This window comes from Kluyvera sp. STS39-E (assembly GCF_040932435.1).
GTDB lineage: Bacteria > Pseudomonadota > Gammaproteobacteria > Enterobacterales > Enterobacteriaceae > Kluyvera.
The window spans coordinates 1-45,455 of record NZ_JBFQGA010000016.1 but is presented as its reverse complement, the minus strand read 5'-3'; the positions used below and the strand labels follow the sequence as shown (position 1 = coordinate 45,455).

Here is a 45,455-nt window from a genome sequence, read left to right as displayed (position 1 = left end):
AATCCGGGTAGTGACAAAGAAATTCGGTGGAGCGGTAGTTCAGTCGGTTAGAATACCTGCCTGTCACGCAGGGGGTCGCGGGTTCGAGTCCCGTCCGTTCCGCCACTTATTGATAGCCCTGAGCATTTGCTCAGGGCTTTTCTTTTTGCCTGTCGCTTTATTATTGCGTTTTTAGCAAAAATCCTCTGCATTTCACGATCTTTTTCCCGATCCTCGCTTTCGTCATAATGAACTCAGTTAACCCATTATGAAAATAAAGAGGAAAATCATGACAATCCCTGCATTTGGTCTCGGTACCTTCCGTCTAAAAGACGACGTCGTTATCGCATCTGTAAAAACAGCTCTGGAACTGGGCTACCGTGCCATCGATACCGCGCAGATTTATGATAACGAAGCGGCGGTGGGCCAAGCCATTGCTGAAAGCGGCATTGCTCGCGATGAGTTGTTTATCACGACGAAGATCTGGATTGAAAACCTGGGTAAAGACAAACTGATCTCCAGCCTCAAAGAGAGTTTGCAAAAACTGCGCACTGACTACGTAGATTTGACGCTGATCCACTGGCCATCGCCGAGTGATGCAGTGGCCGTGGAAGAGTTTATGGCTGCACTTTTGGAAGCCAAAACGCTAGGATTGACCCGCCAGATTGGTATCTCTAACTTCACGATTCCCTTGATGGAGCGCGCAATCGCAGTCGTCGGTGCCGAGAATATCGCAACCAATCAGATTGAGCTGTCACCTTACTTACAAAACCGTAAAGTTGTTGATTGGGCTTTAGCACACGGCATCCATATTACTTCTTATATGACATTGGCCTACGGTAAGGCATTGAAAGATGAAGTGATTGGTCGCATCGCGGCAAAACATAACGCCACGGCTGCGCAGGTGATCCTGGCGTGGGCAATCGGAGAAGGTTATGCGGTGATTCCATCTTCGACCAAACGTGAAAACTTAGCCAGCAACCTGCTGGCTGTGGATTTACAGCTTGATGCAGACGATAAACAGGTGATTGCTGAACTCGATTGCAACGATCGCCTAGTGAGCCCAGAGAGCCTGGCTCCTCAGTGGGATTAATACTGCCTTAACCCTCTAAACCCTCAGGTAGCCCGGACGAGGCATTTGCGCCGACGCCGGGAGACCTCAACATTGTGTTGCGCTGTTGGGTCACTTCTTTACATGCTCGCTTAGAAAATCAATAAATGCCCTGATCCGCGTGCTCACCGCTCGGTCGCTGTAATAGACCGCGCTAAACGGCATTTCGACCGGCATTCGCTTATCCGCCAGCAGCTCGACAAACTCCCCTCTGGCAATCTCCTTATCCACCATATAATCCGACAGACAGGCAATTCCGTTACCACTCAGACACAGCTGTTTAAGCGTCTCACCGCTGTTCGACGAGACACTGCCGCTGATCTCAATAAACTGCCCATCGCAGCAGTATACCGGCCAGGTATTCAACGACGTGGGTTCGGTAAACCCTAGGCACTGATGATCTTTGAGATCGGTCGCCTGCTCCGGCATGCCATAGCGAGCAATATAATCGGGTGAGGCAATGATCTTGCGATAGCTGGTAAATAGCGGTCGGGCGCGTAGGCTGGAGTCGGTTAACGTTCCGGCGCGTATCGCGACATCGACCTTACGCTCAATGAGATTGATAAACGTCTCTGACGAAACCAGAGATAACGTCATCTCAGGGTACCGTTCACGGAACGGCTTAACCAGTGGCATCAGGAAGTGCAGCATGACCGGCGTGGCCGCATCGACCCGCAGTAAACCGCGCGGCGTATTACGCGTGTCCAGTAGCTCGTTCTCTGCGGCGGCCATCTCCTGTAAAACTACCTGCATTCGGCGGAAATAGCGCTCCCCCTCTTCGGTCAGGCTTAATTGTCGAGTTGTACGGTTAAGCAGGCTGACGCCAAGCTTGGATTCCAGTTTTTTTACCGCGCGGCTTACTGCGGAATTCGCAAGCTCGAGCTGCTCTGCTGCCCGGCTAAAACTCCCGCTTTCAACCACTGCGACAAAAATGGCGATTTCTTCTGAGGTTGCTCTCATTATTGCACCTGAAGCAAAATTATATTGAGATTTTGAATATTTTTGTTATTTAAACACCTCGGCATACTACGTGTCATCTTAATACTGAATGATGTGGAGTAAATTATGCCGCTGGCGCTACTTGCCTTAACGATCAGTGCCTTTGCTATTGGCACTACCGAATTTGTCATTGTTGGTCTGGTTCCGACGATTGCAGAACAGTTATCTATCTCTCTGCCTTCTGCAGGGCTGCTGGTTTCCATCTACGCACTGGGCGTAGCGATTGGGGCTCCAGTATTGACTGCGCTGACGGGTAAACTGCCGCGTAAACAGCTTTTACTGGCGCTGATGGTGCTGTTCACCATTGGTAACTTGCTGGCTTGGCAGGCTCCGGGGTACATCACTCTGGTGATTGCTCGTCTGTTGACCGGCCTCGCTCACGGTGTGTTCTTCTCTATTGGCTCAACAATCGCTACCAGCTTGGTCCCGAAAGAGAAAGCCGCTTCGGCGATTGCCATTATGTTTGGCGGCCTGACCGTCGCGTTGGTCACTGGTGTACCGCTGGGTACATTTATCGGTCAGCACTTCGGCTGGCGCGAAACCTTCCTTGCGGTTTCCATGCTGGGTGTGATTGCACTTATCGCCAGCGCTATTCTGGTGCCGCGTAATATCCCAGGACGCGCACCGGCGAGTTTATCTGACCAGCTTAAGGTTCTGACTCATCCACGACTGCTGATGATCTACGCGATTACCGCTTTGGGCTACGGCGGGGTATTTACCGCTTTCACCTTCTTAGCCCCGATGATGCAAAACCTTGCCGGTTTTACACCGAATGCGGTCAGCTGGATCCTGCTAGGCTACGGTGTTGCGGTTGCAATCGGCAATATCTGGGGCGGTAAGCTGGCCGATAAACATGGTGCGGTACCGGCTCTGAAGTTTATTTTTGCCGCCTTAGCTGCATTGTTAGTGGTGTTCCAGTTCACTGCATCCATCCAATATGCTGCGCTGGCAACAATACTGGTGATGGGGATCTTTGCTTTTGGTAACGTACCGGGCCTGCAGGTCTATGTGGTACAGAAGGCGGAGCAATATACACCGGCGGCCGTTGATGTTGCATCGGGCTTGAATATCGCGGCTTTTAACGTCGGGATTGCATTAGGTTCAGTCATCGGAGGCCAAACAGTTGAACACTATGGTTTGGCACAAACCCCATGGATTGGCGCACTGATTGTCATCGCGGCTTTGTTACTGACGGGTCTGAGCGGACGACTGGATAAAAAGGCGCGCATCGCGTTAGGCTAAGGCCGGAACGGTAAGCGAAGACTTACAAAAGTTCACTTGGCTTTATCACAAATAGCGTTGAAACCGTGGGCGAAAGTCCCTATAACAGAAGAACCTTCCTGGAAGCAGGCGGGTTCTTTCGTTATTGAGGTTATAGAAGAAAGTGCGAAAAAATACCTATGCTATGCGCTATATTGCCGGGCAACCTGTAGAGCGGATCTTACCGCCACCGGACGCATATACCAGCATTAGCCAAGCATTGACGATGGGTAAGCCGCTAAGCACTGAAGAAAACATTCGTATTCTAGTGTGGAATATCTTTAAGCAGCAGCGCGCTGAATGGCTTTCAGTGTTGAATAAGTTCGGCAAAGATGCACACCTAGTGCTGCTCCAAGAAGCGCAAACGACACCTGAATTAGTGAAGTTTGCGACCACTAACTACCTTGCAGCCGATCAAGTGCCAGCGTTTGCGCTACCGCATCACCCATCAGGAGTCATGACCTTATCTGCCGCGCAGCCTGTATACTGCTGCCCGCTGCGTGAACGTGAACCTATTCTCAGGCTTGCAAAGTCAGCGTTAGTGACCGTTTACCCACTTCCAGATGCACGGTTGCTGATGGTCGTGAACATCCATGCGGTTAATTTCAGCCTTGGCGTAGATGTCTACAGTAAGCAGCTTATTCCTATCGGCGAGCAGATCGCGCAGCATAATGGTCCGGTTATTATGGCTGGGGACTTCAACGCTTGGAGTCGACCACGAATGAATGCGTTGTATCGCTTTGCCCGCGATATGTCACTGCGTCCGGTGCGTTTTGATGACGATCAGCGTCGCCGCGCCTTTGGCCGGCCGCTCGATTTTGTTTTCTATCGGGAACTGAACGTTAGCCAAGCATCGGTGCTGGTAACCCGTGCATCGGATCACAATCCGCTTATCGTGGAGTTTAGTCCAGGGAGATAGGACCAAGACAACAAAAAAGGCACCGGGGGAATCGGTGCCTTTTTTACTGATTGCCTGTCAGGAATCAGGCCGGTCGTTGTTTTTCACAAACAGCGTGAGCTGATCGCCTGGCTGCAGATTGCCAGCGTCGTTATTCCAGCGCATCACATCTTTGATGTTAACGCCGTGACGTTTAGCAATGCTCGACAGCGAATCGCCCTTACGTACGCGGTACGTAATGCTGCTGTTATCGGCAAGACGCGCAGCGCTGCTACCCGCACCTACCGTTAGGTTTTGACCAACTTTCAGATTGCTGCCACGCAGGCTATTCCACTGTTGCAGGTCTTTCGCCGTCACGCCTAAACGTGATGCGATACCGGACAGGGTATCACCCGAGCGCACTTTGTAGCTGCGGCTGGTCATCGGCGTGTTGTCGGCAACCAGCGTTGGCTGGAGATCGGCAATCTCACCGGAGGCCAGTGACTCACGCAGCTGGTCTGCATGCTTCTGTGGCACCATGACGTACTTCGGACCCGTCGCTCCGAGCGTTGAACCTTTAACGCCTGCATTGAAGGTCTTCAGCTTGCTGACCGGCATTCCTGCCATATCTGCCAACTGGGAAATTTCAACCGGGCTATCAAGGCGAACGCGCGCCAACGCTCTGCTTTCGTCAGCACTTGGCAGACGAACGCCGTAGCGTTTGCTGTTTTTGAGAATATCACTCAAAGCCAGCATCTTAGGCACGTACAGCTTGGTTTCCTGTGGCAACGGCAGTGACCAGAAGTCAGTGGGCTTGCCACGGGCTTTGTTCACTTTCATCGCTTTCATTACACGGCCTTCACCGCTGTTATATGCCGCTACGGTCAACAACCAGTCGCCATCGAACATTTTGTTCAGACGCTGCATCATATCCAGTGCCGCCGTTGTGGAAGCAACGAGGTCACGGCGTGCATCATAACTGCGGGTCTGTTTCAGACCGTAATTTCGCCCTGTGCTCGGAATGATTTGCCAAATGCCTGCGGCATTGGCACCAGACGTTGCGTGCGGGTCAAAAGCGCTCTCCACTATGGGTAGTAATACCAGTTCCATTGGCATGTTACGTTTCTTAACTTGCCCGGCTATCCAGTACATATACGGCTCTGCCCGTAAAGTTACATCGTGGAGATAGCTCTTATTCTTCAAATACTTCTGTTTCTGTTCGCGAACCCGGGTGTTATCCGGTATTCCCATCTTTAGCTCGTCGCCAATATAAGCCCACAAGTCTTGATTCTGCGTGTCGAATGTCCCATCGTCCATCCAACGTGCCTGACTTGCGAACTTACTTGCTTCCCCTTGACTAGCCGCAGAAAGGCTCTGTGCGTGCTGTTGGACGTTGCCCTGCTGTGACGCCTGGCACCCCACGAGCAGGACAGAGGCGAGTAATATCGCTTTTGCCTTCATGTGTGTGTCAATAGTTGCTTAAAAGACGAGCGATCATAACGGCGAACTTTCGAAAACGCAACCCTGAAGTATCAGAAGTTATCTTTCTTTGACCGTAACCATGCAAATCGTTGCTCAGATTGTAGCAACTTTGTTTCTTTCGATATTTCATTAACTAAATCAATATCATCCGTTCTTAAAAAGAGATTAATCCTGCGCTCTTTTTTCAGAGTTGTGGGGAGTGTTATTTGTTTTTTTGCACGTAACTCCTTAACTTCTAGGTAGTATTCGTTAATGAACAAATCATGCGGTAAAACGCTCAGCGCAAATGCCATATTGGAGAGCGTATACTCATGAGCGCAACAAATTAGGGTCTCATCCGGGAGCATGTTAATTTTCTGGAACGACTGATACATCTGGGTTGCGGTGCCTTCAAATAACCGTCCACAGCCGCCGGAAAACAGGGTATCGCCGCAAAAAAGATACGGGGCGCTGTAGAAACAGATATGTCCTAAAGTGTGCCCCGGTGTAGCGAAAACGTGAAAGTCTTGGTCAAGAACGCGAATTTTTTCGCCATCAGCAACTATTTTTGTCGTTCCTTTGCTTTCGGTCTCTTTTGGGCCGTAAATGATAAGATTCGGAAAAGCCTTATGCAGATCTGCCACCCCACCGACATGATCCTGGTGGTGGTGAGTGAGTAAAATAGCTTCAGGCTGCCAGTTATTTTGTTCAATAGCTTTGAGCACAGGGGCGGCGTCGCCGGGATCGACGATCACACAGCGACCTGTTTCATCATTAAGAACCCAGATGTAGTTGTCCTGAAATGCAGGAATACTGTTAAGATTCATTCGTTACCTCTTACGCGTAGGGAAGGTTGTGATGAAACCGGCAAGGATACCTCAAACAGTCTCAGCGCCTGTCTCGTGGGCGCAAATGCCCTGGGGTGAATATTATCGTGAGGCCATCGATCGTCAACTGAAACCGTGGCTGGGGAAACTGTACGGTTTCCACTTGCTGAAGGTGGGTAACCTGAGCGCGGAGATCAACACCGAAGCCTGTGCCATTTCCCATCAGGTGAACATTTCTCTAGAAGGCAGCCCCATCCAAGTGAAGGCAGATCCACTGCATCTTCCGTTCGCTGAAAAGTCGGTTGACGCCTGTTTGCTCTCGCACACGCTCCCATGGTGTAGCGATCCCCACCGTTTGCTGCGTGAAGCCGACCGTGTCTTAATTGACGACGGATGGCTGATTATCAGCAGCTTTAATCCGGTGAGTCTGATGGGATTGCGCAAAATGGTGCCGGTGCTGCGTAAAGCGGCGCCGTACAACAGTCGAATGTTTACCCTAACGCGCCAGCTTGACTGGCTGTCGCTGTTGAATTTTGAAGTACTGCACCAGAGCCGATTTCAGGTGCTGCCGTGGGCGAAACAGGGCGGAGCGCTTTTAGGCACGCATCTGCCCGCATTGGGCTGCTTGCAGCTGATTATTGCGCGTAAGCGGACCTTTCCTCTTACGCTAAACCCAATGCGGCAGAATAAGGCCAAAAACCGTATTCAGCAGGCCGTTGGGGCGACGCGACAGTATCGTAAGCCGGACGCTTAAGCGTCCGGTTGGTATCCCGTATCATCCTGCGTCGGTGAATTGGCCGCCGTGCGCGCCAGTTCGTCACAGCGTTCGTTTTCCGGGTGACCTGCGTGTCCTTTTACCCATTCCCAACGGATTTCGTGTTTGCCAAGCGCCGTGTCCAGTCGCTTCCAGAGATCGACATTTTTAACCGGCTTCTTATCCGCTGTTTTCCAGCCGCGTTTTTTCCAGTTATGGATCCACTGGGTGATCCCCTGGCGAACATATTGGCTATCGGTACTTAGCACCACGGTACACGGCTCTTTGAGCGCTTCGAGCGCAACAATGGCTGCCATCATTTCCATCCGATTATTGGTGGTTAGACGATAGCCTTCGCTGAAGGTTTTTTCCCGCTGTTGATAGCGTAAAATGGCACCATAACCACCCGGACCGGGATTACCGAGGCACGAGCCATCGGTGAAAATTTCTACCTGTTTAAGCATCTCTGGTAGACTTCCTGTATCTGCAATTGAACGTAAAACGGCAAGTCTGACATAAATGACTGATATGAGCACTGCAATTACACGACAGATCGTTCTGGATACCGAAACCACCGGTATGAATCAGATCGGTGCCCACTATGAAGGCCACAAGATCATCGAGATCGGTGCCGTCGAGGTGATAAACCGTCGTTTGACCGGCAATAACTTCCATGTATATCTCAAACCTGACCGGCTGGTGGACCCAGAAGCCTTCGGCGTTCACGGTATTGCCGATGAGTTTTTGCTGGATAAGCCGACCTTTGCCGATGTGGCAGATGAGTTTATGGACTACATCCGCGGCGCGGAACTGGTCATCCATAACGCATCGTTCGATATCGGCTTTATGGACTATGAGTTTAGTAAACTCAATCGTGGAATCCCAAAAACCAATACTTTCTGTAAGGTTACTGATAGCCTGGCCTTGGCGAGGAAAATGTTTCCCGGCAAGCGCAACAGCCTTGATGCGCTATGTTCCCGATATGAAATAGACAACACCAAGCGTACGCTGCACGGCGCACTGCTCGATGCCCAGATTCTGGCTGATGTCTATTTGACGATGACCGGTGGACAAACGTCGATCAAATTCGCGATGGAAGGTGAGGGGCAACAGCAGGCGGGGAATACTGGCATTCAGCGTATTGTGAGAGCACAAAGTAAATTACGTGTGGTTTACGCCACCGATGAAGAGCTAAAACATCATGAATCGCGCCTCGACCTAGTGCTGAAAAAGGGCGGAAGCTGCCTCTGGCGAGGATAAAATGGCTATTTTTGCTGTCAAAATAAGCTTGTGGGCTATTTTTGCAGCAAACGATTCAAAAGTAGAGAAAAAGCGTTGACGGTTTTACAGGGAAACCGTAATATTCGCCTCGTTCCGAAGGGAACGTTGTGGAGCGGTAGTTCAGTCGGTTAGAATACCTGCCTGTCACGCAGGGGGTCGCGGGTTCGAGTCCCGTCCGTTCCGCCACATTCAGAAAGCCTGAATCAGAAATGATTCAGGCTTTCGTCGTTTTAGCTTTCGCTAGAAATCAGAATTTCTTCCATACACTCCATAAATACCCGCATAGCTGGGCTCACCGCTTTTCCTGAATGATGGGCGCAAAGAGCGGTTATTGTCATTGGCATTGGGCTAAACGGCAGCTCCTGCAGCTCGCCTGAAGCCAGCTCGCGTTCTACGGTAAAGCGCGGCAGAAAAGAGACGCCTAAATTCCCCGCAACGCACTGCTTAATGCTCTCAATACTCCACAGCTCAATGGTGTTCTCGAGCGTAATCGCGCGTTCGCGTAGGGTGCTTTCGAATATCTGACGGAACACACATTGTGGTTCATTGATGACGAAGCTCACCGGAATGTGCTGCTGCGGCTGCGTAAAATCGTAGCCACTAAAGTTGGGGGATGCGACCAGAACTAGCGGCTGCTCGCCAAAGTGCTGCATGGTCAGCGCACGATCGTTGCCGACGCGGTAAAAAACGCCGAGATCGACCTTATCGTCGAGTAGTGCATCGCGAATGACGTAACAGTTTAGCGATTGTAACGACAAGCGAACCTGCGGCGCGCGCTGTTTAAAATATTGCAGCACCTGCGGCATTTTATAAGCCAGCAACGTTTCACCTGTTGCTACGCGTAGCTCGCCGGTAGGGACGCTATCCTGCTGTGCGGCCTGTCGGATAGAAGACATGACATTCGTCAGCTCATAAACATAGGGCAGGATATTTTTTCCCGCCGCAGTCAGGCACATTCGACGGCCGATTTTTTCGAATAGTTGAAGCGAGAGCTCTTGTTCGAGCTGTTGAATATGGAAGGTGACGGTAGATTGCGTGCAGCACAGTTTTTGAGAAGCACGCATGAACGAACCCTCTTCCACAACGGTTTTTAGGGTAATAAAGCGACGTAAATCCATGCTTACCTCAACACATCAATATTATCGAATTCAGGGTTGGAAAATATTCATTTTTTTAAATGATTGGCATCACGTACTGTCAGGCAAAACTAAGGAGATGACAAGTGACTTCAACCCTGATTAGTGCTTTCTTTACCTATACCCTGATTACCGCAATGACCCCTGGGCCGAATAATATTTTGGCGCTGAATTCGGTCACCTCACATGGATTTCGTCGCAGTACGCGAGTGCTGGCTGGCATGGGTGTCGGATTTTTAATCATCATGCTGCTCTGCGCCGCATTGACGCTTTCGCTGGTGAATCTCAGTCCGAAGATGACTCAGTGGCTGAGCATTATTGGTGCTGCATATATTGTTTGGTTAGCTTGGCGTATCGCCATGAGCGCACCGAGTGGGGCACAGAGTTGCCATCCGCCGGTGAGTTTTTGGGCGAGCTGTGGTTTGCAGTTTGTGAATGTGAAAATTATTCTCTACGGCATTACCGCGCTGTCCACTTTTGTTCTGCCCTACACGCGGGATGTAACGTGGATCCTGGGCGTGAGCCTATTGTTGGCGTTGATCGGTATATTAGGTAATTTCTGCTGGGCGCTGGCCGGTCATGTATTTCAGCGGCTATTTCAACGCCATGGTCGTCGGTTGAACTGGGTATTGGCGGCACTGTTGCTGTACTGCGCGGTGCGGATGTTTATCTGATACAGCCCGCTGGCTAGGCCTACATTTGGGATTTTGTAGGCCTGAAAACTGGCGCCATCAACCTAAGAAAAAGGGGTCTGCATCCTGCCAAGCCGGAAATTTCTCCCGATATTCCAGCAACTGGCTCATCGACAGCTCAGCATCGATGCGCGTGGCTTGATGTGCTTCGGCTGTCGCAATAATCTCTCCCTGTGGCGAAATAATCCGGCTATCCCCACGATAATGATGACCGTTTCCGTCGGTTCCAACCCGATTGCACCCAGCAACGTAGGTTTGATTTTCAATAGCGCGAGCGGTGAGCAGCGCCTGCCAATGTAATGAACGTGGAACAGGCCAGTTGGCGACGTAAAGCGCCAAGTCATAGTCGTTCCTATTCCGTGACCACACAGGGAAGCGTAGGTCGTAGCAGACCTGTGGGAGAATGCGCCAACCTCGCCAAGTCAGCACCACCCGTTTGTCGCCTGCCAGATAATGATGATGCTCATCGGCCATGCGGAAGAGATGACGTTTATCATAGGCATGTACGCGGCCTTCTGGCTCGACGAGTAGGAAGCGGTTTACCGCCCCGCGGTCGGTTTGGAGAGCTGCGCTGCCGGCAACCAGTGCGTTAGTGCGTCGTGCTTGCTTGCGCATCCAGGCAACCACGTCTTCTTCCGCCATCGACTGACTCGCGGCTTCCATAGCGAATCCGGTGGTAAACATTTCCGGCAGGACAATCACATCGCGGCCAACAATCTCTTCCATCAGGCGATCAAAATGGCGCAGGTTAGCGGGACCGTCCATCCACGCTAGCGGCTGTTGCAAAAGGGTAATTTTCAAACCAGGCACAGTGAATCGCTCCTTATATGGCAGGGGATCAATCTAACTGTAATACCTTATCAGGAGGTTGTGGTGGCGTGGGACAGTTGGGATGAAAAAAAAGCGGAGCCATCCGGCTCCGCTTAGAGGATAACGATGGAGTAACGTTACGCGGCTTCAACCTTGCGCACGTTGTCCGGCAGCTTTACCGGCTTGGTTGCCAGTTCGTCTGGGGCAAAGTCGTCAACGTTAATGCTGCGCAGACGGCTCTCTTCCGCTTTGATAAGAATGGCGGCTTCAGCCTGATCAATCAGCCCTTTAGCCATCGCGTTATGTGCTAACTCATCAAGGCGAGTGAACGGCAGGTTTTTGCCAATCTGTTTGCAGATGCGCTGGTGGATAGGATCTGCCGCCATCACGTCAACCAGTGCTTCTTCCAACAGACCCACCGGGTTGTACTGGCTTGGCGTCAGATACTGACCACGGCCAATGCGAGAGCGCGTTGCGCTTGGGGTCTGCAGAATTTTCGCCACGGCATGATCCAGCTTATCTGACGGCGCTGAATAATGACGACCGGTTGGGAAGATAACTACACGCATAGCACCAGCAACAAAACGGTTCGGGAAGTTTTGCAGCAGATCATCAATCGCCTGTTCTGCCTGATGCAGTGCATCCTGGACGCCCCAGTGCACCAGCGGTAAATCGGCTTCGTTACGGCCTTCATCGTCATAGCGTTTCAGCACGGAAGATGCCAAGTACAGCTGACTTAACACATCACCTAGACGCGCGGAGATACGTTCACGACGCTTCAGACTGCCGCCCAATACCGCCATCGAAACATCCGACAGAAGTGCGAGGTTGGCGCTCAGACGGTTCAGGTGTTGATAGTAACGTTTAGTGGCATCACGAGTTGGCGTCGGGCTGGTTAAGCCGCGGGTAATCCCCAACCAGAAGCTGCGCACTTTGTTGCTGCCGACGTGGCCGATGTGTTTAAACAGCAGCTTATCGAAAGCATTCACATCCTTATTCTGTGCAGCCGCCATCTCTTCCAGCACGTACGGATGGCAACGGATAGCGCCTTGGCCGAAGATCATCATGCTGCGGGTAAGAATGTTCGCGCCCTCAACGGTGATGGCGATTGGCGCCCCCTGATAAGCACGCGCCAGGAAGTTACCTTCACCGAGCATAATGCCTTTCCCGCCGGCAATATCCATGGCATCAACGATGGACTGCTGGCCACGGTGAGTACAGTGGTACTTAACGATTGCAGACAGCACGGCAGGTTTTTCACCCAGCATAATGCCGTAGGTAATCAGCGTTGCCGCTGCATCCATCACATAGGCGTTACCGGCAATACGTGCCAGTGGCTCTTCAATGCCTTCCATCTTACCGATAGACACTTTGAATTGACGACGAATGTGCGCGTAGGCACCGGTTGCCAGCGCCACAGATTTCACGCCGCCGGTTGAGTTTGAAGGCAGGGTAATGCCGCGGCCAACTGACAGACATTCAACCAGCATACGCCATCCCTGACCGGCCATTTTTGGTCCGCCAATGATGAAATCAATCGGTACGAAAATATCCTGACCACGGGTTGGCCCGTTTTGGAACGGAACGTTCAGCGGGAAGTGACGACGGCCAATTTCTACGCCCGGAGTTTGGGTTGGGATCAGCGCACAGGTGATCCCCAACTCTTCATCGCCGCCCAGCAGTTTATCCGGGTCGGACAGTTTAAAGGCCAAGCCCAGCACGGTAGCGATAGGGGCGAGGGTAATGTAACGTTTGTTCCAGGTCAGGCGCATACCCAGAACCTGCTCGCCCTGCCATTCACCCATGCATACTACGCCGGTATCCGGGATTGCGCCGGCATCAGAACCTGCTTCTGGGCTGGTCAACGCGAAGCATGGAATTTCCTGGCCACGTGCCAAACGCGGCAGATAATGATTTTTTTGTTCTTCAGTGCCGTAGTGCTGCAGTAACTCGCCCGGGCCTAAAGAGTTCGGTACGCCGACGGTAATCGCCAGAATGCCGGAAACGCCGGAGAGTTTTTGCAGTACGCGAGCTTGCGCATAAGCGGAGAATTCCAAGCCGCCGTATTCTTTCTTAATGATCATCGCGAAGAAGCGGTGTTCTTTCAGATATGCCCACAGCTCCGGCGGCAGATCGGCCATTTCGTGGGTAATCGCAAAGTCATTTGCCATACGGCACGCTTCTTCTACCGGGCCATCAATGAATGCCTGCTCTTCTGCGGTCAGTTGAGGACGCGGGTAGTTGTGCAGCTTTTTCCAGTCCGGGTTGCCGCGGAACAGATCGCCTTCCCACCAAGTCGTACCAGCATCAATCGCTTCCTTTTCAGTACGTGACATCGGTGGCATCACTTTACTGAACATGCGGAACACCGGTGCGGAGATCAACGCCTTACGCATCGGGGTGAAGTTAAACGGCACCAGAATGATAGCCAGCGGCACCAACAGCCACAAATTCCACAGGCCGGCTGCGCCAAGCGCCGCAGTCCACGCCAGCAAAATCAAGCTACTAAGCGTTAAATTGACACGGTGATAGAAAAGTACACCGAGCAAAGCAATGGTTAATACAACACTCAAAATCATCATAGAGAAATGCCCCTGTCTTGTAGGAGGTCTGACCACTTGTGATGATATGGTTGTAGTTGATGTGATTTTAATTAGCAATGTGTTTACAAAATAATTACAACCTAGCTCACATTGCTGCTGCATTTTAGCGCACCAAAAATCCAAACATCCGGTGAATAGAACGGCGCTCGCTTCTCTGCGCTAACGCTATCCGTTACACTAGCGATGACAATTTTATTAATGCTGAAGGATTATCCTCATGTACCAGGATCTTATTCGTAACGAACTGAATGAAGCGGCCGATACGTTGGCAAACTTCCTGAAAGACGAAGCCAATATCCACGCCATTCAGCGCGCAGCAGTCCTGCTGGCGGACAGCTTTAAAGCGGGCGGTAAAGTGCTCTCTTGCGGTAATGGCGGCTCACATTGTGACGCTATGCATTTCGCAGAAGAGCTGACTGGCCGCTATCGTGAAAACCGTCCGGGCTACCCGGCGATTGCGATTTCCGACGTCAGCCATCTCTCCTGCGTCAGTAATGATTTCGGTTATGAATATGTTTTCTCTCGCTATGTTGAATCTGTAGGTCGTGCCGGCGACGTTCTGCTGGGTATCTCGACTTCAGGCAACTCCGCAAACGTCATCAAAGCGATTGAAGCTGCACGTGCGCAGGGAATGAAAGTGATTACGCTGACCGGTAAAGACGGCGGCAAAATGGCGGGTTCTGCGGATATTGAAATTCGTGTGCCACATTTTGGCTATGCCGACCGCGTGCAAGAGATCCATATTAAGGTTATCCATATCCTGATCATGCTGATTGAAAAAGAGATGGTTAAGGCTTAACGCTTAAGTATTACGGGGCTTCGGCCCCGATTGCTGTGGGGGTGTGATATGTGCGAATTGCTCGGGATGAGCGCCAATGTGCCAACCGATATCTGCTTTAGTTTTACCGGGCTGGTTCAGCGCGGTGGAGGCACCGGGCCGCATAAAGACGGCTGGGGAATTACCTTCTATGAAGGTAAAGGTTGTCGCACGTTTAAAGATCCACAGCCCAGCTATCAATCACCCATTGCTAAACTGGTGCAGGACTACCCGATAAAATCCTGCTCTGTTGTCGCTCATATCCGCCAGGCCAATCGCGGCATGGTAGCGCTGGAAAATACCCATCCGTTTACCCGCGAACTGTGGGGACGCAACTGGACCTATGCGCATAACGGGCAGCTCACAGGCTATAAATCCCTAGAGACGGGGCAGTTTCGTCCGGTCGGTGAAACGGACAGCGAAAAAGCCTTCTGCTGGTTGCTGCACAAGTTGACGCAGCGCTACCCGCGCACGCCGAGTAATATGCAGTCGGTATTTAAATATATAGCTTCGCTAGCAGGTGAACTGCGTGACAAAGGCGTATTCAATATGCTGCTGTCGGACGGTCGCTATGTGATGGCGTTCTGTTCCACCAATCTCTATTGGATCACCCGTCGCGCACCGTTTGGTGTGGCAACGCTTCTGGATCAGGACGTGGAAATCGACTTTCAGAAGGAAACGACCGCCAACGATGTGGTCACGGTCATCGCGACCCAACCGCTGACGGGGAATGAAACCTGGCACAAGATCATGCCAGGCGAATGGCGTTTATTTTGTCTCGGTGAGCGTATAGTTTGAAGCCAATTGAGGCTGAACGACTTCGTGGCTAAGCGGCTTGCTCACGACATAGCGACCGTCAACAACCGATACCATCGGGGGTCTTTGGGTCTGCTGGAAGTAGTCGTAGCCTGGCTTTAACTGCTGCCAGAAATCATTGTAGTAAGAGTATTTATGACGCTTCATGTTGGCATCTGTCATGCGGAACGGATAGATGCTGACCTGAACACCAGACTGCCCAAAGACCAGTGCGGCGGTGACAAACTGGAAAATCTCGTCAATGCCGGAGTCGGTCATGGCATAACAGCCAACCGATACACAGGCACCGTGAATCATCAGATATTTCCCTTCATAGCCATGAGCGCGATCGTAAGCATTCGGGAAACCGATATTAATCGCTTTATAGAAGCGGCTATCCGGTTTTAGCTGGCTGCGCTGTACCGAGTAAAATCCTTCTGGACTTTTGAAATCGCCCTGACGCTGTTTTGGACCGAGTCCACCGGAGTAGTTGCAGATTTTATAGCTATCAAGGAGCTGGTAGGTTTCACCCATTTTGACAAAGAGATCGAGCGTACGCTCTTCTTTGAAAATCTGGATATAAACCGGGGAGCCCATCATTTGCTGCTTATATTCTTTGCTGACGGGCGTCGTCGGACTATTGCTGCTCATTAACCCAGCAAATGAAACGCACGGCACCAAAAGCATCGCAATAAATAATGCGATTTTGCGCATACTACATGTTCCTTGATAAAAAATAACAACACGCCAGAAGAGGCCATAAGAGAGAAAAAGCAGATAAATCTGTTTTTTGTGCGCTCACCTTAGCACCACCGCATTTTTTCGCAAGAGGGGCGGTTGGCGTTTACAATTTCCTCTTGCATTCCCACGATAACCCGGTGCGTTGTGCTGCGGAGGCGCTCATCAGCTCTCGTAGTAAACAGTGTAGGATAAGCTAATGATTCACTGAATAACTTTGCCTGATTCAGTCGATCTTTGCGCATTAGCTCGCAATTTCGCGGGCCGAAAAACGGAACTGCTGCATCGGAGAAGGAGAAAATGGTAAACTTTCGTAACGTCATCATTCGGCCAGAAATGGCTTTGCGGATGATTAACCGAGTAATTCTCAAAACAGTGTAAGAAAGGATGCAACATTCTCTCGTTTTACCCAATCATGGATTGTCATTGGGTTTCCGGTTTCACTCCTTTCTTTTGTCTCGTTAACCAAAACGCTGGCCTCAACGCTATGTTGTCGTCGTCGTTAACGGATACCTGCAAACAGTATGATTAAAATAACGAAAGGCCTTGATCTGCCAATTGCTGGTCAACCCGATCAGCAGCGTGTTGATGATATCGTCGTCACGCGCGTCGCGGTCAAAGGCGAAGAATATGTCGGGCTGCGTCCTTCTATGGCGGTAAAAGAAGGCGACCGTGTCCTTAAAGGACAGCTGCTTTTTGAAGATAAAAAAATTCCTGGCGTGCGTTTTACCTCTCCCGCCTGCGGCACCATCAGTGCCATAAATCGCGGCGAACGTCGGGTTTTACAATCGGTGGTGATTGACGTCGACGGTGATGAATCCGTGGCATTTGCACGCTTTGCCGCCGATGACCTGCCGGCGTTGCCGCGTGATACGGTGGCTTCACAGCTGATTGAATCGGGCCTGTGGACGGCAATGCGTACGCGCCCTTTCAGCAAAACCCCAACACCGGGCACCGAGCCTGCGGCGATTTTCGTCACCGCAATGGATACCAATCCGCTGGCCGCCGATCCGCAGCCGATTATTCTGGCCCAACGCGAAGCCTTTAACGCCGGTTTAACCGTTCTAACGCGTCTTACCGATGGCAAAGTCCACGTCTGCCAAGACAGCGGCGGCAAGCTGGGAGGGCACCCGCAGGGGCAGGTGGCCTTTAATCAGTTTACTGGCCCGCATCCGGCGGGACTCGTCGGTACGCATATTCACTTCCTAGAGCCGGTCAGCCTGAATAAACAGGTCTGGCATCTCAACTATCAGGATGTCATCGCTATCGGCAAATTGTTCCTTGAGGGCATTTTGGCAACCGATCGAGTGATCGCGTTAGGCGGCCCGCAGGTAAAACATCCTCGGTTGCTTCGGGCCTGCCTTGGCACGGATCTCAACGCACTGCTGGTGGACGAACTGCACGAAGGAGAAAATCGAGTGATCTCCGGCTCCGTGCTGAACGGCGCTCAGGCCACCGGGCCACATGCTTTCTTGGGCCGCTTCCACCTGCAGGTTAGCGTGCTCAAAGAAGGCCGCGAAAAAGAGCTGCTCGGTTGGGTTGCTCCGGGCCGGGACAAGTTCTCCGTGACGCGGACGACGCTGGGCCATTTCCTGAAGAACAAGCTCTTCAACTTCTCCACGGACACCAACGGTGGCGAGCGCTCCATGGTGCCAATTGGCAGTTACGAACGCGTGATGCCGCTGGATATCCTGCCGACCATGCTGCTACGCGATTTGCTGGCGGGTGATACGGACAGCTCTCAAGCGCTAGGTTGCCTAGAGTTGGACGAAGAAGATTTGGCGCTATGTACCTATGTCTGTCCAGGAAAATACGAATACGGACCGGTGTTACGCCGCGTATTAACGCAAATTGAGCAGGAAGGCTAAGTGATGGGCTTAAAACAGCTACTGGAAAAAGTTGAGCCGCACTTCACGCAGGGCGGCAAACTGGAAAAATATTACCCACTGTTTGAGGCGACGGCGACGTTGCTTTACACGCCGGGAAACGTCACGAAGGGCGCTTCGCACGTCCGTGATGCCATCGATCTCAAACGCATGATGATCCTTGTCTGGTTCGCTGTCTTCCCTGCGATGTTCTGGGGAATGTACAACGTCGGGCTGCAAACCATCCCCGCGCTACACAAACTGTACGGCGCGGAACAGCTCCAGCAGGTTATTGCCGACAATTGGCACTATAGCGTAGCGCAGGCGCTGGGCGTCAGTTTTGCACCGGACGCCGGATGGTTAAGCATGATGCTGCTGGGCGCAGTGTTCTTCGTGCCTATTTACGCCACGGTATTTTTGGTTGGTGGCTTCTGGGAAGTCCTGTTTTCCATTGTTCGCAAGCATGAGATCAACGAAGGCTTCTTTGTTACCTCAATCCTGTTTGCGCTAATTGTGCCACCCACCATGCCGTTATGGCAGGCGGCGCTGGGCATCTCCTTCGGCGTGGTTATCGCCAAAGAGATCTTCGGTGGCACCGGGCGTAACTTCTTAAACCCGGCATTAGCAGGGCGCGCGTTCCTGTTCTTTGCTTACCCGGCGCAAATCTCCGGTGACCTAGTATGGACGGCCGCCGACGGCTTCTCCGGCGCAACCCCGCTCTCCCAATGGGCGAGCCGCGGCGGTGAGTCACTGGTCAACGTGGTTACCGGTCAGCCGGTGAGCTGGATGGATGCCTTTATCGGCAATATTCCCGGCTCCATAGGGGAAGTCTCTACTCTGATGATCTTGCTGGGTGGCGCGCTGATTATCTTCGGCCGTGTTGCTTCCTGGCGCATTGTGGCCGGGGTGATGCTCGGCATGATGGCCTGTGCAACCCTCTTTAACCTGATTGGCTCCGACACCAACCCGCTGTTCGCCATGCCGTGGTATTGGCATCTGGTGTTGGGTGGTTTTGCCTTCGGCATGATGTTTATGGCGACCGATCCGGTTTCCGCCTCGTTTACCGATAAAGGGAAGTGGTGCTACGGCGCGTTAATCGGCGTGATGTGCGTGCTGATTCGCGTGGTAAACCCGGCCTATCCAGAAGGGATGATGCTGGCGATTCTGTTCGCCAACCTCTTTGCACCACTGTTCGATTACCTGGTGGTACAGGCCAATATTAAGCGGAGGAAGTCGCGTGGCTGAGAAAAAAAGTAACGATAGCATCGGCAAAACGCTGCTGGTGGTGCTGGTGCTTTGCCTAGTTTGCTCTATCGTCGTCGCAGGCTCTGCCGTTGGGTTAAAACCGCGCCAGCAGGAACAGCGCGCGCTGGATAAACAGCGCAACATCCTGGCCGTTTCCGGGCTGATGCAGGACAACATGTCGGCGGATGCCGTCGCCGAAGTCTACGCGGCTCGCGTCACTCCGCGACTGCTGGATCTTAAAAGCGGCATGATGCTAGACAGCGATCCTGCGAAGTTTAATCAGGGCCTAGCGCTGAAAGATCCGCAGCAGAGCGTGGCGCTTGAAGCCAATCAGGACCCGGCTGGCATCAAACGTCGTAGCAACGTGGTGGAGATCTACCTGATTAAAAACGAGCAGCAGAAATTACAGGAAATCGTCCTGCCGGTGTACGGCAACGGCCTATGGTCGATGATGTATGCATTTGTGGCGCTGGATATTGATGGGCGCACAATTAAAGGCATTACCTACTATGACCAAGGGGAAACCCCGGGGCTGGGCGGCGAAATTGAAAACCCGAACTGGCGAGCGCAGTTTGTCGGCAAACGCGTGCTGGATGACGACGGTAAACCGGCGCTGAGAGTGATGAAAGGCGCTGCGCCGCAGGGTGATCTCTATGCGGTAGACGGGCTGTCCGGCGCCACGCTGACCTCAAACGGCGTGCAGCATAGTTTTGAGTTCTGGATGGGCGAGATGGGCTTTGGCCCGTTCCTGAAACAGGTACGTGAAGGAGGGCTGAATCATGGCTGAGCAAGGCGACATGAAAGAGATGAAGCGCGTGCTGGTCGGCCCGCTAATTGCCAACAACCCGATTGCTTTACAGGTACTCGGCGTTTGTTCGGCGCTGGCGGTAACCACCAAGCTTGAAACGGCCTTCGTGATGACCATTGCGGTGACTCTGGTAACCGCGTTCTCCAGCATGTTTATCTCGATGATTCGTCATCACATCCCGAACAGCGTGCGCATTATCGTGCAGATGGCGATTATCGCCTCGCTGGTTATCGTGGTCGATCAGCTGTTGCGCGCGTTTGCCTATGAAACGTCCAAGCAGCTGTCGGTGTTCGTTGGGCTAATCATCACCAACTGCATCGTAATGGGACGTGCAGAAGCCTACGCCATGAAATCCCCGCCGCTGGCGAGCTTTATGGACGGCATCGGTAACGGCTTGGGCTACGGTGCAATCCTGTTGATCGTCGGCTTCCTGCGTGAACTTATCGGCAGCGGTAAACTATTTGGCATCACGGTGCTGGAAACCATCAAGAACGGCGGCTGGTATCAGCCCAACGGTCTGTTCCTGCTCGCGCCAAGCGCATTTTTCATTATCGGTTTGCTGATCTGGGCGCTACGTAGCTGGAAGCCGGAACAGCAGGAAAAGGAGTAACCGATTATGGCTCATTACATTAGCCTGTTTGTCCGCGCGGTGTTTGTTGAAAACATGGCGCTGGCGTTCTTCTTGGGGATGTGTACCTTCCTCGCGGTATCGAAGAAAGTCTCTACCGCTTTTGGCCTTGGCGTGGCGGTAACCGTGGTGCTCGGCCTAGCCGTGCCGATTAACAATCTGGTCTATAACCTAGTGCTGCGTGATGGCGCGTTGGCTGAAGGGGTTGACCTCAGCTTCCTCAACTTCATCACCTTTATTGGGGTGATTGCGGCGCTGGTGCAAATCCTTGAGATGATCCTCGATAAGTACTTCCCGTCGCTATATACCGCGCTGGGAATTTTCCTGCCGTTGATTGCCGTGAACTGCGCTATTTTCGGTGGCGTCTCGTTTATGGTGCAACGTGACTACAACTTCAGTGAATCTATTGTTTATGGTTTTGGCTCTGGCATCGGTTGGATGCTGGCGATCGTCGCCATGGCGGGGATCCGCGAAAAGATGAAGTACTCAAACGTGCCCGTGGGATTACGTGGCTTAGGGATCACCTTTATCACCACCGGACTGATGGCATTAGGTTTTATGTCGTTCTCCGGTGTGCAGCTATAAGGGCCGTTAATGATGGAAATTATACTGGGCGTGGTCATGTTTACGCTGATCGTACTGGTGCTGTCGCTGCTGATTTTATTTGCGAAATCAAAACTGGTGAATTCCGGTGATGTGGTTATTGAAATCAATAATGAAGCGGATAAGCAGATTAAAACCCCCGCGGGGGATAAGCTGCTCAATACGCTGTCCAGCAACGGCATCTTTATCTCGTCCGCCTGTGGCGGCGGTGGCTCCTGCGGTCAGTGCCGGGTTACGGTAAAAGAGGGCGGTGGCGATATTTTACCTACCGAGCTTTCGCATATCACCAAGCGTGAAGCAAAAGAGGGTTGCCGCCTAGCCTGTCAGGTTGCCGTGCGACAGGATATGAAAATCGAGCTGCCGGACGAAGTGTTTGGCGTGAAAAAGTGGGAATGCGAAGTTATCTCCAACGATAACAAAGCTACGTTCATAAAAGAGCTGAAGCTTGCGATCCCTGAGGGCGAAAATGTGCCATTCCGCGCGGGTGGCTATATTCAGATTGAATGCCCGCCGCATAAAGTGGCCTATGCAGACTTCGATGTGCCGGACGAGTATCGCGGTGATTGGGATAAGTTTAATCTCTTCCGCTATGTCTCCGACGTCAAAGAGCCGACGCTGCGCGCCTACTCGATGGCGAACTACCCGGAAGAGAAGGGCATCATCATGCTCAACGTGCGCATCGCGACGCCACCGCCTTCAGCACCGGATGCTCCTCCAGGGATCATGTCTTCTTATATTTGGTCGTTGAAGGCTGGCGATAAGGTGACGATCTCTGGGCCATTTGGCGAATTCTTTGCTAAAGACACCGAGGCCGAAATGGTATTCATCGGTGGTGGGGCAGGGATGGCGCCGATGCGCTCGCATATCTTTGACCAGCTTAAGCGTTTGCACAGCAACCGTAAAATCAGCTTCTGGTACGGCGCGCGTTCGCTGCGTGAAATGTTCTACGCCGAAGAGTTTGAACAGCTGGCGCGGGAAAACCCGAACTTTACCTTCCATATTGCGCTCTCCGATGCGCTGCCGGAAGATAACTGGACGGGCTACACCGGCTTCATCCATAACGTTCTGTACGAACACTATCTGCGAGATCACGAGGCGCCGGAAGACTGCGAGTTTTACATGTGCGGTCCGCCAATGATGAACGCCGCGGTAATTAAAATGCTCAAAGATCTGGGCGTTGAGGATGAGAACATCATGCTCGACGATTTTGGAGGCTGATGATGTTAACGGTATTTCTGGCGACGTTCGCTATTTTCATTCTCGTGGTTTTCGGGATGTCGCTGGGCTACTTGGTGAAGCGTAAAACCCTGCAGGGCAGCTGCGGGGGGATCTCTTCGCTGGGGCTGGAAAAAGTGTGTGACTGTCCAGAACCGTGCGATGCGCGTAAAAAACGTATGGCCCGGGAAGCACAGCGCCAGCAAAACCGCATCCTGTAGTTTCAACCTTCGCCCGGCTTTGCCGGGCGATCCTCCGCACTTCTCAATGCTTATAGTTATGCTGTATACTTATCCAGTGGTAAGTGAGGGCTAACAATGCGCAAAATAATTCATATCGATATGGACTGCTTTTTCGCGGCGGTCGAAATGCGCGATAACCCAGCGCTGCGCGATATTCCGATCGCGATCGGCGGCAGTCGGGTACAGCGCGGCGTAATCAGCACGGCGAACTATCCTGCCCGTAAATTTGGCGTGCGCAGCGCTATGCCTACCGGTATGGCATTAAAACTGTGCCCACATCTCACGTTATTACCAGGGCGTTTTGAAGCTTATCGCGAAGCCTCCAACCATATTCGTGAAATATTTTCCCGCTACACCTCGCTAATTGAACCGCTGTCGCTGGACGAAGCCTATCTTGATGTAAGCGACAGCATGCACTGCCACGGCTCTGCCACGCTTATGGCACAAGAGATCCGCCAGACCATCTTTAACGAGCTGGCACTTACCGCCTCGGCGGGAGTTGCGCCGGTGAAGTTCCTTGCAAAAATAGCTTCCGATCTCAATAAACCGGATGGTCAGTTTGTCCTGACGCCAGCTGAAGTCCCGGCGTTTATTAAAACTCTGCCGCTTGGCAAAATTCCCGGCGTGGGGAAAGTGTCGGCAGCAAAGCTTGAAAACATGGGGCTACGCACCTGTGAAGATGTACAGAAAAGCGATCTGGCCATGTTATTAAAACGCTTTGGCAAGTTTGGACGGATCCTCTGGGAGCGCAGTCATGGGATCGATGAGCGTGAGATCCATAACGACAGGCAGCGTAAGTCGATAGGCGTTGAGCGGACGCTGGAAGAAGACATTCACGAGTGGGCCGATTGCGAGGCCATAATTGAACGGATTTACCCTGAACTAGAACGCCGATTAGCGAAGGTCAAACCGGATCTGCTCATTGCCCGTCAGGGTGTGAAGCTAAAATTTCACGACTTCCAGCAGACAACTCAGGAACATGTCTGGCCGAAGCTTAATAAAGACGATCTCATCGCCACTGCGCAAAAATCTTGGTATGAACGGCGAGCAGGTCGCGGCGTGCGGCTGGTCGGCCTGCATGTCACGCTTCTTGATCCTCAGTTGGAACGGCAGCTTCTTTTAGGAATTTAAACATGCTTATTCGTCCTTACCGTGAAAGCGATTTCTCTACGCTGTGCCAGATTTTCCAGCGAGCGGTGCGCGAAACCGCCAGCCAGCACTATTCACCGGCGCAGATCAACGCTTGGGCGCAGGTTGATGAAGCTCGTTGGCAGCAAAAAATGGCAGACTCTCTGGTGCTGGTGGCAACGGTAGATGGCACGCCGGTGGGGTTTGTGACCGCCGTTGAGTACTATATCGATCTGCTGTTTGTTGACCCCGCGTATTCAGGACAAGGCGTAGCCAGCGCGTTATTAAAATCTTTGTTTGCCGAGGTACCAACGGGCACACTCACGGTAGAAGCGAGCATCACGGCAAAAAGGTGTTTTGAACGATTAGGGTTTGTGGTGCTAGCGGAGCAAGAGGTTGAAGCTCGCGGGGAGCGCTTTGTGAATTATCGAATGGAAAAGGTCAGGTAGGGCAAGGATATTCCCGGCTTTGGTCCACTTGACTGGGCTACGTCGAATGTAGCCCAGTCAAGCAAAGTGCCGCCGGGAACGGCTCGTAACTTACTTCGCCGGAATCGCTTTCAGCAGTTCCGTCAGCAGTTGCCAGTACTGGCCAACGCTTTCGATATGAACCTGCTCATCCGGTGAGTGTGGCCCGGTAATTGTTGGCCCAATAGAAACCATATCCATATTCGGATACGGTTTTTTGAACAGACCACATTCCAGACCGGCGTGGATAATCTGAATGTTCGGCACCTTGTTGAACAGGCGCTGATAGGTTTCACGCACCAGTTGCATCACTGGAGAGCTTGCGTCCGGCTGCCAGCCTGGGTAGCCGCCTTTAGGCTGGGTTTTTGCCCCGGCCAGTGCGCCCAGAGATTCCAGCATGCTGACCACGTAATCTTTGCCGCTGTCGAGCAGAGAACGAATCAGGCAGTGAATGGTGGCGGTATCTTCAGTAAAGGAAACCACGCCCACGTTCAGGGAAGTTTCAACCACGCCTTTAGCAACATCTGAATTGCGGATAACGCCATTTGGAGTTGCATTCAACAGCTGAATAAATGCATCACGTGAAGCGGTATTCAACGCTTTACCTTCAACGGCAGTCTCTTCCAGCACCAGGTTCAGGTTTTTCTCTTTCGCAGAAAGCTCGTTTTGCAGAATATGCAGGTAAGTTTCTACCAGGTCTTTCAGCGCGCTAACTTTATCTGCTGGAATGGCGAGAGTGGCAAAGGCTTCACGTGGGATTGCGTTACGCAGGGTACCGCCGGTGAAGTCAACCAGACGCAGATCCAGTTCAGCGGCGTGAGCCACCAAGAAACGGGCCAGCAGCTTGTTGGCATTGCCCAGACCGAGGTGAATATCACCACCGGAGTGACCGCCTTTCAGCCCTTTCAGCGTTAGCTTGAAGGTCTGGAAACCCGCCGGAATTGCTTCGCGGGTCAGCGGCAGGTTGCTGGTAAAGTCGATACCACCCGCGCAGCCCATGTAGATCTCACCCTCTTCTTCAGAGTCGGTGTTGATCAGAATTTCGCCCTGCAGCCAGTTAGGCTGAAGACCAAATGCGCCGTCCATACCGGTTTCTTCAGTCATAGTCAGCAGCACTTCCAGCGGGCCGTGTTCAACGGCGTCGTCGGACAGGACCGCCAGCGCGGAGGCCATGCCAATACCGTTATCAGCGCCCAGAGTCGTACCGCGTGCTTTCACCCATTCGCCATCGATGTATGGCTGAATTGGGTCTTTGGCAAAGTCGTGCACGGTATCATTGTTTTTCTGCGGCACCATATCGAGGTGAGCCTGCAGCACAACCGCTTTACGGTTTTCCATGCCCGGCGTGGCAGCTTTACGAATCAGAATGTTGCCAACCTGATCGCGTTCTGCGTGCAGACCTTTTTCTTTCGCCCAGCCCACAATATGGGCAGCGAGCTGCTCTTCATGATGAGAAGGGTGTGGAATGGAACAGATTTTGGCAAAAATATCCCACAGCGGCTGCGGGGATAATTGAGACAGTTCAGACACAATGAGTCTCCTTACGGCGTTCTGCAAAAGTCGCTTGCAGGTAAAGGGTTAGCACATACATATACCACAAGACTGGCTTGCGCGATGCGGTTGAGAATACCACTTTCTCTTGCTCCCGGTAGAATAAACCACGTAAAAAGAGGCGGGGATTCCGCTTAACACTGGTTTTTAGTGCGTCAGATCTCTATAATCTCGCGCAACCCATTTCCCCCTTGAACACTTTTTAAGCCGTATAACACAGGCTGGGACACTTCACATGAGCGAAAAATACGTCGTCACCTGGGACATGTTGCAGATTCACGCGCGCAAGCTGGCTGCACGCCTGATGCCTTCAGAACAATGGAAAGGCATTATTGCCGTTAGCCGTGGTGGTTTAGTACCTGCCGCACTGCTGGCTCGTGAACTGGGCATTCGTCATGTCGACACCGTATGCATTTCCAGCTATGACCACGACAACCAGCGTGAACTGAAAGTTCTCAAACGCGCTGAAGGCGATGGCGAAGGCTTTATCGTTATTGACGATTTGGTCGATACCGGCGGCACTGCGGTTGCCATTCGTGAAATGTACCCAAAAGCGCATTTCGTCACCATCTTCGCTAAACCAGCAGGTCGTCCGCTGGTTAACGATTATGTTGTTGATATTCCTCAGGATACATGGATTGAGCAGCCATGGGACATGGGCGTGGTATTCGTACCGCCTATCTCTGGCCGTTAATTCAGTCAATAAATGCGCTTCCAACGCCCGGTTATGCCGGGCGTTGTTTTTTTTAACGTCCCGCGCGTTACAATAGGCCTAAGATCGTATCCATGGAGGTTTTGTGATGCCAGAAGCCAATCTCAGCGAAACGCTATTCAAACCGCGCTTTAAACACCCTGAAACATCAACGCTGGTGCGCCGTTTCAGCAACGGTAAGACCGACAGCATGCAGTCGGCGCTGAGCGGAAGTAACATCCCGCACTGGTACCGCATGATTAACCGTCTGATGTGGATTTGGCGGGGGGTTACGCCGCAGGAAATTCTCGACGTTCAGTCGCGTATCGTCATGAGTAAAGCCGAGCGCACGGACGATGAGCTGTTTGACACCGTTGTGGGCTACCGCGGCGGAAACTGGATTTATGAATGGTCATCTCAGGCCATGCTTTGGCAGCAGAAAGCTAATCAAGAACCCGATGAAACGCTCAGTGGCCGCCACTGGCTGCACGCATCTAACCTTTACAGTATCGCCGCTTACCCGCATCTGAAAGGGGATGACCTCGCTGAACAGGCACAGGCGCTGGCTAACCGCGCCTATGAAGAGGCGGCGAAGCGATTGCCGGGAGAGATGCGCGAGCTGGAGTTCGCCATTCCGGGCGGTTCATCGATTACCGGCTTCCTGCATATGCCCAAAGGCGACGGTCCGTTCCCGACGGTGCTGATGTGCGGCGGGCTTGATGGCTTGCAGACTGACTACTACAGCCTGTATGAGCACTATTTTGCGCCTCTCGGTATTGCGATGCTGACGGTCGATATGCCTTCTATCGGCTTCTCCTCAAAATGGAAGCTGACGCAGGACTCCAGCATGCTGCACCAGCACGTTATCCGCGCGTTGCCGACCATTCCTTGGGTGGACCATACCCGCGTAGCGGCCTTTGGCTTCCGCTTTGGTGCCAACATTGCAGTTCGTTTGGCCTACCTAGAAGCGCAAAATTTGAAAGCCGTCGCCTGTTTGGGGCCGGTAGTGCATTGCCTACTGAATGACCCGCTGCAACAAGGACGCGTGCCGGAGATGTATCTCGACGTGCTGGCTTCGCGGCTGGGGATGCACGACGCTTCCGACGAAGCACTGCGCGTTGAACTTAACCGTTACTCCTTGAAAACGCAGGGGCTACTGGGACGTCGCTGCCCAACGCCAATGCTTTCGGGATTCTGGGCGAACGATCCGTTCAGCCCGGAAGAAGAGTCTCGTTTAATCGTCTCGTCATCTGCGAAGGGGAAACTGATGCCGATCCCGTTTAACCCGGTGTATCGCAACTTTGACAAGGCGCTGAAAGAAATTGCCGGGTGGATCAATAATAGATTTTGTTAATATATTGATAAATTCTATTGATTTGGTAAAACAGTTGCATCACTAAAGGAGATCGCAATGACGTTACCGAGTGGACATCCGAGAAGCAGGTTAATCAAGAAATTCGCGGCGCTAGGCCCCTATATTCGTGAAGAACAGTGTGAAGACAACCGATTTTTTTTCGACTGTCTGGCCGTTTGCGTTAACGTAAAACCTGCGCCTGAAAAGCGTGAGTTCTGGGGCTGGTGGATGGAAATGGAGGCAGAAGCCAAGCGTTTCACTTACCGCTATCAGTTCGGCCTGTTTGATAAAGACGGGGTTTGGCAGGCAGTGGCTATCAAGGATCCTGAGGTTATGGAGCGTCTCGAACTCACGGTGAAAGGTTTTCACGACCGGGCGAAAGAGTTGCTTAAGTCACTGGAGTTAGGGTTGGAGCCGGCGAAAGGTTTTACCAACGAAGCGGTGAAACGTTCTGCATAAATAATCGCGACAAAAAGGCCAGCAAATATGCTGGCCTTTTTTATGTCTTTTTACATCATCTAGGCCTATCCGCCATCAGGCAAAAATGCCGGGCGGCGGATAGGCCTTACCCGGCATACTGTTAACGACGCAATAATATTAGAACTGGTAGGTCATACCGACCGCGACAACGTCATCAGTCATAATAGCCAGACGTTTGGTCACCGCGTCTTCATCAATCAGGTTGATTTTATAATCAACAAATGCGGACATATTTTTGTTGAAATAGTAGGTCGCGCCGACATCAACATATTTCATCAGATCCTGGTCACCAATTCCGTTGTCCAGATCTTTGCCTTTCATCTGTACATAACCCAGGGAAGGACGCAGACCGAAGTCGAATTGATATTGCGCAACGGCTTCGAAGTTCTGCGCTTTATTGGCGAAACCTTGATCCGCGGAAACCAAACCTTTTACCGGCGTCATATTGCGCGTTTCGGTATAAATCATCGCCAGGTAAATATTGTTGGCGTCATATTTTACGCCCGTACCCCAAGACTCAGCATTTTTCCCGCCCTGAGCCAGAGATTTAGCCTGCTGAACGTTGGTACGGTCAGAGTTGGTGTATGCCGCGCTAATCGCGAAATCGCTGCCGCCGAAATCATAAGACAGTGCAGAGCCGAAACCGTCGCCGTTAGCGGTAGCGTAGGTGCTACGGTCATTTTTACCCTGATATTGCAGAGTTAAATCCAAGCCGTCGATAACACCGAAGAAGTCGGTGTTGCGGTAGGTTGCCAGACCGCTTGAACGCTTGGTCATGAAGTTATCGGTCTTACCGGTGGAGTCGCCGCCGAATTCTGGGAACATATCGGTCCAAGCTTCAACATCGTACAGTGCACCGAGGTTACGACCGTAATCAAAAGAACCGAACTGTTTTACTTTCAGACCGGCAAAGGCCAGACGTGTTTTTTGCGTTGAGGTGCTTTCATCGTTATTACCGGAGAATTCAGATTCCCAGCGACCATAACCCGTCAATTGGTCGTTAATTTGTGTTTCGCCTTTGAAACCAAAACGAACGTATGTTTTATCGCCATCAGAGCTGGAATCATCGCTCATGTAATGCATAGCTTTGACTTTGCCGTAAACGTCCAGTTTATTACCGTCTTTGTTATAAACTTCAGCAGCCATTGCTGAAGAGGACGCAATAATACCCATCATCGTTAATGCCAGCGTTGTTTTTTGCATTTCTCGTTCCCGGTTTTTTATGTTTTAAAATTGCTGTGAAAGACCACTGTGAAAAAACAGGAACGTTTTTATCCCCCCCGTGTTAAAAATTTATGACAATGTTCGATTAAATATAAAAAACTATGATTAATTTTTTCTGTCATAAAAATGTCAACATTCGCCCCTAGGCTGCCTGATCCCGCGCAACAAAATCCCCGCTTTCTATACTGGCAGTTGGCAAGCGGGCTGACTCCTGTTACAACGTCTGTTTGGTATCGATTATTCCTATTTAACGGCAGAGAATCATGAGTGATAGTCAGACGCTGGTTGTCAAACTGGGCACCAGTGTTTTAACAGGCGGATCGCGCCGCCTGAACCGCGCGCACATTGTGGAACTGGTTCGCCAGTGTGCTCAGCTCCATGCGGCTGGGCATCGTATTGTTATCGTCACGTCAGGCGCTATCGCCGCCGGACGAGAGCATCTTGGTTACCCCGAACTGCCCGCAACTATCGCTTCTAAACAGCTTTTGGCCGCCGTGGGACAAAGTCGCTTAATTCAGCTCTGGGAACAGATGTTTTCCATTTACGGCATCCACGTCGGGCAAATGCTGCTGACGCGCGCTGACATGGAAGACCGTGAACGCTTCCTCAACGCGCGCGACACCATGCGCGCGCTGCTTGATAACAACATTGTTCCGGTGATTAACGAGAACGACGCAGTGGCGACCGCTGAAATTAAAGTCGGCGACAATGACAATCTCTCCGCGCTGGCCGCAATTCTGGCCGGTGCTGACAAGCTGCTGCTGCTCACCGATCAACAAGGGCTGTTCACCGCCGATCCGCGCAGCAACCCGGATGCCGAACTGATTAAAGATGTCTACGGCATTGATGACGAGCTACGTGCCGTCGCCGGTGACAGTGTTTCCGGTTTAGGCACCGGTGGCATGGGCACCAAGCTGCAGGCAGCCGACGTCGCTTGTCGCGCCGGTATCGATACCATCATCGCGGCAGGTAGCCTGCCCGGCGTGATTGGCGACGTGATGGCGAACATTTCGGTCGGCACGCGTTTCCACGCCCAAGATACTCCGCTTGAAAACCGTAAACGCTGGATCTTCGGCGCACCGCCAGCAGGTGAGCTGATTGTTGATGCTGGCGCAACCGGCGCAATTTTGGAACGTGGGAGTTCATTACTTCCAAAAGGTATTAAAAACGTGACAGGTAACTTCTCTCGTGGTGAAGTGATCCGTATTCGTAATCTGGAAGGTCGGGACATCGCGCACGGCGTAAGTCGTTACAACAGCGATGCGTTGCGCCTGATTGCCGGGCATCACTCGCAAGAGATTGACGCCATCCTCGGCTATGAGTACGGCCCGGTTGCCGTTCATCGCGACGACATGATCACCCGTTAAGGAGTTCAACATGTTGGAACAAATGGGCATTGCGGCCAAGCAAGCCTCTTACAAACTGGCGCTGTTATCCAGCCGTGAAAAAAATCGGGTTCTGGAAACGATCGCTGATTATCTGGAATCCCAGAGCGATGAGATCCTGCGGGCCAACGCCCTGGATCTGACTCAGGCGCGTGAAGGCGGCTTGAGTGAAGCGATGCTCGATCGCCTAGCGCTGACCCCCGCGCGTCTGACGGCTATCGCCAATGACGTGCGCCAGGTTTGCACGTTGGCCGATCCAGTAGGGCAGGTGATTGATGGCGGACTGCTTGACAGCGGGCTGCGGATTGAACGTCGCCGCGTGCCGTTGGGCGTTATCGGCGTGATTTATGAAGCGCGTCCGAACGTGACCGTTGACGTTGCCGCGCTGTGCCTGAAAACGGGTAACGCCGCGATTTTGCGCGGTGGCAAAGAAACCTACCGTACTAACGCGGCTACCGTTGGGGTGATCCAGCGGGCATTAAAAGAGTGCGGCCTGCCGGAAGCGGCAGTACAGGCGATTGAGAATCCTGATCGTGCGCTAGTTAGCGAAATGCTGCGCATGGACAAATACATCGACATGTTGATCCCACGCGGTGGCGCAGGCCTGCACAAGCTGTGCCGCGAACAGTCGACGATCCCGGTGATCACCGGCGGTATCGGCGTGTGTCATATCTATGTTGACGACACCGCTGAAATTGAACCTGCATTGAAGATCATCGTCAACGCGAAAACCCAGCGTCCAAGCACCTGTAACACCATGGAAACGCTGTTGGTGAATCAGGCCATTGCCGAACGTTTCCTGCCGGCGCTAAGCCAGCAGATGGCGGAAAGTGGTGTGACGTTACACGTTGATGAAGCGCTGATGCCTGAGTTGAAAGGCCCGGCGAAGCTGGTGGCGCTCAAATCTGAAGAGCTAGATAACGAGTTCCTGTCGCTGGATCTTAACGTGGTAATCGTTCCTGACATGGATGGTGCCATCGCGCATATTCGCGCTCACGGTACCCAGCACTCTGACGCTATCCTGACCCGCACTCTGAGCAATGCCAACCGTTTTATCAATGAAGTAGATTCCTCGGCGGTATATGTCAACGCTTCTACTCGTTTCACCGACGGTGGCCAGTTTGGTCTCGGTGCCGAAGTGGCGGTTAGCACGCAGAAACTGCACGCGCGTGGCCCAATGGGACTGGAGGCACTCACCACCTACAAGTGGATTGGCTTTGGTGAAGATACCATTCGTGCCTAATTGATAGCGGGCGATGCAAAAACAGGCAGTTGATTCAACTGGCTATTGACGCATCGCCCGGTTAGTTTTAACCTTTTGCCTCGTGATTCACACTCGTGAACACCTCTTGCAGGGCCGATATAGCTCAGTTGGTAGAGCAGCGCATTCGTAATGCGAAGGTCGTAGGTTCGACTCCTATTATCGGCACCATTTCAAACTCTTCCCAAGTCTACCGAAATCAACTAAAAGCCCGTATACTGCGGTTTCTGGCCCGTATCTTATCTCCTGTTATCAACTGGACTCAACCGAAATCAAGTCGCAGTTGGGGGCATAAGTGGGGGCATTCTGTGTTCGGTCCAGGGAGATGCCCCCAATGAAGCTTAACGCCCGACAGGTAGACGCTGCTAAACCCAGAGAGAAAGCCTACAAGCTGGCAGATGGTGCTGGTTTGTATCTTGAAGTCGTTCCCTCTGGTTCTCGATACTGGCGAATGAAATATCGCTTCAATGGAAAAGAGAAGCGTATGGCTTTTGGTGTTTATCCTGCAGTGTCTCTCGCACAAGCGAGGGTACTACGTGATGAAGCCAAGAAAAAACTGGCCGAAGGTATCGATCCATCGTTTGCGAAGAAAGAAGAAAAGCTGGTTCGAGATGTGCAGCTCAATAATACGTTCCAGTCTGTGGCGCTTGAGTGGCACGGTACGAAGGTGAGCCGGTGGTCAGAAGGCTATGCCTCGGACATTATCGAAGCTTTCAATAAAGATATTTTCCCCTATATTGGCCAGCAGCCGGTGAATGAAATCAAACCGCTGGTTCTGCTTAATGTGCTGCGTCGAATGGAAAGCCGTGGCGCGACAGAGAAGGCCAAGAAGGTTCGCCAGCGCTGCAGCGAAGTTTTTCGTTACGCCATCGTTACTGGCCGTGCGGAATACAACCCTGCAGCAGATCTAACCAGCGCGATGTCAGGGCATGAATCAAAGCATTATCCCTTCCTGACTGTTGAGGAGTTACCAGACTTCTTTAAAGCTCTCTCTGGTTATACAGGCAGCCCGCTGGTTGTTCTTGCCGCACGTTTGCTGATACTTACGGGAGTTCGCACCGGCGAGCTTCGAGGTGCTTTCTGGAGTGAATTTGATCTTGAGAAAGCGGTGTGGGAAATTCCTGCCGACCGAATGAAGATGAAACGGCCTCACCTTGTGCCCCTCTCTACCCAAGCTCTGGAAATCGTACAGCAGCTCAAAGTGATGTCAGGGCAATATCCACTGGTGTTTCCTGGAAGGAATGATCCCCGCAAAACAATGAGCGAAGCGAGTATTAATCAGGTGTTTAAGCGGATTGGATACACGGGGAAGGTAACGGGGCATGGTTTCCGCCACACGATGAGTACGATTTTGCATGAGGAAGGGTTCAATACAGCGTGGATTGAAACCCAGCTTGCGCATGTCGATAAGAACGCGATTCGAGGGACGTACAACCATGCGTTGTATCTGGAAGGACGTAGGGAGATGATGCAGTGGTATGCGGATTATATTGATAACATTGGGAAATATAAAATAATCATGGCCTTATGATACGAACCTTAAATTGGTCCTTTATTAGTAGGTAGCGTGAAATCTAAAGCTTAGCTCCTCCGTTTTTGGAGGAGTTCATTTTTGTACTGATTTACATTTGCGTCTGACTGTTTGCTTAGTGCCAGGAACGGACATAGAAAACACGATGTTATAAGATTAGGTGCATCTATCCGATCGTATTCATTGGACGTAATGATCGTACTAAGCCGATCTCAAAGGAAAGCATTAATCAGGTAATTGAGTTATTAGGATAAAAAGGAAGGCTGACGGGGCATGGTTTTCGTCACACAATGAGTACCATTCTGCACGAAGAAGGATTCAACTCTGCATGGATCGAAACACAGCTTGCACATGTGGATAAGAACGCTATTCACGGGGCTTACAATCATGCACAGTATTTGGAAGGGAGACAACAGATGATGCAGATTACATAGATAGTTTGTCTAGAAATAAACGTCCGCAATTTTTTCTTCAAAAAAGGCAGTATGAACAATAAATCTAGTTGATGCATACAAAGGTTTATTGTCGATAGCAAGAGGAGCGTCAAAATCATGAATGTACAGGAAACCAAATTTTCATCTAAAGAATTTCTAAGGCGCCGTCGCCCTGAAAAATTTTCTGATTCAACAATCAGAGAGACTGGTACTTTAGATAGAGTTGTACTGGAACACTTCCTCTCTACGCTAAATACAAGAAATCAAGAACTACAATTCGAAGATTTTGCAAAAAAAATATGTGAAAAAATAATTTGCCCTAATCTCCTTGAACAAACTGGTCCTGTAGCAGGGGGGGATGGTAAAACTGACACACAAACATTCCCTGTTTCGGAACAGAATAAGCTTCTTTGGTTCGAAGGTGTTAATGAAGCATCAAATAAAGAACGTTGGGCCTTTGCGGTAAGTACACGTAAAGACTGGAAGAAAAAATGCCATGAAGATGTACTTAAGATAAAAGAAACAGATCGTGGGTATACTAAAGTATTTTGCGTAACGAATCAATCTGCAAAGTCCAATATTCGTTCAGAGGTTGAGGATACACTAAAAACAAAAACTGGAATAGATGTTCGTATATTAGATATTAATTGGCTATTAGATCAAATTTACAAAAATAATTTTGAGCAATTGGCCATTGATTCATTGTCAGTTCCAACGCAATATAAAAGAGAAGTTATTTTTGGAGAAAATGATTATAAAAAGCATAAAAAATATGAAGAATTAACCGAGTATATTAGAGATAAAATAAACCCTGCTGAAATTTCATATGAACAGGTGGATATGTTTTTAGAAATTGCAGAGTTAAGCGCTGAACTTGAGAAACCACTAATTGAAACACAAGGTCTATTTGAAAGAGCTATAAAAATCTCAAAGAAATTCGGGACTAATCAACAATTGCTGGATGCGTATTATCAATATGCCTGGAAGTCTCATTTTTGGATGGAAGATTTTAATCTCTTCGAAGAAAATCTTCAATTTGCATATGAAAGTATTGCATCATCAACTAATTCCTCAAAATGGGAGAAAGTTTTAAATTTAGTAACCGTTCATAAAAGTTATATTAGACTTAACAACGCAACATCTACAATCGACATTGAGAATATTGAACGTAACATGCTCGTTAAACTTGATGAGATAGCTGAAGATGAATCACGTCCCAGTAATGCACTCACAGCGAGAACTCACAAAGCTATTTATAAATTGACAACGTTTTCAGATGTAGAAGATGCTTCGGTTGTATTTGAAGAGTTACATGAAATTTTTAAAAATAGTGGGAATTTAATAGGCTATCCCTTTGAAAAAAACTTCCAACTTTTGAACGAACTAGATGACATTTTTTTCGAGGTAGATGCATATGAAAATTTATTAGACTATATGACTGAGCAATCTGCTGTTAGAGGTGGTGAAGTTAAAGGGGCATTATTAAATCTACGAAGAGGTATAAAGAGGATTCAAAATGGTCACCCTTATCAGGCAATCAAGTATTTAGGAAAATCTTTTATTCCACTCTATAAAGAGGAATCACGAGATAAATTTATATTAGCATTAAAAGCTATTGCTTATGCTTACGAATCCATTGGGTTGCTATGGAGTTCACGTTCATGCTTGCTTCTATCCGCTTCTTTGATTACAGATAACTACTGGAAGTATGATGAGATATCATTAAAGCAGGCTGATATTTATTATAGTTTATGCCTGGCAGAAATAAAACTAGGGAAATTAGCACATGCTCTTTTATGGTATGAACTGTTTTTAATAATTAACCAAAATATCAGTGATAGCCCGTTCGGCGATAAAGAAAATCAGCAAGTTGATTTTTACATAAGTCAACTCATTTTGAACACTGACCTAAATGGAGTAAATCGACAGAGTAATATTCCCGATGAACTCGATAGATTAGGTCTTTTTGTATCATCGGGATGTCTTAAATATGCTTTAGGTTATATTGAAGATTTTGAACGTGAGTACGAAGTTACTGCCGATAAAGATCATAATGATTTTTTGCAAAAAATACGTGACTTTGATGCTGGATTCAATAGTAAAGGCATAAAAGATAACTATGATAAACGAGGAATATATACATCTTTTATTTTTGGATGCACCATAGAAATTAACTTTCCGAATCGGTCACCATTTATAGAGTTTTCAACTAGTATCTTAGCACTTTTAGAGAGTGCTTTTGCAACTTGTACGATTGATAACATCCATCTGAAAGAAGCATTTTTAATTATTGAAGTAATAGCAGATGATGAAGATGAATTATCCTTATCACATGAAATAAATAGCAATAATGGAAAACTAAACCTTACTATAAATTGCAATGGTTTTGAGACAAGTGCATTTAGAATCGATGCTCAACAAAAAATCACTAATGAATTCAAGAAAATAGTATTTGATCTTCTCCCTGAGTTATTTTTTATAAAAAATACAGAATACATTGAAAGAATGATATTCGAAGATGCTGCATTTGACAGAGCAATTAGTTTCGGTGCCTGTATCAAAGCTATTGAAAATGTTCTTGGAAATGATATTGATCAACAAATTAAGAAAATTTATTCCACCAGTGCTGAAAAGAAAACTTACCCTCTTTTAAGAGATAAATCCTGGGATAGTGAATTTCCGAAAGTGTTGGAGATCGAGGATATAAATGTTCCAACACCTGGTAAAGGAAGAATACCTGAAGAGGAACTTAATTCCGAAAATATAACGCATAAAGATTATTCAATACAAAGCCTAATCAAACCTCGTCTATGGGATAGAACACGCTGGCAAGGAGTAGGCTTCGCTCAATTAAAATCGTGTTATCCAGGGTTATATCTATTATTTAAACACCCCGATATAGGTGAGGATATTTTTAAAGATCTTATATCATCAGTAGGCTTGGTAGATAGTAAAGCCAGATTACGGGTTTGTATTGTCAAGGGTATTTCAGTTAAAAACCCAACTCATTATAGAGTACTGATATCTGAAAATATGATGACAACGCCATTAACTAAAAGAATGACAATGATCAGTAGAATTAATACGATGACTCCTGATAGCAATGTCAATTTAGAAAGATTTCTTGCTGCGTATCAGGCCTGTGGAAAATTCTATCTTGGATGTGATGCGATGTTAAAAAATATTGTTCCTGAGCATCCACAAAGAGATAGTTTAGGGATAGAAATGAGTACGTTAGATGTTAGGTGGGCTTGGGAAATTGGGTTAAATGATGTTGATTGTATTGGGGTTAATTTAAAAGAAGATGACCCCTATATTCCTAGTGATGTAGCTGAGATCCCATTATTGCAATTGATAAACAGTAAATAAAATGTTTGCTAAGAATACCGCCTCTTAAGGGGGCGGGTTCTAAACAAATCTTTAGCCTCTTCACTAACGCTATTAGTGTTATCGCTTTCACAATAAATTGCCGACCTGCCCCCCATTGCTTAACACACATCGAAGTAAGTATGCATTCTGAACTTCCGCTCCTCGCTCACAGCGGACCTTCAGCTCTGTTAGCTTGTCTGCTCAGTGCCATAAATCGACTGCAAGGGTAAATAAGATATCTAAAAGTTAATGGTTTGCCACGATGGGTATATTGTTGATATATCGATCTGGTTCTGGTCGATATTTTGGCTGATGTGTAATGGCTGAAGGTCATAGTCTAGACATTATATGTTAAAAACTAGGCAGAGCTTTGTTCCGAACAAGAAGCTTCTAGACCAAAAATCCGTCAATTTTTGATTCTGGAATAAATTATTATTTTGGTTATGTTACGTAAGGTTAATAACTTTAAAGTGTTAGTGTTTTTTTCGCTTTTCGGCATGTCTATATCTCAATGGTGGCAATTTGTATTTTTTAGAGAAAACTCTCGTAAATGTTTGCTGGGAATCGAATCCATATTTATAGGCTATACCCATCACTGGCTCATTAGTCTCGATGAGATCTTTAGCTGCAAGTTTAAGTTTTTTATCTCTTATATATTTTCCAAGGCTGACTTCTTTCACCTGTACAAAAATACGCTGAAGATGCCACTTGGAGTATCCTGCCCGCGCAGCAACATCCTCTATCTTCAGCGGTTTATGTAAGTTTGAATCAATCCATTGAGTTATCTCATCGATGATGTCTTCTATTCTGAACATAAATCGACGCTCACTATAAGAGGGTTGAGACACATCCTGTTCGAGATGCTAATGATTTACTTATAGATTTCAGCAACCCCGTGCAGTCGATTATTCCCCGTGGTTGACAGAATTTTGAACGACGTTGCTCCTTGCTCATCAGCCTTACGAGAGAGCGCATCCGATAACTCATCAAGTGTATAGGCATTGCTTGCCGAGACGACACCGATCTTTTCTTTCCCATCTGCATGATTAATTTCTTGAGCAGCAGAAACGGAATTCACAGAAATAAATCCCATGACCAATGTAGCAATAAGTAGTGCTTTCATATCTAATACCTCTTTAAACTCTATGTTTGAAACTGAACTCGTATCAGGGGGGAACGCCCACTGTCTATATATTCAAATATACAGACCTAAGCTGTCATGAGACTGACCGCTATATGACAAAATTGTCAGGGTTGTAGATTAGTTAATTTTTGAATACAAATTCAGCTCGTTAACAATGCACTCCGGTTCTTCCCTGAGAGGCATATTGTCTATGTCTAAAACCCCATCATTTTTTTGTGGATCATCAGTCTGCAGGTCGGCAAACAGTGGGGTAAGATCCTGTGGTGCTTCACCTCGTTCAGCCACCAGCTCGAACGTTTTATTTTTTGCCTCGTCGTTGGTCAGGGCACTGACCAGAACCTCTGCGATTTGCTCACGGGATATCACACCATCTTCCGGTGTCCCTGCGTGGCGACGATCCCCCTGAAGCATAACGATTCTGTGTTCATCATCATTGTTGTAATCAAACCAGCCGGGCCTGACGATGGTATAGGGATGACCACTTGCCCTTACCAGACGCTCGGCACGTCTTTTCCAGTCATGAACCTCAGTGCGTTGATTCCAGGTGCTGAGTCGTTCAGTCACGCCAATCGTGGTCATCAGGCTGATACGAACAGGCGTATCCTTGAAAATTCGTAAAATATTACGTACTCCGCCGTAATCGATCGCTCTGGCACCAATACGACCCTGACCATCGGAACCGAGCGTGAAGATGATGGCATCAATATCTTTCGGCAATTCGGTTAGTGTTTCCGGCATTGAAACATCGCCATAAAAAACATCTGTTCCACGAGGAAGCAATTTTACTTTGCGTTTATTTCTGACCAGTGCCACGGGCTGATGGCCCATTTCAATAGCGGTATTCACGACATGAAGACCAATACTTCCTGTCGCGCCTGCAACGAGTATTTTCATAATAAACCTTCTGATAATTCGGACTTATTTTCGATACGGTCAGAATATCAATTATCATTATTGTCAGTAATAGGGCTAAAATGATTGTGTCTATGAATACCCTTCATGAGTATGCGATGAAGGGAATGCCTCCATAAGGAAATCGCCGATGCTCAAAGAAAACTTCAACGAACTGCAAATCTTTCTTGTGGTGGCAAGGGAGCGAAGTTTTACCAAAGCGGCGGGCAAACTGGGCGTTTCTCAGTCTGCACTCAGCCATGCGATGAAGGCTCTGGAGGAGAGGCTAAATATCCGCCTTCTGACCCGTACGACCCGAAGTGTAGCCCCTACAGAGGCCGGTGAGAGAATTATTGCCTGCCTTGAGCCGCGTATTGCCGATCTCGAGCAGGAACTGGAATCGCTGGTTCAGCTGAACGGCACTGCCTCCGGTAATATCCGTTTATCTGCCGGGGAGCATGCCGTGCGAAGTCTGGTATGGCCGAAGCTAAAACCCTTCCTCAGGGAATACCCGGAAATCAATGTTGAACTGGTCGTTGATAACGGCTTTGTCGATATTGTTGAGGGGCGTTTTGATGCCGGGATCCGTCTGGGCGAAAGCGTGGATAAGGACATGATTGCGGTAAGAGTTGGCCCGGACATGAGAATGGCTGTGGTGGGAGCACCGTCTTATTTCGCTGCAAACCCGGCGCCCGAAACGCCGCACGAGCTACAAAATCACCGTTGTATCAATATGCGCCTGCCGACAGCCGGTGGGCTTTACCACTGGGAGTTTGAGAAGGAAGGGAAACCGTTACGGGTCAGAGTTGAAGGGCAGGTCACGTTTAATCTGCAGGCGGAAAGGATTGATGCGGCGTTATCCGGTTTTGGCATTGCCTGTATACCTGAAGACAGGGTGCAGGATTATATAAAGTCAGGAGAGCTTATTCAGGTTTTGCAGGACTGGTGTCCATCTTTCCCCGGATATTACCTCTACTACCCGAGCCGTAAGCAGCATCCGCCCGCTTTTGCGCTGATGATCGATGCACTTCGTTACCAGGAATAACGGGTCCCCCATTCGCAGAGGGCCCGTTCGAGTGTTAACGGCCCACGCGAGCCTGATGCTCAGGAGAGTAACGCTCGCCGACGATTTTAATCGTTTCAAGCGCCTGGGTTATCTGCCATGAGTCATCCTGCGAAAGAATGATGTCGGCAGCCCCCAGGTTTTCCTCCAGCCGGTGTAGTTTGGTGGTACCTGGGATAGGAACAATCCACGGCTTTTGTGCCAGCAGCCATGCCAGCGCGATTTGTGCAGACGTCACACCTTTCTCTGCCGCCAGTTCACCCAGCAATGAGACCAGCTTTTCATTGGCTTCAATCGCCTGCTCTGCGAAACGTGGCACCGTGCTGCGGTAATCATCTTTGCCAAAAGTGGTTCCTGGCTTAATCGAGCCCGTCAGGAAGCCTTTGCCTAATGGGCTGAAGGGAACGAAACCAATGCCCAGTTCCTCCAGTAATGGCAGGATCTCCCGCTCAGGCTCGCGCCACCACATTGAGTATTCGCTTTGCAGGGCAGTGACAGGTTGGACGGCATGCGCACGACGAATGGTTTGCGCACCTGCTTCGGACAGACCGAAATGTTTAACTTTTCCTTCAGCGATAAGGTCCTTCACCGTTCCCGCAACGTCTTCAATCGGGACATCCGGATCGACACGGTGTTGATATAGCAGGTCAATAACATCAGTCTTAAGACGGCGTAATGATCCTTCCACCGCGTCACGGATATGCTCCGGACGGCTGTTTAAAATCTGCTGCTTGTTGTCGTCGCCAAAAGTAAAACCAAACTTGGTGGCGATGACCACGCGGTTACGGAATGGTTTTAAGGCTTCGCCAACAACTTCTTCATTAAGAAAGGGGCCATACACTTCAGCGGTATCGAAGAAGGTGACGCCACGTTCAACCGCTGCGCGAATGAGCTCGATAGCCTGACGAGTATCGGTCGCCGGGCCATAACCGTGGCTTAAGCCCATGCAGCCGAGCCCAAGTGCGGAGACTTCGAGTCGGGATTGACCCAGATAACGTTTTTGCATTGAATGAATACCTCTTTTATCGCGACTTAAACATCAAGTTTGCGGCCAGTCAGCCATTCCACCATTGCCGGGTCACGGTGAGAGAAGAAGGCGCTGGTTGCGGTGTCGAGGGCGGCAATCTGCAGCATATCTTCAGAGCTGAGTTCAAAATCGAGAATGTTGATGTTCTCTTCCATGCGTTCTTTGCGCACCGATTTCGCCAGCGAAACGATGCCTCGCTGGAAGATCCAACGCAGCACAACCTGACCCACGCTTTTGCCGTACTTCTGGCCAATTGCTGTTAGCACGGGATGCTGGAACAGACCATTTTTACCCTCAGCAAACGGTGCCCAGGCTTCCGGCTGAATGCCATGGCTTTGATTCCATGGAACCGCATGCAGCTGCTGGTTGAAGGGGTTAACTTCAATCTGGTTCACCGCAGGGGCAACTTTGTTGAAGGCGATAAGGTCGGCCAGTCGGTCAGGATGGAAATTGCTGACACCAATGGCGCGAATTTTGCCTGCCTGATTCAGTTCTTCCATGGCACGCCATGCCCCATGGACATCACCGTAAGGCTGGTGAATCAGGTACAGGTCAACATAATCAAGTTGCAGCCGATTCAGGGAGCGTTCGAACTGGGCTTTAGCGCCTTCGTAATTGGTATCCTGTAGCCACAGTTTGGTCGTTACAAAAAGTTCGTTACGCGCGATACCGCTCTGTTTCAGAGCGTTCCCGACCTGGGTTTCATTCTGGTAAGACGCAGCGGTATCGATCAGGCGATATCCCGTATCGATGGCATCAATAACGGCTCTTTCGCATTCAGCGGCATCAGACATCTGAAACACACCAAAGCCCAGCAGGGGCATTTCAATCCCGTTGTTCAGTTTTACAGTTTGCATGACGTTATCCTTCAGCAGTTGTGTAGGAAAAGCATAACGCAAACTGATTTATTCGATTAGGTGGGGTAATTAGCTAGGGTTTATTAGATGTGTTCATTAATGTAGGGGGGCTGACGGTTGGCTTTGTGCCAGAAGCGGACGCTGAAAATGGCACTCCGCATCGATTATTGAACGATGTTTGAATAGCCAATTGTAAAAATCAATGCTTTTTAGCCCAGTAAATGATGTGAAAATAATAGTGGAATTATAAATAATTTTTAGGCTGGCCGTTACCTCACAAACGGAAGAACATAATCAAAATACTCTAATCGAGCAGTCCGAAAAACTTTCCAGTGCTTAGCATTAGCCGGTTCATCACGCTTGTTCGTATGAGTTAAAATAAGGCGTCTCTTTGCTCGCGAAACACCGACAAAAAACGCGCAGCGATTTTCTTCTTCTTTACCAAAGAAAGTCTCATTTTCTACAGCCATGATGACAACCGAATCAAACTCTAATCCTTTGCTTTTGTGAATGGTCAAAATTCGTACAGCTTGATCATCTGCAAATCGTTTTAATGCGAGGGGTAAATCAGATTCGATTTCCAATAAATCTTTGATACGTTCTCTGGCATCGCGAATAACCTGTTTCAGACGCTCATGGGACTCATAATCAGGAGATAATGCAACAAGCGTCTGTAAACCTATATGCTTTAAAAGAGCGCGAACAAATCTCCACCATTCAGAAAAGGGCGTTTCCGTTTTTTTTGCATCAGACACTTCCTTACGATGCTTTCTTATAAGTTGATCAAGACCTTTTCGTACGCTGGTCTGAATCTCTTCATCAGCAAAGGGAACCAACTGGTTCATCAGGCGAATCCAGGCTTTAGGTTCCCGCTGCGCATAAAGACAGGACAGGTAATCAACGATTAAACGAGCCACTGGTTCGACCGTGATGTCCTGCATTTGCTGCTCATTCCGGTAGGGAATTCCGCGCTGCTCTAACTCTCTGAAGAGGTGATCAGCATACAAATCTGGTTGCCTTGAAACCAGGACTGCAATTTCAGCTGGAGGTAGCTGCTCTTTATTTATCCATCTATCAATTAGGTCAGCCAGATAGATAGCTTCAGTTTGACTATCTTCAAATTTCCAGGCAAAAACCTCCCCTTCGTCCCCTTCCAGTTGATCATCAGGCATTACAGAGTCAGGATCTAACTTACGAATAATTTCGTTCTGAACACGCAGCAATGTTGGTTTTGAGCGGAAATTGCGATACATGTTTAGCGGCACCGCATTAAAGTCCTTAGTGAAGGACTGGAAAATGCCGTCCAGGGCACCTGCCCAAGCCATAATTTTCTGTTTTGTGTCACCGACTGCAGTCAATCGAATTTTGGTTCCCTGAAAAGCGAGCTTTACCAGGTCATATTGTAAGTTTGTGCAGTCCTGAAATTCATCAAGGAAAATGTCACTATAAGTTTGCCTGATTGCATTTCGGGCTATTTTTGACGTTTGCAATATTTTAATTGCATAGGGAACCAGATCGCCGAATGCTATTTCGTGACGAGACGCCCCGCTTTTCTTGTCTACAATGGTGTAACCAGCATCTAAGGCATATTCTCCCGTGAGTACCGGCCTAAATCGATCTATTACGCGCTTGGCAAATGCGTGGAAGGTAAAACTGTCAAAGCGAGAAGCCAGATCCCGTCCACACCTGCGTTCAACGCGTTCTGTAAGGTTTCTGCTGGCATCAACCTTAAATGAGATCGCCAGAATCCTTTTGGGGTATCGACACGTTCCTGTTCGCAAAAGGAAGTCAGCACGCTGTGCAAGCATTTCCGTCTTACCCGCCCCCGGTCCGGCAGTCAGTGCCAGGCTACGTTTACGCGCTTTCGCTGCACGTTTCGCATTAGGTTCCAGCGTCAATCCATCTGCAGGCTGCCATTCTTCGACAGTAATCATTCTGGCAGTTCCGTGAGTTTGGCAATAACCGCATCAGCCAGCCTGTCCAGTGATTCTGGCATGCTTTTAAGTAGATCAGCATCATTTAGCTGAGTTAACGCCTCAATGTGAGCTGCGGGTTTACTGCCGAGCTTGAAACGTTGGTGATAGGTATTAAAAAGCGCTAATTCATCATCCCTATACTGAGATGAATCGTAATGACTTTTTCCAAGAACAGCTTTTATAGTTGCATTATCGGGCTTCTCTTCCTCAACGTTATAGGCTTCTGGGTACGCAAGTAACATTGCAAAGTCTAAATCCATCGGGTAGGAGAAAAACACGCCGCGCTCTTCAAGCATGTCGAGATAATGTTCGAAGTCCCGAATTTTCTGTTTTTCATCATCCCATTTCGGAATTCCGTAAGGTTCAGGAAGTTTGTTACACCTTTGACGTTTGGAAAACTGGTCATTTACGTACTTAATTCGCCCCCATCCTGCCCCATGGCGGGCTACATCAAGATCGAGCAGTGTAAAAAAGGGAATCTTTAACGCTGTAAGTAATCGCCAGAAATGGTTTACATGCCGCCCCCCCAAAGGCGCTATCGTGATGGCTGACTCATCAACGGGCGCACCCTTGGCCTGAAGCAAGCGTGGCAGCACAATCTCTTCGCTATCACCTTCGCCAAGCACTACCAGCCGTGAAAAATAGACTTCCGGAAACGCCTGGACGGCTTCCCTCACAAACTTATGTGCCTCATCAGTTTCATCAGGCAATTTAATACAAGTGACCTGCGTCTCTCGTGACTCATTCAGTCGAAGATAACGTATGAACTCAGGTGCTACCCGGCGCAGCATTGTGGGCGCATGCGTCGCAATGAGAGCTTGCGCATCCAGGTTTTTTGTCATGACATTTAGGGAGCTAACAATGCGGCCCAAGTAA

The 45,455-nt window shown here is 49.8% G+C and carries 42 protein-coding genes, 3 tRNA genes and 1 pseudogene; 29 read left to right on the top strand and 17 right to left on the bottom strand.

Annotated features, from left to right (window positions below):
• The first annotated feature begins 28 nt into the window (after window positions 1-28).
• Both AB4K05_RS23985 and dkgB read left to right on the top strand, forming a co-directional pair.
• Window positions 29-105, top strand: a tRNA-Asp gene (locus AB4K05_RS23985).
• A 163-nt stretch (window positions 106-268) separates the two neighbouring features.
• Complete coding sequence (dkgB, locus tag AB4K05_RS23980) at window positions 269-1,072, top strand: 2,5-didehydrogluconate reductase DkgB (protein ID WP_368482185.1); 804 nt, start codon at window positions 269-271, stop codon at window positions 1,070-1,072.
• Window positions 1,073-1,162: 90 nt separating this feature from the next.
• Here dkgB and yafC read toward each other — a convergent pair whose 3' ends face one another.
• Window positions 1,163-2,050 (bottom strand): DNA-binding transcriptional regulator YafC, encoded by an 888-nt coding sequence (gene yafC / locus AB4K05_RS23975; protein ID WP_368482184.1) that lies wholly within the window; start codon window positions 2,048-2,050, stop codon window positions 1,163-1,165.
• Window positions 2,051-2,155: 105 nt separating this feature from the next.
• Between yafC and AB4K05_RS23970 the strand changes: the two genes are divergently transcribed.
• Entirely contained in the window at window positions 2,156-3,331 is a 1,176-nt protein-coding gene (locus AB4K05_RS23970; RefSeq protein ID WP_368482183.1) for an MFS transporter, read from the top strand.
• 142 nt (window positions 3,332-3,473) lie between these two features.
• A complete protein-coding gene (locus tag AB4K05_RS23965) occupies window positions 3,474-4,268 on the top strand; it encodes an endonuclease/exonuclease/phosphatase family protein (protein WP_368482182.1) in 795 nt (264 codons plus the stop codon).
• 57 nt (window positions 4,269-4,325) lie between these two features.
• Here AB4K05_RS23965 and mltD read toward each other — a convergent pair whose 3' ends face one another.
• Both mltD and gloB read right to left on the bottom strand, forming a co-directional pair.
• Complete coding sequence (gene mltD, locus AB4K05_RS23960; protein WP_368482181.1) at window positions 4,326-5,687, bottom strand: murein transglycosylase D; 1,362 nt, start codon at window positions 5,685-5,687, stop codon at window positions 4,326-4,328.
• Window positions 5,688-5,758: 71 nt separating this feature from the next.
• Window positions 5,759-6,514, bottom strand: a complete 756-nt coding sequence (gene gloB, locus AB4K05_RS23955; RefSeq protein ID WP_368482180.1) for a hydroxyacylglutathione hydrolase — start codon at window positions 6,512-6,514, stop codon at window positions 5,759-5,761.
• A 31-nt stretch (window positions 6,515-6,545) separates the two neighbouring features.
• Between gloB and AB4K05_RS23950 the strand changes: the two genes are divergently transcribed.
• Window positions 6,546-7,268: a class I SAM-dependent methyltransferase gene (locus AB4K05_RS23950; RefSeq protein WP_368482179.1), complete on the top strand. Its 723-nt coding sequence runs from the start codon at window positions 6,546-6,548 to the stop codon at window positions 7,266-7,268.
• Here AB4K05_RS23950 and rnhA read toward each other — a convergent pair.
• Entirely contained in the window at window positions 7,265-7,843 is a 579-nt protein-coding gene (gene rnhA / locus AB4K05_RS23945) for a ribonuclease HI (RefSeq protein ID WP_368482178.1), read from the bottom strand. The genes AB4K05_RS23950 and rnhA overlap by 4 nt on opposite strands.
• Here rnhA and dnaQ point away from each other — a divergent pair.
• Window positions 7,797-8,528 carry a DNA polymerase III subunit epsilon gene (dnaQ, locus tag AB4K05_RS23940; RefSeq protein WP_368482177.1) on the top strand — a complete coding sequence of 244 codons (732 nt, stop codon included), beginning with the start codon at window positions 7,797-7,799 and terminating at the stop codon, window positions 8,526-8,528. The genes rnhA and dnaQ overlap by 47 nt on opposite strands.
• Window positions 8,529-8,658: 130 nt before the next feature.
• Window positions 8,659-8,735, top strand: a tRNA-Asp gene (locus AB4K05_RS23935).
• Window positions 8,736-8,779: 44 nt separating this feature from the next.
• Here AB4K05_RS23935 and AB4K05_RS23930 read toward each other — a convergent pair.
• The gene (locus tag AB4K05_RS23930; RefSeq protein WP_368482176.1) at window positions 8,780-9,667 is read right to left on the bottom strand and encodes a LysR family transcriptional regulator; all 888 of its coding nucleotides are present in this window, start codon (window positions 9,665-9,667) and stop codon (window positions 8,780-8,782) included.
• Window positions 9,668-9,771: 104 nt separating this feature from the next.
• On the opposite strand from AB4K05_RS23930, the gene eamB reads away from it, so the two are divergent.
• The gene (gene eamB, locus AB4K05_RS23925) at window positions 9,772-10,359 is read left to right on the top strand and encodes a cysteine/O-acetylserine transporter (RefSeq protein ID WP_368482175.1); all 588 of its coding nucleotides are present in this window, start codon (window positions 9,772-9,774) and stop codon (window positions 10,357-10,359) included.
• A gap of 57 nt (window positions 10,360-10,416) precedes the next feature.
• On the opposite strand, the gene AB4K05_RS23920 is transcribed toward eamB, so the two are convergent.
• Entirely contained in the window at window positions 10,417-11,187 is a 771-nt protein-coding gene (locus AB4K05_RS23920; RefSeq protein ID WP_368482174.1) for an amidohydrolase, read from the bottom strand.
• Window positions 11,188-11,324: 137 nt separating this feature from the next.
• Window positions 11,325-13,769, bottom strand: coding sequence for an acyl-CoA dehydrogenase FadE (gene fadE / locus AB4K05_RS23915; protein WP_368482173.1), 2,445 nt, complete (start codon window positions 13,767-13,769; stop codon window positions 11,325-11,327).
• A 238-nt stretch (window positions 13,770-14,007) separates the two neighbouring features.
• On the opposite strand from fadE, the gene lpcA reads away from it, so the two are divergent.
• Both lpcA and AB4K05_RS23905 read left to right on the top strand, forming a co-directional pair.
• Window positions 14,008-14,589, top strand: coding sequence for a D-sedoheptulose 7-phosphate isomerase (gene lpcA, locus AB4K05_RS23910; RefSeq protein WP_035894459.1), 582 nt, complete (start codon window positions 14,008-14,010; stop codon window positions 14,587-14,589).
• Between the two features lie 48 nt (window positions 14,590-14,637).
• Window positions 14,638-15,405, top strand: coding sequence for a class II glutamine amidotransferase (locus AB4K05_RS23905; RefSeq protein ID WP_368482172.1), 768 nt, complete (start codon window positions 14,638-14,640; stop codon window positions 15,403-15,405).
• Here AB4K05_RS23905 and dpaA read toward each other — a convergent pair.
• On the bottom strand, window positions 15,376-16,116 hold the full coding sequence (dpaA, locus tag AB4K05_RS23900) for a peptidoglycan meso-diaminopimelic acid protein amidase (protein WP_368482171.1): 741 nt from the start codon (window positions 16,114-16,116) through the stop codon (window positions 15,376-15,378). The genes AB4K05_RS23905 and dpaA overlap by 30 nt on opposite strands.
• Window positions 16,117-16,664: 548 nt before the next feature.
• On the opposite strand from dpaA, the gene AB4K05_RS23895 reads away from it, so the two are divergent.
• The 9 genes from AB4K05_RS23895 to AB4K05_RS23855 all read left to right on the top strand — a co-directional run bounded on the left by AB4K05_RS23895 (window position 16,665) and on the right by AB4K05_RS23855 (window position 24,323).
• The gene (locus AB4K05_RS23895) at window positions 16,665-18,008 is read left to right on the top strand and encodes a Na(+)-translocating NADH-quinone reductase subunit A (RefSeq protein WP_368482170.1); all 1,344 of its coding nucleotides are present in this window, start codon (window positions 16,665-16,667) and stop codon (window positions 18,006-18,008) included.
• Window positions 18,009-18,011: 3 nt separating this feature from the next.
• Complete coding sequence (locus tag AB4K05_RS23890) at window positions 18,012-19,250, top strand: NADH:ubiquinone reductase (Na(+)-transporting) subunit B (protein WP_368482187.1); 1,239 nt, start codon at window positions 18,012-18,014, stop codon at window positions 19,248-19,250.
• Window positions 19,243-20,037 (top strand): Na(+)-translocating NADH-quinone reductase subunit C, encoded by a 795-nt coding sequence (locus tag AB4K05_RS23885; protein WP_368482169.1) that lies wholly within the window; start codon window positions 19,243-19,245, stop codon window positions 20,035-20,037. The genes AB4K05_RS23890 and AB4K05_RS23885 overlap by 8 nt, the downstream gene beginning before the upstream one ends.
• The gene (locus tag AB4K05_RS23880) at window positions 20,030-20,668 is read left to right on the top strand and encodes an NADH:ubiquinone reductase (Na(+)-transporting) subunit D (protein ID WP_368482168.1); all 639 of its coding nucleotides are present in this window, start codon (window positions 20,030-20,032) and stop codon (window positions 20,666-20,668) included. Before AB4K05_RS23885 ends, AB4K05_RS23880 begins: the two co-directional genes overlap by 8 nt.
• Window positions 20,669-20,674: 6 nt before the next feature.
• Complete coding sequence (gene nqrE, locus AB4K05_RS23875) at window positions 20,675-21,271, top strand: NADH:ubiquinone reductase (Na(+)-transporting) subunit E (RefSeq protein WP_234504531.1); 597 nt, start codon at window positions 20,675-20,677, stop codon at window positions 21,269-21,271.
• Window positions 21,272-21,283: 12 nt separating this feature from the next.
• Window positions 21,284-22,507, top strand: coding sequence for an NADH:ubiquinone reductase (Na(+)-transporting) subunit F (nqrF, locus tag AB4K05_RS23870; RefSeq protein WP_368482186.1), 1,224 nt, complete (start codon window positions 21,284-21,286; stop codon window positions 22,505-22,507).
• Window positions 22,508-22,509: 2 nt separating this feature from the next.
• A complete protein-coding gene (nqrM, locus tag AB4K05_RS23865; RefSeq protein WP_349601664.1) occupies window positions 22,510-22,725 on the top strand; it encodes a (Na+)-NQR maturation NqrM in 216 nt (71 codons plus the stop codon).
• A 96-nt stretch (window positions 22,726-22,821) separates the two neighbouring features.
• Window positions 22,822-23,877, top strand: coding sequence for a DNA polymerase IV (gene dinB / locus AB4K05_RS23860; protein ID WP_368482167.1), 1,056 nt, complete (start codon window positions 22,822-22,824; stop codon window positions 23,875-23,877).
• A 2-nt stretch (window positions 23,878-23,879) separates the two neighbouring features.
• Entirely contained in the window at window positions 23,880-24,323 is a 444-nt protein-coding gene (locus AB4K05_RS23855) for a GNAT family N-acetyltransferase (RefSeq protein WP_368482166.1), read from the top strand.
• A gap of 90 nt (window positions 24,324-24,413) precedes the next feature.
• On the opposite strand, the gene pepD is transcribed toward AB4K05_RS23855, so the two are convergent.
• Window positions 24,414-25,871 (bottom strand): cytosol nonspecific dipeptidase, encoded by a 1,458-nt coding sequence (gene pepD, locus AB4K05_RS23850; RefSeq protein ID WP_368482165.1) that lies wholly within the window; start codon window positions 25,869-25,871, stop codon window positions 24,414-24,416.
• Window positions 25,872-26,127: 256 nt separating this feature from the next.
• Here pepD and gpt point away from each other — a divergent pair, with 256 nt between their 5' ends.
• The 3 genes from gpt to crl all read left to right on the top strand — a co-directional run bounded on the left by gpt (window position 26,128) and on the right by crl (window position 28,396).
• Entirely contained in the window at window positions 26,128-26,586 is a 459-nt protein-coding gene (gene gpt / locus AB4K05_RS23845) for a xanthine phosphoribosyltransferase (protein ID WP_062777267.1), read from the top strand.
• 106 nt (window positions 26,587-26,692) lie between these two features.
• The gene (frsA, locus tag AB4K05_RS23840; RefSeq protein ID WP_368482164.1) at window positions 26,693-27,937 is read left to right on the top strand and encodes an esterase FrsA; all 1,245 of its coding nucleotides are present in this window, start codon (window positions 26,693-26,695) and stop codon (window positions 27,935-27,937) included.
• 57 nt (window positions 27,938-27,994) lie between these two features.
• Entirely contained in the window at window positions 27,995-28,396 is a 402-nt protein-coding gene (gene crl / locus AB4K05_RS23835) for a sigma factor-binding protein Crl (RefSeq protein WP_368482163.1), read from the top strand.
• Window positions 28,397-28,534: 138 nt separating this feature from the next.
• On the opposite strand, the gene phoE is transcribed toward crl, so the two are convergent.
• On the bottom strand, window positions 28,535-29,620 hold the full coding sequence (phoE, locus tag AB4K05_RS23830; RefSeq protein ID WP_368482162.1) for a phosphoporin PhoE: 1,086 nt from the start codon (window positions 29,618-29,620) through the stop codon (window positions 28,535-28,537).
• 284 nt (window positions 29,621-29,904) lie between these two features.
• Here phoE and proB point away from each other — a divergent pair, with 284 nt between their 5' ends.
• The 6 genes and pseudogenes from proB to AB4K05_RS23800 all read left to right on the top strand — a co-directional run bounded on the left by proB (window position 29,905) and on the right by AB4K05_RS23800 (window position 37,621).
• Window positions 29,905-31,008, top strand: coding sequence for a glutamate 5-kinase (gene proB, locus AB4K05_RS23825; protein ID WP_368482161.1), 1,104 nt, complete (start codon window positions 29,905-29,907; stop codon window positions 31,006-31,008).
• 10 nt (window positions 31,009-31,018) lie between these two features.
• Window positions 31,019-32,269 carry a glutamate-5-semialdehyde dehydrogenase gene (gene proA / locus AB4K05_RS23820; RefSeq protein ID WP_368482160.1) on the top strand — a complete coding sequence of 417 codons (1,251 nt, stop codon included), beginning with the start codon at window positions 31,019-31,021 and terminating at the stop codon, window positions 32,267-32,269.
• A gap of 113 nt (window positions 32,270-32,382) precedes the next feature.
• Window positions 32,383-32,458, top strand: a tRNA-Thr gene (locus AB4K05_RS23815).
• A 163-nt stretch (window positions 32,459-32,621) separates the two neighbouring features.
• Entirely contained in the window at window positions 32,622-33,818 is a 1,197-nt protein-coding gene (locus AB4K05_RS23810) for an integrase arm-type DNA-binding domain-containing protein (RefSeq protein WP_185667274.1), read from the top strand.
• Window positions 33,819-33,985: 167 nt separating this feature from the next.
• Window positions 33,986-34,314 (top strand): annotated as a pseudogene (locus AB4K05_RS23805) (tyrosine-type recombinase/integrase); the annotation flags it as partial.
• 55 nt (window positions 34,315-34,369) lie between these two features.
• Complete coding sequence (locus AB4K05_RS23800; protein WP_368482159.1) at window positions 34,370-37,621, top strand: hypothetical protein; 3,252 nt, start codon at window positions 34,370-34,372, stop codon at window positions 37,619-37,621.
• Window positions 37,622-38,094: 473 nt separating this feature from the next.
• Here the strand turns inward: AB4K05_RS23800 and AB4K05_RS23795 are convergent, their stop codons facing one another.
• From AB4K05_RS23795 to AB4K05_RS23785, 3 genes are all read right to left on the bottom strand, one after another.
• Window positions 38,095-38,436 (bottom strand): helix-turn-helix domain-containing protein, encoded by a 342-nt coding sequence (locus AB4K05_RS23795; protein ID WP_265928890.1) that lies wholly within the window; start codon window positions 38,434-38,436, stop codon window positions 38,095-38,097.
• 56 nt (window positions 38,437-38,492) lie between these two features.
• Complete coding sequence (locus tag AB4K05_RS23790; RefSeq protein ID WP_063850127.1) at window positions 38,493-38,744, bottom strand: DUF1471 domain-containing protein; 252 nt, start codon at window positions 38,742-38,744, stop codon at window positions 38,493-38,495.
• Between the two features lie 138 nt (window positions 38,745-38,882).
• Complete coding sequence (locus AB4K05_RS23785) at window positions 38,883-39,659, bottom strand: SDR family oxidoreductase (RefSeq protein ID WP_368482158.1); 777 nt, start codon at window positions 39,657-39,659, stop codon at window positions 38,883-38,885.
• A gap of 148 nt (window positions 39,660-39,807) precedes the next feature.
• On the opposite strand from AB4K05_RS23785, the gene AB4K05_RS23780 reads away from it, so the two are divergent.
• Window positions 39,808-40,701: a LysR family transcriptional regulator gene (locus AB4K05_RS23780; protein ID WP_368482157.1), complete on the top strand. Its 894-nt coding sequence runs from the start codon at window positions 39,808-39,810 to the stop codon at window positions 40,699-40,701.
• Window positions 40,702-40,735: 34 nt separating this feature from the next.
• On the opposite strand, the gene AB4K05_RS23775 is transcribed toward AB4K05_RS23780, so the two are convergent.
• The 4 genes from AB4K05_RS23775 to AB4K05_RS23760 all read right to left on the bottom strand — a co-directional run.
• Complete coding sequence (locus AB4K05_RS23775; RefSeq protein ID WP_265928892.1) at window positions 40,736-41,725, bottom strand: aldo/keto reductase; 990 nt, start codon at window positions 41,723-41,725, stop codon at window positions 40,736-40,738.
• 26 nt (window positions 41,726-41,751) lie between these two features.
• A complete protein-coding gene (locus AB4K05_RS23770; RefSeq protein WP_368482156.1) occupies window positions 41,752-42,603 on the bottom strand; it encodes an aldo/keto reductase in 852 nt (283 codons plus the stop codon).
• A gap of 269 nt (window positions 42,604-42,872) precedes the next feature.
• Window positions 42,873-44,537 carry a UvrD-helicase domain-containing protein gene (locus AB4K05_RS23765; RefSeq protein WP_265928896.1) on the bottom strand — a complete coding sequence of 555 codons (1,665 nt, stop codon included), beginning with the start codon at window positions 44,535-44,537 and terminating at the stop codon, window positions 42,873-42,875.
• The coding region (locus AB4K05_RS23760; protein WP_368482155.1) for an ATP-dependent endonuclease at window positions 44,534-45,455 on the bottom strand (922 nt) is incomplete at its 5' end. The genes AB4K05_RS23760 and AB4K05_RS23765, both read right to left, overlap by 4 nt.

Excerpts from the sequence above, each read along its gene's own strand:
- AB4K05_RS23895 (WP_368482170.1), top strand. The coding sequence starts at position 16,665 with ATGATTAAAATAACGAAAGGCCTTGATCTGCCAATTGCTGGTCAACCC.
- proA (WP_368482160.1), top strand. The coding sequence starts at position 31,019 with ATGTTGGAACAAATGGGCATTGCGGCCAAGCAAGCCTCTTACAAACTG.
- proB (WP_368482161.1), top strand. The coding sequence starts at position 29,905 with ATGAGTGATAGTCAGACGCTGGTTGTCAAACTGGGCACCAGTGTTTTA.
- nqrE (WP_234504531.1), top strand. The coding sequence starts at position 20,675 with ATGGCTCATTACATTAGCCTGTTTGTCCGCGCGGTGTTTGTTGAAAAC.
- AB4K05_RS23890 (WP_368482187.1), top strand. The coding sequence starts at position 18,012 with ATGGGCTTAAAACAGCTACTGGAAAAAGTTGAGCCGCACTTCACGCAG.
- AB4K05_RS23770 (WP_368482156.1), bottom strand. The coding sequence starts at position 42,603 with ATGCAAACTGTAAAACTGAACAACGGGATTGAAATGCCCCTGCTGGGC.
- fadE (WP_368482173.1), bottom strand. The coding sequence starts at position 13,769 with ATGATGATTTTGAGTGTTGTATTAACCATTGCTTTGCTCGGTGTACTT.
- nqrF (WP_368482186.1), top strand. The coding sequence starts at position 21,284 with ATGGAAATTATACTGGGCGTGGTCATGTTTACGCTGATCGTACTGGTG.
- gpt (WP_062777267.1), top strand. The coding sequence starts at position 26,128 with ATGAGCGAAAAATACGTCGTCACCTGGGACATGTTGCAGATTCACGCG.
- dinB (WP_368482167.1), top strand. The coding sequence starts at position 22,822 with ATGCGCAAAATAATTCATATCGATATGGACTGCTTTTTCGCGGCGGTC.
- AB4K05_RS23775 (WP_265928892.1), bottom strand. The coding sequence starts at position 41,725 with ATGCAAAAACGTTATCTGGGTCAATCCCGACTCGAAGTCTCCGCACTT.
- phoE (WP_368482162.1), bottom strand. The coding sequence starts at position 29,620 with ATGCAAAAAACAACGCTGGCATTAACGATGATGGGTATTATTGCGTCC.
- AB4K05_RS23785 (WP_368482158.1), bottom strand. The coding sequence starts at position 39,659 with ATGAAAATACTCGTTGCAGGCGCGACAGGAAGTATTGGTCTTCATGTC.
- frsA (WP_368482164.1), top strand. The coding sequence starts at position 26,693 with ATGCCAGAAGCCAATCTCAGCGAAACGCTATTCAAACCGCGCTTTAAA.
- AB4K05_RS23780 (WP_368482157.1), top strand. The coding sequence starts at position 39,808 with ATGCTCAAAGAAAACTTCAACGAACTGCAAATCTTTCTTGTGGTGGCA.
- nqrM (WP_349601664.1), top strand. The coding sequence starts at position 22,510 with ATGTTAACGGTATTTCTGGCGACGTTCGCTATTTTCATTCTCGTGGTT.
- AB4K05_RS23790 (WP_063850127.1), bottom strand. The coding sequence starts at position 38,744 with ATGAAAGCACTACTTATTGCTACATTGGTCATGGGATTTATTTCTGTG.
- crl (WP_368482163.1), top strand. The coding sequence starts at position 27,995 with ATGACGTTACCGAGTGGACATCCGAGAAGCAGGTTAATCAAGAAATTC.
- dkgB (WP_368482185.1), top strand. The coding sequence starts at position 269 with ATGACAATCCCTGCATTTGGTCTCGGTACCTTCCGTCTAAAAGACGAC.
- dpaA (WP_368482171.1), bottom strand. The coding sequence starts at position 16,116 with ATGCGCAAAATCGCATTATTTATTGCGATGCTTTTGGTGCCGTGCGTT.
- AB4K05_RS23950 (WP_368482179.1), top strand. The coding sequence starts at position 6,546 with ATGAAACCGGCAAGGATACCTCAAACAGTCTCAGCGCCTGTCTCGTGG.
- AB4K05_RS23795 (WP_265928890.1), bottom strand. The coding sequence starts at position 38,436 with ATGTTCAGAATAGAAGACATCATCGATGAGATAACTCAATGGATTGAT.
- AB4K05_RS23880 (WP_368482168.1), top strand. The coding sequence starts at position 20,030 with ATGGCTGAGCAAGGCGACATGAAAGAGATGAAGCGCGTGCTGGTCGGC.
- yafC (WP_368482184.1), bottom strand. The coding sequence starts at position 2,050 with ATGAGAGCAACCTCAGAAGAAATCGCCATTTTTGTCGCAGTGGTTGAA.
- AB4K05_RS23970 (WP_368482183.1), top strand. The coding sequence starts at position 2,156 with ATGCCGCTGGCGCTACTTGCCTTAACGATCAGTGCCTTTGCTATTGGC.
- AB4K05_RS23765 (WP_265928896.1), bottom strand. The coding sequence starts at position 44,537 with ATGATTACTGTCGAAGAATGGCAGCCTGCAGATGGATTGACGCTGGAA.
- AB4K05_RS23930 (WP_368482176.1), bottom strand. The coding sequence starts at position 9,667 with ATGGATTTACGTCGCTTTATTACCCTAAAAACCGTTGTGGAAGAGGGT.
- AB4K05_RS23855 (WP_368482166.1), top strand. The coding sequence starts at position 23,880 with ATGCTTATTCGTCCTTACCGTGAAAGCGATTTCTCTACGCTGTGCCAG.
- gloB (WP_368482180.1), bottom strand. The coding sequence starts at position 6,514 with ATGAATCTTAACAGTATTCCTGCATTTCAGGACAACTACATCTGGGTT.
- AB4K05_RS23905 (WP_368482172.1), top strand. The coding sequence starts at position 14,638 with ATGTGCGAATTGCTCGGGATGAGCGCCAATGTGCCAACCGATATCTGC.
- dnaQ (WP_368482177.1), top strand. The coding sequence starts at position 7,797 with ATGAGCACTGCAATTACACGACAGATCGTTCTGGATACCGAAACCACC.
- mltD (WP_368482181.1), bottom strand. The coding sequence starts at position 5,687 with ATGAAGGCAAAAGCGATATTACTCGCCTCTGTCCTGCTCGTGGGGTGC.
- AB4K05_RS23800 (WP_368482159.1), top strand. The coding sequence starts at position 34,370 with ATGAATGTACAGGAAACCAAATTTTCATCTAAAGAATTTCTAAGGCGC.
- AB4K05_RS23810 (WP_185667274.1), top strand. The coding sequence starts at position 32,622 with ATGAAGCTTAACGCCCGACAGGTAGACGCTGCTAAACCCAGAGAGAAA.
- lpcA (WP_035894459.1), top strand. The coding sequence starts at position 14,008 with ATGTACCAGGATCTTATTCGTAACGAACTGAATGAAGCGGCCGATACG.